35 protein-coding genes (1 of these 35 running past the window's edge) are annotated in these 57,671 nt (G+C 66.0%); 23 read left to right on the forward strand and 12 right to left on the reverse strand.

Annotated elements, in window-relative coordinates:
- Positions 1–24: 24 nt before the first annotated feature.
- A complete protein-coding gene (locus Uis4E_RS02375; protein WP_133125380.1) occupies positions 25–753 on the reverse strand; it encodes a hypothetical protein in 729 nt (242 codons plus the stop codon).
- Positions 754–1,266: 513 nt separating this feature from the next.
- On the opposite strand from Uis4E_RS02375, the gene metG reads away from it, so the two are divergent.
- A complete protein-coding gene (gene metG, locus Uis4E_RS02380; RefSeq protein WP_101621689.1) occupies positions 1,267–3,144 on the forward strand; it encodes a methionine--tRNA ligase in 1,878 nt (625 codons plus the stop codon).
- Positions 3,145–3,532: 388 nt separating this feature from the next.
- On the opposite strand, the gene Uis4E_RS11800 is transcribed toward metG, so the two are convergent.
- On the reverse strand, positions 3,533–3,997 hold the full coding sequence (locus Uis4E_RS11800) for a hypothetical protein (RefSeq protein WP_165784812.1): 465 nt from the start codon (positions 3,995–3,997) through the stop codon (positions 3,533–3,535).
- On the opposite strand from Uis4E_RS11800, the gene Uis4E_RS02390 reads away from it, so the two are divergent.
- From Uis4E_RS02390 to Uis4E_RS02405, 4 genes are all read left to right on the forward strand, one after another.
- Entirely contained in the window at positions 3,979–5,340 is a 1,362-nt protein-coding gene (locus Uis4E_RS02390) for an ATP-binding protein (RefSeq protein ID WP_101621721.1), read from the forward strand. The two genes, Uis4E_RS11800 and Uis4E_RS02390, sit on opposite strands and share 19 nt — an antisense overlap.
- A gap of 41 nt (positions 5,341–5,381) precedes the next feature.
- Complete coding sequence (locus Uis4E_RS02395) at positions 5,382–6,341, forward strand: TatD family hydrolase (protein WP_101621690.1); 960 nt, start codon at positions 5,382–5,384, stop codon at positions 6,339–6,341.
- 274 nt (positions 6,342–6,615) lie between these two features.
- Positions 6,616–9,042, forward strand: coding sequence for a KUP/HAK/KT family potassium transporter (locus Uis4E_RS02400; protein WP_243394278.1), 2,427 nt, complete (start codon positions 6,616–6,618; stop codon positions 9,040–9,042).
- A gap of 112 nt (positions 9,043–9,154) precedes the next feature.
- On the forward strand, positions 9,155–10,027 hold the full coding sequence (locus Uis4E_RS02405) for a class II glutamine amidotransferase (protein ID WP_101621691.1): 873 nt from the start codon (positions 9,155–9,157) through the stop codon (positions 10,025–10,027).
- Between the two features lie 21 nt (positions 10,028–10,048).
- Here the strand turns inward: Uis4E_RS02405 and Uis4E_RS02410 are convergent, their stop codons facing one another.
- The gene (locus tag Uis4E_RS02410) at positions 10,049–10,360 is read right to left on the reverse strand and encodes a helix-turn-helix domain-containing protein (RefSeq protein ID WP_243394279.1); all 312 of its coding nucleotides are present in this window, start codon (positions 10,358–10,360) and stop codon (positions 10,049–10,051) included.
- A gap of 277 nt (positions 10,361–10,637) precedes the next feature.
- Between Uis4E_RS02410 and Uis4E_RS02415 the strand changes: the two genes are divergently transcribed.
- The gene (locus Uis4E_RS02415; protein ID WP_243394280.1) at positions 10,638–11,468 is read left to right on the forward strand and encodes an HD domain-containing protein; all 831 of its coding nucleotides are present in this window, start codon (positions 10,638–10,640) and stop codon (positions 11,466–11,468) included.
- On the opposite strand, the gene Uis4E_RS02420 is transcribed toward Uis4E_RS02415, so the two are convergent.
- Both Uis4E_RS02420 and Uis4E_RS02425 read right to left on the reverse strand, forming a co-directional pair.
- Positions 11,458–12,708: an ATP-binding cassette domain-containing protein gene (locus Uis4E_RS02420; protein WP_101621693.1), complete on the reverse strand. Its 1,251-nt coding sequence runs from the start codon at positions 12,706–12,708 to the stop codon at positions 11,458–11,460. The genes Uis4E_RS02415 and Uis4E_RS02420 overlap by 11 nt on opposite strands.
- Positions 12,705–14,054, reverse strand: coding sequence for an FtsX-like permease family protein (locus Uis4E_RS02425; RefSeq protein ID WP_101621694.1), 1,350 nt, complete (start codon positions 14,052–14,054; stop codon positions 12,705–12,707). The genes Uis4E_RS02420 and Uis4E_RS02425 overlap by 4 nt, the downstream gene beginning before the upstream one ends.
- 397 nt (positions 14,055–14,451) lie before the next feature.
- Between Uis4E_RS02425 and Uis4E_RS02430 the strand changes: the two genes are divergently transcribed.
- From Uis4E_RS02430 to Uis4E_RS02460, 7 genes are all read left to right on the forward strand, one after another.
- Positions 14,452–16,074 carry an MFS transporter gene (locus tag Uis4E_RS02430; protein ID WP_101621695.1) on the forward strand — a complete coding sequence of 541 codons (1,623 nt, stop codon included), beginning with the start codon at positions 14,452–14,454 and terminating at the stop codon, positions 16,072–16,074.
- A 459-nt stretch (positions 16,075–16,533) separates the two neighbouring features.
- Entirely contained in the window at positions 16,534–17,724 is a 1,191-nt protein-coding gene (locus Uis4E_RS02435) for a LacI family DNA-binding transcriptional regulator (protein ID WP_101621696.1), read from the forward strand.
- Between the two features lie 473 nt (positions 17,725–18,197).
- A complete protein-coding gene (locus tag Uis4E_RS02440; protein ID WP_101621697.1) occupies positions 18,198–19,562 on the forward strand; it encodes an MFS transporter in 1,365 nt (454 codons plus the stop codon).
- Between the two features lie 374 nt (positions 19,563–19,936).
- The gene (gene ilvC, locus Uis4E_RS02445; RefSeq protein ID WP_101621698.1) at positions 19,937–20,989 is read left to right on the forward strand and encodes a ketol-acid reductoisomerase; all 1,053 of its coding nucleotides are present in this window, start codon (positions 19,937–19,939) and stop codon (positions 20,987–20,989) included.
- 979 nt (positions 20,990–21,968) lie between these two features.
- A complete protein-coding gene (gene ilvC, locus Uis4E_RS02450) occupies positions 21,969–23,021 on the forward strand; it encodes a ketol-acid reductoisomerase (RefSeq protein WP_034529598.1) in 1,053 nt (350 codons plus the stop codon).
- Positions 23,022–23,815: 794 nt separating this feature from the next.
- Positions 23,816–27,067 (forward strand): Ig-like domain-containing protein, encoded by a 3,252-nt coding sequence (locus Uis4E_RS02455; RefSeq protein ID WP_243394283.1) that lies wholly within the window; start codon positions 23,816–23,818, stop codon positions 27,065–27,067.
- 721 nt (positions 27,068–27,788) lie between these two features.
- Positions 27,789–28,817 (forward strand): Gfo/Idh/MocA family protein, encoded by a 1,029-nt coding sequence (locus tag Uis4E_RS02460; protein ID WP_101621699.1) that lies wholly within the window; start codon positions 27,789–27,791, stop codon positions 28,815–28,817.
- A 1,039-nt stretch (positions 28,818–29,856) separates the two neighbouring features.
- Here Uis4E_RS02460 and Uis4E_RS02465 read toward each other — a convergent pair.
- Positions 29,857–31,344 carry an amino acid permease gene (locus Uis4E_RS02465; protein WP_101621700.1) on the reverse strand — a complete coding sequence of 496 codons (1,488 nt, stop codon included), beginning with the start codon at positions 31,342–31,344 and terminating at the stop codon, positions 29,857–29,859.
- 182 nt (positions 31,345–31,526) lie between these two features.
- Between Uis4E_RS02465 and Uis4E_RS12050 the strand changes: the two genes are divergently transcribed.
- Positions 31,527–34,700, forward strand: coding sequence for an ABC transporter permease (locus tag Uis4E_RS12050; RefSeq protein WP_101621701.1), 3,174 nt, complete (start codon positions 31,527–31,529; stop codon positions 34,698–34,700).
- Here Uis4E_RS12050 and Uis4E_RS02475 read toward each other — a convergent pair.
- From Uis4E_RS02475 to Uis4E_RS02500, 5 genes are all read right to left on the reverse strand, one after another.
- A complete protein-coding gene (locus Uis4E_RS02475; protein WP_101621702.1) occupies positions 34,684–35,901 on the reverse strand; it encodes a glycosyltransferase family 2 protein in 1,218 nt (405 codons plus the stop codon). The genes Uis4E_RS12050 and Uis4E_RS02475 overlap by 17 nt on opposite strands.
- A gap of 159 nt (positions 35,902–36,060) precedes the next feature.
- Positions 36,061–36,609, reverse strand: coding sequence for a hypothetical protein (locus tag Uis4E_RS11810; RefSeq protein WP_165784813.1), 549 nt, complete (start codon positions 36,607–36,609; stop codon positions 36,061–36,063).
- A 309-nt stretch (positions 36,610–36,918) separates the two neighbouring features.
- The gene (locus tag Uis4E_RS02490; RefSeq protein ID WP_101621725.1) at positions 36,919–38,160 is read right to left on the reverse strand and encodes an FAD:protein FMN transferase; all 1,242 of its coding nucleotides are present in this window, start codon (positions 38,158–38,160) and stop codon (positions 36,919–36,921) included.
- A 55-nt stretch (positions 38,161–38,215) separates the two neighbouring features.
- Positions 38,216–41,440 carry an RCC1 domain-containing protein gene (locus tag Uis4E_RS02495; protein WP_101621705.1) on the reverse strand — a complete coding sequence of 1,075 codons (3,225 nt, stop codon included), beginning with the start codon at positions 41,438–41,440 and terminating at the stop codon, positions 38,216–38,218.
- Between the two features lie 2 nt (positions 41,441–41,442).
- The gene (locus Uis4E_RS02500; RefSeq protein WP_165784814.1) at positions 41,443–42,276 is read right to left on the reverse strand and encodes a hypothetical protein; all 834 of its coding nucleotides are present in this window, start codon (positions 42,274–42,276) and stop codon (positions 41,443–41,445) included.
- Positions 42,277–42,807: 531 nt separating this feature from the next.
- On the opposite strand from Uis4E_RS02500, the gene Uis4E_RS02505 reads away from it, so the two are divergent.
- The 9 genes from Uis4E_RS02505 (at position 42,808) to Uis4E_RS02550 (ending at position 55,865) form a co-directional block, all read left to right on the forward strand.
- A complete protein-coding gene (locus Uis4E_RS02505) occupies positions 42,808–44,187 on the forward strand; it encodes an MFS transporter (protein WP_101621707.1) in 1,380 nt (459 codons plus the stop codon).
- Between the two features lie 602 nt (positions 44,188–44,789).
- Positions 44,790–46,529, forward strand: coding sequence for an FTR1 family iron permease (locus tag Uis4E_RS02510; protein ID WP_423734905.1), 1,740 nt, complete (start codon positions 44,790–44,792; stop codon positions 46,527–46,529).
- An 89-nt stretch (positions 46,530–46,618) separates the two neighbouring features.
- Complete coding sequence (locus Uis4E_RS02515) at positions 46,619–47,305, forward strand: iron transporter (protein WP_101621708.1); 687 nt, start codon at positions 46,619–46,621, stop codon at positions 47,303–47,305.
- A gap of 237 nt (positions 47,306–47,542) precedes the next feature.
- Positions 47,543–48,820, forward strand: coding sequence for a DUF2318 domain-containing protein (locus tag Uis4E_RS02520; RefSeq protein ID WP_101621709.1), 1,278 nt, complete (start codon positions 47,543–47,545; stop codon positions 48,818–48,820).
- A 139-nt stretch (positions 48,821–48,959) separates the two neighbouring features.
- On the forward strand, positions 48,960–50,354 hold the full coding sequence (locus Uis4E_RS02525) for an ABC transporter permease (protein ID WP_101621710.1): 1,395 nt from the start codon (positions 48,960–48,962) through the stop codon (positions 50,352–50,354).
- Positions 50,355–50,768: 414 nt separating this feature from the next.
- Entirely contained in the window at positions 50,769–52,088 is a 1,320-nt protein-coding gene (locus tag Uis4E_RS02530; RefSeq protein ID WP_101621711.1) for an ABC transporter permease, read from the forward strand.
- A gap of 152 nt (positions 52,089–52,240) precedes the next feature.
- Positions 52,241–53,038: an ABC transporter ATP-binding protein gene (locus Uis4E_RS02535; RefSeq protein ID WP_101621712.1), complete on the forward strand. Its 798-nt coding sequence runs from the start codon at positions 52,241–52,243 to the stop codon at positions 53,036–53,038.
- Positions 53,039–53,054: 16 nt separating this feature from the next.
- Positions 53,055–53,636 carry an FMN-binding protein gene (locus tag Uis4E_RS02540; protein ID WP_165784815.1) on the forward strand — a complete coding sequence of 194 codons (582 nt, stop codon included), beginning with the start codon at positions 53,055–53,057 and terminating at the stop codon, positions 53,634–53,636.
- Between the two features lie 540 nt (positions 53,637–54,176).
- A complete protein-coding gene (locus Uis4E_RS02550) occupies positions 54,177–55,865 on the forward strand; it encodes a DUF6020 family protein (protein ID WP_101621714.1) in 1,689 nt (562 codons plus the stop codon).
- 116 nt (positions 55,866–55,981) lie between these two features.
- Here Uis4E_RS02550 and Uis4E_RS02555 read toward each other — a convergent pair whose 3' ends face one another.
- Positions 55,982–57,671: the 3' portion of a YhgE/Pip domain-containing protein gene (locus tag Uis4E_RS02555; protein ID WP_243394286.1), read on the reverse strand. The gene runs 455 nt beyond the window's last position; only the last 1,690 of its 2,145 coding nucleotides appear in the window; its start codon lies beyond the right edge, outside the window — the gene reads right to left on this strand; the stop codon is at positions 55,982–55,984.

Here is a 57,671-nt window from a genome sequence, read left to right on the forward strand (position 1 = left end):
CGTCGCGCGGCAGCTGCGCGCGGCTCACGGCGCGACTCCGACGCCGTGCCGGTCATCGACATGACGACTGTCACCGTGACGACGGTCGATGCGGCGGCTGTCGGCATGCCGGTGATCGTAGGAGCGGCGCACGCCGGAGAGGCACGCGCGGGTGCGCGGCATCGTCGACATGCACGGATTCTCGTCGAGGATCGTGGCGCAGTCGTCGGGCGTGAAATCGTAGGCGTCCATGAGGTCGACGATCCGTTCCGTGTAGTCGTTCGGGTGCGCGGCGGTGGCGTGCAGCGAGGCGACGTCGCACGCGGTGCGCGTCGGATCGGTGACGCGCAGATTGCCGATCGTGACGAGATGACGCGGCGTGACCTTGCGCGTGAACGCGCGGACCCGATGCCCGAAATGCCGCATGCGGAAATGCGATCGGGACAGCACGTCGAGCGTGCGCGGGAACTCGCCGCCCATCCACACCCACATAGCGGTGAGCGCGCACGCCGCCGTGGAATGGGGGATGATGCGGTGCACGATCGAGGCGCGGCCGTACAGGGTGGCCGCGTGCTCCGACCAGTAGCCGCTCTCCATGTCGTCCAATGTGGTGATCGTGCCTTCGGCGGCGAGCCGGCCGAGGCTCATCGGGCCGGGCAGATCGCGTTCGCGCAGGATCGTAGGCACGAGCGGCGTCGTGCGCAGCCTGGGCGGCGGCTTGGATGGTGCGGGCGGTGGTTCAGGTGCTGATGCGTTCGTCGTTGAAGGTTCCATGACCACACCGTAGGGCGTGCGCGGCGTGCGCGCCAGCCGGGCCGGAGGCCGGGGAATCGGGGTGGATAACCCGGTGGACGGGCGCGAGGTTATCCACAGGCTGCGTGCGATGGCCGGGCCGCGTGGTGGTTCCTCCCGCTGGCGGGAGGTGGCGTGCGGAGCACGTCGGAGGGTGGTCTCGGAACTCGTGCGTGTGGCCGTCGCGGGTCGTCCGGGACCACCCCCAGTCGGCTCCGCCGACAGCCCCCGCCAGCGGGGGCGGAACAGGAGGACGGTCGGGCAGGTTGGCGAACGGCGGTGGCAGTCCCCGCCGGCGGGGGCGTGGAGGTGCGTTGCGGGTTGTCGCGTGCGATGGCCGGGGTGCGTGGTGGTTCCTCCCGCTGGCGGGAGGTTGCGTGGTGGGTGGTGATGCGCACGCTGTATCCGTGTTCCTCCCGCTGGCGGGAGGTGGCGTGCGGAGCACGTCGGAGGGTGGTCCGGGCGTGTCCCCGCCGCGCCCGATAATTCGATCTTATGAGTCATATTCTGGTGAATGTTGCATGGCCGTATGCGAACGGCCCCCGCCATATCGGTCACGTGGCCGGTTTCGGCGTCCCCTCCGACGTGTACGCCCGCTACGAACGCATGAAGGGCAACGACGTGCTGATGGTCTCCGGCACGGACGAGCACGGCACCCCGATCCTCGTCGAGGCGGAGAAGGAGGGCCTGACCGCGCAGGAGCTCGCGAACCGCTACAACCGCGTGATCGCCAAGGATCTGTGCGATCTGGGTCTGAGCTACGACCTGTTCACGCGCACCACCACCGGCAACCACGAGCACGTGGTGCAGGAGATGTTCACGCAGTGCCTGAAGAACGGCTACATCTACAAGGGCACGCAGCAGGTGGCGATCTCCCCGTCCACCGGCCGCACCCTGCCGGACCGCTACATCGAAGGCGAGTGCCCGATCTGCCACGCCGAGGGCGCGCGCGGCGACCAGTGCGACGCCTGCGGCAACGAGCTCGACCCGGACGAGCTCATCAACCCCGTCTCCAAGATCAACGGCGAGACGCCGCGCTTCGAGGAGACCGAACACTACTTCCTTGACCTGCCGGCGCTCGCCGAGGCGAACCTCGCCTGGCTGAACACCCGTGAAGGCTGGCGCACCAACGTCATCAACTTCTCCAAGGGCCTGTTCAAGGAGGTCAAGCCGCGCGCCATCACCCGCGACATCGACTGGGGCATCCCGGTGCCGGTGAAGGGCTGGATCGACAACCCGAACAAGAAGCTGTACGTGTGGTTCGACGCGGTGATCGGCTACCTGTCCGCCTCCATCGAATGGGCGCGCCGCCAGGGCGACCCGGAGCTGTGGCGCCAGTGGTGGAACGACCCGTCCTGCCCGGCCTACTACTTCATGGGCAAGGACAACATCACGTTCCACTCCCAGATCTGGCCCTCCGAGATGCTCGCCTACAACGGCCAGGGCTCCAAGGGCGGCGAGACCGGCAAGCTCGGCCCGCTGAACATGCCCGAACAGGTCGTCGCCTCCGAGTTCATGACGATGGAAGGCAAGAAGTTCTCCTCCTCGCGCGGCATCGTCATCTACGTCAAGGACATCCTCTCCCGCTACCCGGTGGACGCCGTGCGCTACTACATCTCCATCGCCGGCCCGGAGAGCTCCGACTCCGACTTCACGTGGGCCGAGTTCGTGCGCCACAACAACGAGGAGCTCGCCTCCTCGTGGGGCAACCTGGTCAACCGCGTCGCCAACCTCATCGCCAAGAACTTCGGCGAGATCCCGGCGCTCGACGAGGATTCGATGACCGACGAGGACCGCGCCCTGCTCAACGAGACGCGCGGCGCGTTCGCCACGGTCGGCGGCTTCATCGAGAACCACCACCAGAAGGCGGGCCTCATCGAGGCGATGCGCGTGGTCGGCGACATCAACAAGTACATCTCCGCGACCGAACCGTGGAAGATTAAGGACGACGAGAAGCGTCTCGGCACCGTGCTGCACGTGGCCGCGCAGGCCGTCTCCGACGCGAACCACCTGCTCGCTCCGTTCCTGCCGCACGCCTCGCAGAAGGTGTGGGAGGCCCTGGGCGGCAAGGGCGTGTTCTCTCCGCTGCCGCGTCTCGAAGAGGTCGAGGATCTCGACAAGCCGGGCTTCGAGTACCCGATCATCACCGGCGACTACAAGCTCGGCGAGACCGTGCACCCGTGGGAGAGCGAACCGATCGAGGTGGGCGCCCCCGTCGCCAAGCCGACGCCGATCTTCGCGAAGATCCCGAAGGAGGCCGTCGAGGAGGAACTCGCCCGCTTCGACGAGGCGCTCGCCGCCCGTCGCGCCGCCGAGGCCGAACGCCTTGCCGCCGAAAAGGCCAAGCTCGCCGCCGAGGAGAAGGCCGAGTAAGCCCGGTGCCTTGCTTCCGCCGGCGGGCTGAGCCGTGAAGCAAACGCGGAAGCGTTTGTAGGCGAAGGCGAACGACAGTGAGCAAATATGATGTCGGCCGAAGGCCGTCCATAATTGCAGGGGCCGGAGGCTGTCCCGCGAAGCGGGATGAGGGTGGTTGTCCGGTGGGTCGGCCGGGACCACCCCCAGTCTCGCTACGCTCGACAGCCCCCGCCAGCGGGGGCGGATTTGTAGCGTTGCCGGATGTGGGCGACTCCGCGACAGCCCCGCCGGGGCGGATTTGCTGCCATGGTGATGCTAAGCGGTTACAAAATCGTTACATAGTGCCCAGAGGTTTCTCAGGAACGCACATCATTCCTCCAAGGGATTGACGGTTAACTTAGTCATGTCAGCGGTTGGGAGTTCCTCCCGAAGTCAATATCACTGGCGAGGTTCTTCCCGGACCCCATAACTGAACCCTTCTTCTCTCTTCTCTCTCACCCGGCGGCTTCTCCCCGCCGGGTTTCTTTTCGCCGCTTTTACCGCGTCCCCGCGCTCGCATTCGGGCGTCATCGGCAAGTGCGCCGACGGCGTGGTCCTGCGCGCGGTGACGCGCCTGCGCAACGGCGGCGCGAAGACCGACGTCGATCCCGCCGCGCTCCGGACCGTCGAACGCCTCACCGGCGTGGATTGCGAGAACTGCCGGAAGTAGGCGGCGATGCTGGATTTCGATTCCGGAATCGTTGTTTTTGTGAAATTGCGCTGGGTTGAAACCTCTGTTTTTGTGAAAATCTGATACAGTATAATCGCTGTTTTTGTGAAAAAGATTGATTTTCCAACGTTTGTGGAGATATGATGCTGCAGCGTAAAGCATATCAGCGATTAATGGAATGGAAGCTCCAGTCGCAGGGGCACACGGCCATGCTCATCGAGGGGGCACGCCGCGTGGGCAAGAGCACGCTCGCCGAGGAGTTCGGTCGCAACGAGTACGCGTCGTGTCTCACCGTCGATTTCACCCATGCTCCCGACGATGTGCTGGCATATTTCCAAGACATGCGCAATGATCTGGATACGTTCTTCCTGTATCTGTCCGCCTACTATGGCGTGACGCTGCACGAGCGGAACAGCCTCATCATCTTCGATGAAGTGCAGTTGTACCCGAAAGCCCGCGAAGCCATCAAGCAACTCGTCGCGGACGGGCGGTTCGACTTCATCGAAACAGGGTCCCTGGTGTCCATCAAGGAGAATGTCCGGGACATTCTCATCCCCTCCGAAGAACGCTCGTTGGCATTGGATCCGTTCGATTTCGACGAGTTCCTATGGGCAATGGGGGAGGAACCGCTAAGCCGGGCGATCGCCGATTCCTATGAGAGACTCCGGCCGTTGCCCGATTCGCTGCATCGCAAAGCCATGCGCCTGTTCCGCGAGTACATGCTTGTCGGAGGCATGCCGCAGGCGGTCGAAACCTATGTCCGGACACGTGATTTCCATCAGGTGGATGCGGTGAAGCGCGATATTCTCAAGCTGTACCGCGACGACATCGCCAAACACGCGGGGTCGGCCAGAAGACGCGTCACCCTGCTGTTCGACGGTCTGGTGTCGCAGCTGTCGAAGCACGAGAAGCGGTACAGCCTTTCCTCTTTGGATACGAACGCCCGCATGCGTGATTATGACGATGCGTTCTTCTGGCTGTCGGATGCATGCGTCACCAATGACTGCGTCAACTCCACCGATCCGACCGTAGGACTTGGGGCATACGCCGACAGGGCGACGGTCAAATGCTACATGGCGGACACCGGTCTGCTGGTCACGCAGGCCTTGGCCGATTCCCGGACTACGGAGGATGACATCTACCGTGACGTGCTGCTGGGGAAGATCGCCGTCAACGAGGGCATGCTCGTGGAGAACGTCGTGGCCCAGCTGCTGCATGCCGGCGGCCATCGGCTGTACTTCTATTCCCGCAGCAGCCGCAACGACGCCGCAAGCACCATGGAGGTCGATTTCCTTATCGTCTCCCGGTATCCGAACGCCGCCATGAAGCCCCGCATCAGTCCCATCGAGGTCAAGTCCGGAACCCGATACCGCACCGTATCCCTTGACAAGTTCAAGAACAAATTCGGACAACGCGTGGGCCTGGAGTACGTGCTTCACCCCAAGCCGTTGACGGTGGCCGGCGACAGACGATATCTGCCGCTGTACATGGCCGGATTGTTGTAGGAACAGATCGTCCGCCGCACGCCTCGCTAGACTGGGCGGGTATGAGCAAGCATCATCATCGCGACCGCAGCTGGGCGCCCGCGCCGGAACCGCTGCCGGAAGGCGCCCACGTCATCGACAATCACACGCACGTCGCCTCCGTCGTGCCGTTCGCACGCGCGATGAGCCACGAGGCCGTCGCGAAAGGACAGCCGGAAGTCCCCGTCTACGACGTCGACGAACTGCTCGCGCAGGCGGCGGCGGTCGGCGTGACCGGAATCATCGACTGCGGCTGCGAACTGCCGAACCTCCAACGCGCAATCGACATGGCCGTCGCGCACCCGGGCGTCGTGCACGCGGCGATTGCCATCCACCCGAACGAGGCCGTGCGTCACGGCCACCGCGCGGTGGCCGGGCCGGACGGACTGGCCGTCACGTACAAGCCGTACCACGACGTGCCGTTCGACGAGGCCATGGCCGAGGTCGAACGCCTCGCACGCGCGTACCCGGACCAGGTCGTCGCGATCGGCGAGACCGGCATGGACCTGTTCCGCACCGGCGAGGGCGCGCTGGAACTGCAACGCGAGGCGTTCCGCGCGCACATCGCGCTCGCCAAGGAGCTGAACCTGCCGATGCAGATCCACGACCGCGACTCGCATCGCGAAGTGATCGAGACGCTGCTCGCCGACGGCGCGCCCGAACGCACCGTCTTCCACTCGTATTCCGGCGACGCCGAGATGGCCGCGATCGCGCGCGAGAACGGCTGGTACCTGAGCTTCTCCGGCACGGTGAGCTACAAGGGCAACGAGGGAATCCGCGAATCGTTGCGCATCGTCGGACTCGACCACGCGATGGTGGAGACCGACGCGCCGTACCTCACGCCGATGCCGTACCGCGGGCGCACGAACGCGCCGTACATGATCCCGTACACGTTGCGCGCGATGGCCGATACGCTCGACATGCCGCTCGCGGCGGTGGCGCGCGGCACCCGCGCCACCACGCGCGCGGTGTACGGCGTGTGAGGCGCGGCGGCGTGCGCGTGCGGTGACGGTGCGGTGACGCGGGCGCGGCGGCGGTGACGACGGCGCGGTGATGCGGGTTTATCGGGCGAAGTGGGGGAACGATGGTGGATTTCCGTGCGATTTCGCCGCGATGATTCGCACTGCTGGTGAATTTGTGGTGATTGCGTCAGAGGACTACGATGATTGCCCGAATGAAGCGAGTGTGACGCAAGAGACGAAAGAGCATCGAGAACGGCAGGCAGTGTGAGGCTGCTCCGCATGGAGGATTGAGCGTATGACTGACCGCAATCAGCAGACCAAACGCGCCCGCAAGGTGGTAAGCGGCACCGCAGACGACACGAGCAAGAAGGCAGGCAGACCGGGCGGCGCGAACGGTACCAGGATGAACGGTACCGGCGCGAACGGTACCGGTGCGAACGGGACCGGCAAAGCCAAGGCCGCCGTCGTGCGGCCCCGACCGGCCGACGAACGCCAGGCGAAGGCCAAGGCGGAGAAGGAGGCCCTGCTGAGGGCCGACACCTTCACCAACGCCCCGAAGGTCTCACGCCGCACCCTCACCAAGGAGGAGCGCGAAGTCCTCGCCAAGCAGGCCGAGGCCGAGAACAAGGAGGCCGCCAAGCTCGCCACCACCGCCGCGAAGGGACGCTTCGGCCGCTGGTGGGCGCGCCTGCAGTCCGGGCCGAACAAGGTCAGCTGGGGCATGATGATCGTCGCGCTCGGCGTCGTCTACGGCGACATCGGCACCTCGCCGCTCTACACCGCGCAGACGTTCCTCTCCGGGCAGGGCGGCATCGGCAGCGTCGACCGCGAGGCCGTGCTCGGCATGCTGTCGCTGGTGTTCTGGTCGATCACGCTGATCACCACCGTCAAATACGTGCTCATCGCGATGAAGATCGACAACAACGGCGAAGGCGGCATCTTCGCGCTGTACTCGCTGATCCGCCGCCGCGGCGCGTGGCTCGCCATCCCCGCGATGGTCGGCGGCGCCGCGTTCCTCGCCGACTCGGTGCTCACGCCGGCCGTGTCGATCAGCTCCGCCGTCGAGGGCCTGCAGACGCTGCCGCCGCTCGAGAAGCTGTTCGACGACAATCCAAGCCTCACGCTGATGATCACCGTGGTCATCATCGTCGTGCTGTTCATGGTGCAGTCGCGCGGCACGGAAAGCATCGGCCGCGTGTTCGGCTCGATCGTGCTCGTCTGGTTCAGCTTCCTCGCCGTCGTCGGACTCGTGAACCTCGCGCAGGACTGGACGGTGTTCGCCGCGCTCAACCCGGTGTACGGCGTGCGGTTCCTGTTCAGCCCGCACAACGACGCCGGCATCGCGCTGATGGGCACCGTGTTCCTCGCGACCACCGGCGCCGAGGCGCTCTACTCCGACATGGGCCATGTGGGCCGCGGCAACATCTACTTCACGTGGCCGTTCATCAAGGTCGCGCTCGTCTGCTGCTACTTCGGCCAAGGCGCGTGGATCCTCGCGCACAGCCGCGACCCGCACTACACGACGATGAAATCGTTGAACCCGTTCTTCCAGATGATGACGCCGAACGTGCGCTACGTGGCGGTCGTGCTGTCCGTCACCGCCGGCGTAATCGCGTCGCAGGCGCTCATCACCGGCGCGTTCACGATGGTCTCCGAGGCGACGCGACTCAACTGGATGCCGCATCTTCAGGTGCGCTACCCGGCGCGCACGCGCGGGCAGCTGTACATCCCGGTCGTCAACGCGGTGCTGTGCGTCGCGACGCTGCTCGTGCTCGCGATGTTCAAGGATTCCGAACACATCTCCGCCGCGTACGGACTCGCGCTCACCATCACGATGATCACGACGACGATCCTGCTCGCCGTATACCTGTGGTACGCGAAGCGGCGGGTCGGCGCGATCGTGTTCCTCGTGCTGTTCCTCGCCATCCAGATTCTGTTCTTCATCGCGTCGATGGCGAAGTTCCTGCACGGCGGCTGGTTCACGATGCTGCTCACCATCGCAATCCTGTTCGTCATGTACACGTGGAACGAGGGCACGAAGCTGGAACGCGCGCAGCGCCGCCACATGCGCCCGAAGGACTTCCTGCCCACGTTGGAGAAACTGCACGGCGACTTCCGCATCCCGTACTTCGCCGACAACATCGTGTATCTCACGTCCGACAGCGAGACGAAACGGCTCGACACCGACATCTTCTTCTCCATCTTCGCCGACCATCCGAAGCGCGCCCGCGCATGGTGGGCGGTGAGCGTGGAGACCACCGACCAGCCGTTCACGCGCGAATACGAGGTGCAGAACTTCGGCACCGACTTCCTGTTCCGCGTGCGCATCCGGCTCGGATTCAAGGTGTCGCAGTCGATTCCGGCGTACCTGCACCAGATCATGCACGACCTGTCGAAGACCGGCGAACTGCCGCAGCAGAAGTCGCTGTACCCGAAGGTCGACGCCGATCCGAACATCGGCACGATCCGCTACGTGCTGATTCACAAGGCGCTGATGCCGGAGTCGAAGGTCTCCGCGCGCGGGGCGTTGTCGCTGCAGACGAAGTACGCGATTCGCCACGTCGCCGGATCGCCGGTCAAATGGTTCGGACTCGCGCCGTACAACCCGCTCGTCGAAGTGCAGCCGCTGTTTGTGTCCACGCGCAGGCCGCCGCGGCTGAAGCGGATTGAACGCGCCGCCGGGAGCGAGCCGGTCACCGGGGATTTGCCGCCGGTGCGGTGAGGCCGCGACGCGGACGAGACGCGGTGTGGACGAGACGCGTGGATGAAACCTATAAGCAACGCTTATAGCACCGGCCGCGCGTCGAATCGTGTGCGGGTTATGGTAGCCAACTATGTGCAGATTACTGGGTTACGCGACGGCAGGGTTCAACCTGAGTCTCAACGCAATCCTAGGCACGGAGGGTGTGGACGCCTATCGTGAGATGAGCGAGATCCACAACGACGGCTGGGGTTGCGCGATGCTCTACGAGCCGATCGAACGACCCGGCACACTCGATGGCGGCGCGCCTTCGCCCGAGACCGGCACCAAGCTGTACAAGACCACCGTGGCCGCGCGCCTCGACCCGGTCTTCCCCGAACTCGCCTCCGAACCGGCGCGAGGTGGCCTGTGGCATCTGCGCCTCGCCTCCTCGAACCTGCCGCTCATCCTCGAGAACCAGCAGCCGTTCTTCGCGAACGGACTGAGCTTCATCCACAACGGCGACATCTCCGATTCGCACGGCCGCAACATCGTGACGAACCGCCAGTACCCGGTGAACCACAGCGTGTTCCTGTCCACCGGCGGCCGCTCCGACTCCGCGATCTTCTTCGCCGTGATCCTCGAATACATCGGCTTCGGCTACGACCTCGACGAGGCCGTGGCGCAGGCCGTGCGCGAGCTGCGCCAGGCGTACCCGCGCTCCAGCTACAACTGCATGATCCAGTCGCAGGACCAGTTCATCGCGTTGAACGCGGCCGGCCGCGAACGCACGTCGTCGCGCATCGTCGAGATCTACGACCAGTACGGCCAGGGCGAGAAGGCACAGGACTACCGTGTGATGCGCTACCGTGCGCTCACCGACGAGGAGGGCGCGCCCGCGGGCATCGTCGTCGCGTCGTCCGGCTTCGACCAGACCGAGGCCGACGGCTGGGAGGAGCTTGAAAACGACCAGATGATCGTCGCCTCCAACCGCACCGGCGAATGGTCGATGCGCTCCATCGACTGATCGTGCGGGGATTGTTTCATCTCATACGATGACGATCGGTTCGCGGCCGGGGAGGGTGGCGCTGACGTGCAGGATGCCGCCGAGTCCCTCGACGTAGCGTTTCAGTGTGGAGACCTGTGTGTGGTCGATGTCGCCGCGTTCCAGTTCGCAGACCCGTTTCTGGCTGACGCCCATGTGGTCGGCGAGTTGCTGCTGCGTCAGCGCGCAGGCTTTACGTGCCTCCTTGAGCTCGTAGACGCGGATGCGCTCCTGCAACTGATCCTTGTATGGCTGCAGGTCCTGCTCGGTGAGTCCGCGCTTGGCCATGTAGTCGTCAAATGATGTGCGTTTCATCGTGCTTCCTCCTGGTCGATGGCATCGAGATGCACTGAATAGATATACCTTTTAACGTATATCGAGTATGCGTTTCTGTTGTGTTGGTTGTTTGGAGATTCCGTTGGGAAGTGGCTTGGGGGAGTGATTGGGCGCTCCGATTTAGAATCGGCTTTATTCCGCGGTTTTGCAACTGAGGGTGTTGTCATTTTCTGACTGTTTCCGACGTATGGTTTCCAATGGAATGCGGAAACCGCCTACGGAAAGGCGCGTTCCGAGGCCGCCATACAATGGCGGTATGGTTCCTACGCTTGAGCAGATCGAAGAGCTTCACCACAAGATCGCGCCTTCCGAAGAGGCGTACGACCTGATCCACACGCATTGCGTGATCGTCGCGCGCATCGCCCGCATGCTCGCGCATCGCCAGAACATGCTGTTCGCGCGCCGCTGCACGTTGCCGAAGGATGCGGCGGAACTGGCCGCGCCGTCCGCGGCGGGCGCGGAGGCGGTGCTCGCCGGAATCGAAGCGGGGGAGGGCGGCACGCCTGCTGTCGGTACCACCGGGTCCGGTGCGTCCGGGGAGCCCGCCGCGCGCGATCTCCTCGCCGTGCCGCCGTCCGACGGGGTGACCGGCGGGCATGTGCCGCCGCGGCTCATCGACGAGCATCTGGTCACGATCGGCGGACTGCTGCACGACATCGGCACGTACAGGGTCCTCAAGCATGACGGCACCGACGGCGAACCGCTGAAATTCGCCGGCAAGAAGTACATCAAGCACGGTCTGCTCGGCTACGAGTACCTGCTGGAGAACGGCGTGGACGAGGAGATCGCGCAGTTCGCGCGCAACCACACCGGTGTGGGATTGACGCGCGACGACGTGATCCGCCAGGAGCTGCCGCTGCCGCCGGCCGATTACGTGCCGGTCAACCTCGAACAGGAGACCGTGATGGTGGCGGACAAATACAACAGCAAGTCGCTGCCCGCCAAGTTCGTCACCGCGGAAAGCTACACGAAGCGCGCGGCCCGCTTCGGCGAGGAGAACAAGCGCCGCTGGCTGGAACTCCTCGACCAGTACGGCGTAGTCGACGTGCGCCCCCTCGCCAAGGAATACGGCATGGTCATCGTGTGAGGGAGAAGACCTCGTCGGCGGCTTGCACGACCTCGTCGGACGAGGTCACGACGATGACGGCGCGTTTCGGGTCGCGGGCGTGCGCGATCGAGGCGAGCAGGTCCAGAATCGCGGCCGCATCATCCGCCTCCAGGCCCTTCGTCGGCTCGTCGAGAATCACGACGTCCGCTTCGCAGCTGATCGCGCGGGCGATCGCCACGCGGCGCTGTTCGACGAGCGGCAGCTCGCGCAGCGGACGCCCGCTCGTCGCCTCGGAGAATCCGACGCGGTCGAGCAGTTCGCGCGCGATCACCGGCTTCGGCTTCAGGTACGTGCGCCCGGACGCGTCCATCGCGTACCGCACGTTCGCTTCCGCGTCGAGGTCGCCGCGCACCGCGTAGCGCTGCGGCACGATGCCGAGCCGGTGCCCGCGCAGCTCGTTGATCTCCAGTTCCGCGAGGTTCGAGCTCTTCGTCATCGCCGTGCCGGACGTGGGCAGCTGGTAGCCGCCGAGCACCTCCATCAGCGTGACGCGCTGCTCCGGATCGTCCGCGTCGGGCAGCACGCGGATCGCGTACAGCGAGCCCGCGTAGCAGGCGAGCGACACGTTGTCGAGCACGTGACGTCCGGTCTTGCGGTTCGTCGTGGTCGCATGGTTGAGCGAGAACGTCGGGTACGACTTGAGCAGCACGCGGTCGCCGACCTGCCGGTCGAGCGCCCGTTCGGAACGCTTCGTCGACGCCTTGATCTCGTTCGGGTCCGCGCTCGCGCTGACGTCGTGGTTCTTCGCGGCCAGCGCGAGCGTCTCGTTGACGCGTCGCGCGTTCGCCGCCGTGGCCGCCGCGCTCGTCTCCTTGGGATTCGCGTCGGCCGCCTTGTCTGCGGTGGTGTCGGTGGTGTCGGTCGTTTCCGCGGTCTCCGCGGGTTCGGCGGCGGTCGCGTCGCCTTCCGCGGCATCATCCGTCTCGCCGGCATCCGCCGCGTCGGCGTCGCCCGCCGAGTCCGTTTCGTCGGAAACGGACACCGGCGCGGACTCGCCTGCCGCGTCGTCGTCGACGGCGTCCGACAGTTCGTCGTCCGTCGCATCCGCCGCGTCGGCGTCGGTCAGATCGTCGATGGCGAACGCGATCGACGTGTCGGCCGCGTCGTCGTCCTCGTCGTAGACGACGCTGAACTCGACCGGTTGCGCGTCGATGTCGTCGGCCGTGATGTCGTCATTCTCGACGGCCGGTTCGGTCTTGTCGATGTCCTGCTCGCTCATGCCTTGTCCTCCGAAATCTCCGATGCCTTGAACAGATTCGCGTTGGGGAACGTCGCCGGCCGCAGCATCGCGACGATCGCGAGCGCGACGACGATGCCGATCGATTCCCAGACCAACGGCCAGACGATGCCGGCCGTGACGGGCGTGGCGTGGCCGCCGGCCAGCGTGGCGCCGATCGCGCCCGCGCCCAGGCCGCCGGCCAGCAGGCCGATCACGGCCGGAACCACGGTGAGCATGAACGTCTCGACCATGAACTGCCAGCCGAGACGCGGCTTCGTCACGCCGGAGACGAGCGCCATGCCGATTTCGTCGGTGCGGCCGAACCAGGTGCGCGCGATGGTGAGCGCCGCGAGCACGAGGCATCCGCCGAGCGCGACCACCCACAGGATGACGCGCGTGCGGGAGGCGGCGTCGCCGAGCGGCTTGATCGACGCCTCATACTCGTCGAGCGACGGGGAGACGAGCTCGTAGCCCTTCGGCAGCTTCGCCTTCGTGACGAGCGTGACGAACTTCTTGTAGGTGGCCGTGTCGGAGAACTGGAAGACGATGTCGAGATCCGGCTTCGACCAGTCGTTCTTCGGGTCGTCGCTCTCCTTGGTGACGCCCATCGTGTACGTGGTGGCGTAGGCGGAGTAGATCACGTTGTCGCGGTTGTCCTTCGCGTACTTGCCGTCGCCGTCGCCGTTCGAGCCGGCCGCGTCGTCGTATTCGTAGATGCCCTGCACGGTGAACTCGTAGGTCTTCGATTCGTCGGTCGGATCGCCGACCTTGAACTTGTCGCCCACCTTGAGGTTGTTCTTCTCGGCCACGGCCTTGGAGACCAGCGCGCCGGTCGCCGTCGTGTCGGTGAACGTGAGCTTCTTGCCGGAGGTCAGATGGTAGGAGCCGAACTCGTTGGCCTTCACGGCGTTGTCGTCGTAGAAGGCGCGCAGCTGGAACTCGCCGCCCGTCTTGTCGGCCGCGGATTCCGTGTCCGCGCTGCCGGCGATCGCCTTGATCGACGAGGACTGGCGCACCGGCACCGTGGAGATGAGCGAATACGTGAACGTGAGGTTCTGCTCCTGCATCTTCTCCGCATACGGCTCGTAGTCGGTGAGCGTGAGATACCGCGACGTGGTCGACTTCGCGTCGTCGGACTTCATCGTGGCCTGCGTGGCGGCGGTCGGGCGCAGCACCGCGTTCGGGGTCTGCGAATCGTAGGCGCTGCCGTGGGCGGTGTTGCTCGCCTGCACGATCGCGAGCGAGGCGATCGTGCCGAACGAGACGAGCAGCGTGACCACCACGGTCAGCACTGAGATCGCCCAGCGGCGCGACACGGCGCGCCAGGCGTTGGTGAGAACGAACATATGCTGCTTCTCCAGTCCTCTATATCCCTATGCGCGCGGGGCGGGGTGCCGGGGTCGGCCGGGGTGCGGGATCCGCGCGCGTTTCGCTATAACAGTAAGACAGTACGTCGGCAAATGTGGGGGTTCTCTTGCCTGATGCTGTGAGGTGGCTGGGAAAACTCCCTCAGTCCGCCTGCGGCGGACAGCTCCCCCTCAAGGGGGCGCAAAGAAATGGCCTTTTTGCGCCCCCTTCAGGGGGAGCTGTCGGCGAAGCCGACTGAGGGGGTGCCGGGGTGCCCGGGTCTGCCGGGCCCGGGAAACCACGGCCGAAACCCTGTCCGAACGAACCGGCAAGTGGGACAATATATAGAGGTATAACGAGGTACTGAGAGATATAGGGAAAGGGAAGGAGTCCATCATGATGGAGCCATATAAGCGGCCGGGCATCGACGACCGGCCCGATTACGAGAAGGCGCTCAGCGCCGAAGACAAGGCCTCGGTCTCCCGACTCGCCGCCGACCCGCACCGCATCGCCCCGGAATCATCCGTCGAACAGCCGACCGCGCAGGCCGCCCGCCTCACGACGGAAGGCACCGCGTCGGTCGTCGCCGCCGCACGCGTCGACGCCGCCGTGCCCGACTACGCGTCGTCGTTCCTCGACATGCGCGACCCGATGGTCGCCGCCGACGGCGAACGCCCCGACGCCGTGCAGCTCTCCCACCTCAAATGGGGGTTCGCCGTCGGCTCGTTCCTCACGGCCGCGCCGTGGGGCGCCGTCAACCTCGTCGGCCTGCCGAACCAGATCGCGCGCGGCGCCGGCTTCGACAGGGGCCTTGCCGACCCGGCCGCCACCCTGCGCGCCGTCGGCCTCGCGCCCGCACTGTCCGCGATGATCATCCTCGGCGCCGCATGGAGCCTCCTGTTCACGCCGCTCGTCGCCGCACTGTCCGACCGCACGCGCGTGCCCGCGGGCCGCCGCACGCCGTGGCTCGTCGCCGGCGGCGTGCTGTCCGCGCTGGTCGCGCTCGCGCTCGGCGCGGTGACCGCCACGGTGCTCGTCGTCATCCTGTGGACGGCGTTGCAGTTCACGTACGCGATGCTCGTCGCGCCGCTCGCCGCCGCCGTCGCCGAACGCGTGCCCGACAAGTTCCGCGACGAGACGGAACGCTGGAACGCGATCGGCGTGATCGCCGGGCAGGCGGCGGGCGGCGTGGTCGGCGGACTCGCCATCGGCTTCGGCGCGTTCAACCCGTTCCTGTGCGCGGCCGTCATGTTCGCTGTGGCCGGCGTGGCCACCGTGCTCGTGTGGCCGCGCGAACCGTCCAGCACGGAACAGCCGCACGTGCGGTTCAGCTGGCGCGACGTGTTCGACGCGGCGTCGCTGCGCCTGCCGCGCGCGGCGGCGGACGCGACGGCAGGCGCCGCGCGGTTCCGCCGCCTGCTCCTCTCGCGCGTGTGCATGACCGCCGCCGCTGCGGCGACCGGCGTCTACCTGTGGTACGTCGTGCGGTTCGCCGTGTACGGCGACGACCCGGCGCTCACCGCCGCGCCGATGACGCTGCCCGCCGGCGTGCTCATCGCGTTGCTCGCGCTCGCCACGTTCGCCGGCACGCTGCTCGCGACGACCTCCGCCGGCGCCGTCACCGACAAGTTCGCCGAAGGATTCGGACCATGGTGGCGCGGATCGCACGCGGCCGTCGTGTGCGCGTGCGTGCTGTACGCGATCGGCCTGCTCGCCGGACTGGCGATCGTGACGATCGGCGGCGAACGCAGCCTCGTCGTGTTCTCGTTCGTGTCCGGGTATGCGGGCGGATTGTACGACGTGCTCGTCCAGCCGCTCGTCGTCGACGCGCTGCCGGACCCGCATGCGGCCGGACGATACCTGCGCACGTACGCGAACGCGAGGCCGTTCGGACTGGCGCTCGGCGCGGGATTGGGCGCGGGCGCGGTCGCCGTGGCGCCCGCGTCGTTCGGCTACATGGCGGTGTTCCCCGCCGCGATCGCGTGCGTCCTGATCGCCGCGTTCTTCCTGCGCAAGTAGCGGGCGTGTGCAGGCCCCCGCTGGCGGGGGCTGTCGGCGGAGAAGGAGGGGCAACAGACTCGGCCCCCGCTGGCGGGGGCTGTCGGCGGAGAAGAGGGGGCAACAGACTCGGCCCCCGCTGGCGGGGGCTGTCGGCGGAGCCGACTGGGGGTGGTTGGGCGAGTCGGGGACCACCCTCAGTCTCACTGCGTTCGACAGCTCCCGCCAGCGGGAGCGGGGAATGGTCGGGCCTCGTGGTTCCGCCAGCGGGAGCGGGGATGTGGGGCCTCGTGTTCCGTCAGCGGGAGCGGGGATGTGGGGCCTCGTGTTCCGTCAGCGGGAGCGGGGATGGGGTGTCTCGTGGTTCTGTCGGCGGGAGCGGGGGTGGGGTGTCTCGTGGTTCCGCCGGCGGGAGCGGGGCGGAAGAGTGAAGTACGATAGTTCCGTATATATGGCGGTAGCGTGAAAGGGGAGTGGTGCATGGTCGGTATGCGTGACGTGGCCCGTCGGGCCGGAACCTCGGTGAGCACGGTGTCGCTCGTCGTCAACGGCACCGGATACGTGTCCGACGAGATGCGCCGGCGCGTGCAGGACGCGATGGACGCGCTCGGCTACATCCCCAACGAGCTCGCACGTAACTTCTACCGCGACCGCACCAACATGGTCGGCGTGATCGTGCCGACCGTCCGCCATCCGTTCTTCGCCACGTTCGTCGCCGCCCTCCAGCGCGGATTCTCGGCGCGCGGCATGCGCGTCGTCCTGTGCTCGGTGGCGGACACCGGCAAGGACGAATCCGAATACATCGACATGCTGCGCCGGCACATGATGGACGGCATCGTCATGGCCGCGCACACGCGTCATCCCGCCGACTATTGGACGTCGATCGGCCGTCCGGTCGTCGCGTTCGACCGCTATCTCGGCGAAGGCGTGCCGTCGGTGCGTTCCGACCACGAGCAGGGCGGCCGCATCGTCGCACGCGAGCTGATCGCGTCCGGCGCACGTCACGTCGCGCTGGTCGGCGGCCCGCGCGCCCAGTTCCACGATCTCACGGACGACGAACTGTCGGATGGCGGTCAGCAGGACGGCGCGATCGCCGCGTCGTCGTCCGTCGCGCCGCATCCGGAATCCACGTTCCCCACCGTGCGCTACTACCTCACGCTGGAACGCGAGCTGGACGCGGCCGGCATCGCGCACGAGTACGTCGAGGCGGGCGGCGTCGACGATTTCGCCGGATACGTCGCCGCCGTGCGCGACCTGTTCGGCCGTCGCGGCCGCGTGGTCGCCGGCGACGTCACCGGCGACGCGACGGCGGCAGACGGCGGTGACGGCGGCGTCGCGCCCGTCGTGACGGACGCCGCCGTGCCGCCCGTCGACGCGATCGTCGGCAACGACGTCGTCGCCGCGCTCGCCGTGCAGGAGGCGGCGCGGCGCGGCATCCGCGTGCCCGACGACCTCCAGGTCGTCGCGTACGACGGCACGTATCTCGTCGACGCGGCCGGCGTGCGGCTCACGACCGTCGCGCAGGATTTCGGTACGATCGCCGAGCGCATCGTCGACCGGATGATCGCGCTGATCGGGGATGGTGGCGCGGTCGCCGGTGACGGTGACGCGGGGGAGCGTGGCGTCACGCTCGTGCCGCTCGTCCTGCGCAAAGCCGATTCGACGCGGTGACGGTGGCCGCGGGCTGTCCCGCAGGTTACGGGAATGTGATGGGAACATGCGACGAATGCGCATGGTTCACATAGTGAACATCGGCGGCCGGCGGCGGAACGGCGCTCCTATGGTGTGGAACCAGTTCGAGCGATAACCGCTCGGAAGGACAAACTTCTAGACCGAAAGGAGGCCGCCGCGATGACTGGATACACTGCCGATACCACCGTTGATGAGTCCGTTCTGACCCTCGTCAACGTCGCTCTGCTGTCTGCACGAATTATTATTCCGTCTTCGCTGGCGGCATGAGATCGGCTTACAAGCTTGAGCCCCGTCAGCGAAGGCAGGGCGAGAGCGATTGATCACGTTTCAAGCCCTGCATGAGATGCGGGGCTTTTTCATTGCCCGCCCGCCACGATCCACAAGATCAGGGTCCGGTGATGGAATTCCGCGAAACAGAGAGAGAAACCCCATCCAATTCAGGAGACAATCCCATGAGTGCAGTCGAGGCAACGACTGAAAACGCAGCTGAAGGCAAGCTGCAGGCGATGGCCCACGATTCCGTGAAGACCGTCATCGCCGCCTCCATGGTCGGCACGGCCATCGAGTTCTACGACTTCTACGCCTACGGCACCGCCGCGGCGAACTACTTCCCGCACATCTTCTTCTCCGCGAAGGACAACCCGACCGTCGCGCTGCTGATGAGCCTGCTGACCTTCGCCATCGCGTTCATCGCCCGCCCGCTCGGCTCCCTCGTGTTCGGCCACTTCGGCGACCGCATGGGCCGCAAGACCACGCTGGTCGTCTCCCTGATGACGATGGGCATCGGCACGTTCCTCATCGGCTGCCTGCCGACCTACGACCAGGCGGGCGTCTTCGCCGTCGCCATCCTGTGCCTGCTGCGCTTCATCCAGGGCATCGGCCTCGGCGGCGAATGGTCCGGCGCGGCCCTGGTCGCCACCGAGAACGCGCCTGAGGACAAGCGCGCCCTCTACGGCTCCTTCCCGGAGCTCGGCGCCCCGATCGGCTTCTTCCTCTCCAACGGCACCTACTTCCTGCTTGAGACCTTCAACGACTCCGACGCGATGCTCGCCTGGGGCTGGCGCGTGCCGTTCCTGCTCTCCGCGGTGCTCGTGATCATCGGTCTCGTCGTCCGAGTCCACATGGAGGAGACCCCGATCTTCCGCATGGCTCAGGAGCAGAAGAAGGTCGTCAAGTCCCCGCTCACCGAGGTGTTCCGCAAGTCCTGGAAGCAGGTCCTGCAGGCCACGTTCCTCGTCGCCGTCACCTACACGCTGTTCTACACGCTCGCCACCTGGTCCCTCGCTTGGGGCACCAAGGAGCAGGGCGAGGGCGGCGGTGGCCTCGGCTTCACCAACCAGGAATACCTGCTCATGCTCATGATCGCCATCTGCGTGTTCGCCGCCTTCATCGTGATCTCCTGCGTGAACGCCGACAAGTGGGGCCGCAAGCGCGTCATCATCACGTCCTCCGTGCTGCTCGTCGTGTTCGCCGCGCTGTTCCCGTTCCTCCTGAACGGTGAGATCGTCGGCCAGCGCAACTTCTTCGCCAACATGGTCTTCCTGTGCGTCGGCTTCGCCCTCATGGGCACCGCGTTCGGCCCGATCGGCGCCTTCCTGCCCGAGCTGTTCGACGCCAACGTGCGCTACTCCGGCTCCGGCATCGGCTACAACCTCGCCGCCATCGTCGGCGCGGCCTTCGTGCCGACCATCGCCACCTGGCTGAGCTCCCACTTCGGCGTGCACTCCGTGGGCCTGTACCTCGGCGTGATGGCCGTGTGCTGCCTCGTCGCCGTGCTCTCCTGCCGTGAGACGAAGGACGTGGACTTCACGAAGTGACGTTTCTTCCTCGCCCCCGCTGGCGGGGGCTGGCGGCGAAGCCGACTGGGGGTGGTCCGGTCCGGACCGTGAACCACCCTCCGGCGCTTCGCGCCACCTCCCGCCAGCGGGAGGGAACGGGCTTTACGCCCCCAAACTTTCCAGCTGTAATCGCGTTTGATTTCGGCTTGATTCCATAACTGAAAATTCAACTCAATATTTGGACGCGGGCGACCGCGCCGCCCACTGCGGGACTAGAAATAGTCCCCAGTGAACCGATGACTTTCCCCGACACAAGGACACAATCCTTCTCGCCGAAGGCCGTCAGCAATCTCACCGATTGTCGGACGTGCAGTTTCGTTCGGCACACTGAACAACATAAAGGAGTGCCTATCATGGCAGCAACTATCTGGTACGAGAAGGACGCCGACCTCTCCGTGTTCGAAGGCAAGAAGGTCGCCATCCTCGGCTACGGTTCCCAGGGCCACGCCCACGCGCTGAACCTGCGCGACTCCGGCGTCGACGTCGTCGTCGGCCTGCGTCCGACCTCCAAGTCCGTCGAGTTCGCCAAGGAGCAGGGCCTTGAGGTCAAGTCCGTCGGCGAGGCCGTCGCCGAGGCCGACGTCGTCATGATCCTGCTGCCTGATCAGTACCAGGCCGCCGTCTACAAGAAGGACGTCGAGCCGAACCTGAAGCCGGGCGCCGCTCTGGCCTTCGCCCACGGCTTCAACATCCACTACGGCTACATCAAGCCGTCCGAGGATCACCCGGTGTTCATGGTCGCCCCGAAGGGCCCGGGCCACATCGTGCGTCGTGAGTACGCCGCCGGCCGTGGCGTCCCGGTCGTCGTGGCCGTCGAGCAGGATCCGGATGGCAAGACCTGGCCGCTGTGCCTCGCCTACGCCAAGGCCCTCGGTGCCCTGCGCGCCGGTGCCATCAAGACGACCTTCACCGAGGAGACCGAGACCGATCTGTTCGGCGAGCAGGACGTTCTCATGGGCGGCATCAACCACCTGTGCGACATGGGCTTCGACGTGCTGACCGAGGCCGGCTACCAGCCGGAGATCGCCTACTTCGAGGTGTTCCACGAGCTGAAGATGCTCGTCGACCTCGCCAACGAGGGTGGTCTGAACAAGGCCCGTTGGTCCTGCTCCGACACCGCCCAGTACGGCGACTACACCTCCACGGTCATCACCGAGGAGACCAAGAAGCGCATGCAGTACCAGCTCAAGCGCATCCAGGACGGCTCCTTCGCCAAGGAGTTCATGGATGACCAGGCCGCCGGCGCCCCGAAGTTCAAGAAGCTGCAGGAAGAGTACTCTCACCCGCACCTCGAGACCGTCGGCCCGAAGCTGCGCGCCATGTTCTCCTGGAACAACGGCCCGGCCAAGGATCAGGACGAGGCCGAGTCCTTCAACGGCAAGATCGCTCGTACCCAGGTTCAGTGAGCTTGACCGCCCCGGCTCCCGTCCGATGAGGACGCGGCCGGACGACCATATCGGTCAGTGAAAGGCCGCCACCCGTTCACCACGGGTGGCGGCCTTTTGGTTGTTGTGGTTGTTGTGGTTGGTTCGGTTGTTGTGGTTGTTGGTTGTTGTGGTCTTTAGTTGTTGCGGTTGTTGCGGTTGTTTCGGGTTTTTGGTTGTTGTGGCCTTTGGTTGTTGTGGCCTTTGGTTGGTTCGGTCTTTGGTTGGTTCGGTCTTTCGGGTTTTGTTTCTTTGCCGCCCCTGCCGCCCGCCCCGTCCTCGGCGCGATAAATCCCGGGAATTCGGCCTATGCTCCGGGAATCTTTGTGCTGACTCACTCTCAGTGCAACTATTCCCGGGTGATGGGGCTGTTTCCCGGGATTTATTGTGCTGGCGGTGTCTCAGCGCAACGATTCCCGGGCGACAGGGGTGATTTCCGGGATAAGTTGTGCTGGGGCGCTGGGGGAGTTGTGCCGGGGAGTTGCGTTGGGGGAATGGGATGCAAGGATTCCCGGGCGGCAGGGGTGATTTCCGGGATAAGTTGCGCTGTGTCCGTAGCTGTGTCGCGGTCGGCGGGACGGCGTGATGAAGTGAGGTCCCGTCTGCCTATGGTGCAGGGGACGGGCGGCGGCGGGCGTATCCGTGGAGCGGCTGTCCACGATGCGGGGGAATGGGTCGGATGATGGCCCGAATCATGGACGTGGGCCACTATCCGACCGCAATATCGCTAGGATTGAGCCCAGTTCACGGGACACAATCCCGCACGATCGAGGTCATCCGGTCAACGCACAACGCACGCGTCACCACGCACGCGCGACCGGCGGACCACCCACCCGCGCAACGTGCGCCCACGCATAACGCGCAACCACATAACGACACCGTGTGCCGTTCGCACGAACGGTCGAACCGGTTGAACACGACCGACGGCCGCACGACGGTACGCAAGTAAAGGAGTGCCACCATGGCTGCACAGATTTGGTATGAGAATGACGGCGATCTCTCCGTGCTCGAGGGCAAGAAGGTCGCGATCATCGGTTACGGTTCCCAGGGCCACGCCCACGCGCTGAACCTGCGTGACTCGGGCGTCGACGTGGTCGTCGGCCTGCGTCCGACCTCCAAGTCCGTCGACTTCGCGAAGGAGCAGGGCCTCGAGGTCAAGTCCGTGCCGGAGGCCGCCGCCGAGGCCGACGTCATCATGATCCTCGCGCCCGACCAGTACCAGCGCAACATCTGGAAGGACGACATCGAGCCCAACATCAAGCCGGGCGCGGCCGTCGCCTTCGCCCACGGCTTCAACATCCACTACGGCTACATCAAGCCGAGCGAGGATCACCCGGTCTTCATGGTCGCCCCGAAGGGCCCGGGCCACATCGTGCGTCGTGAGTACGCCGCCGGCCGTGGCGTCCCGGTGGTCGTTGCCGTCGAGCAGGATCCGCGCGGCGACGGCTGGGCGCTGACCCTGGCCTACGCGAAGGCCCTCGGCGCCCTGCGCGCCGGCGCCATCAAGACCACCTTCAAGGAGGAGACCGAGACCGATCTCTTCGGCGAGCAGAACGTCCTCATGGGTGGCGTGAACAAGCTCGTCGAGATGGGCTTCGAGGTCCTCACCGACGCCGGCTACCAGCCGGAGATCGCCTACTTCGAGGTCTGCCACGAGCTCAAGATGCTCGTCGACCTGATGAACGAGGGCGGTCTGAACAAGGCCCGTTGGTCCTGCTCCGACACCGCCCAGTACGGCGACTACACCAACACCGTCATCAACGAGGACTGCCGCAAGCGCATGGAGTACCACCTGGGCCGCATCCAGGACGGCTCCTTCGCCAAGGAGTTCATCGACGACCAGGACGCCGGCGCCCCGCACTTCAAGGAGCTGCAGGAGAAGTACTCCAACGAGCGCATCGAGACCGTCGGCCCGAAGCTGCGCGCCATGTTCTCCTGGAACAAGGACGGCGTGAAGGACGCCGACGAGGCCAACTCCTTCACCGGCAAGATCGCCCGCGCCCAGGTGCAGTGAGCTTGGTCTCAGTGGGCTGAGGTGGAGCCGGGTCTAGTGAGCCGGGGCTTGTACGTCAAGTTCGGTGAGCCTGACTTGGTGAGCTCGGCTTGGCGCTTGCCTCGTATCCCGCTCCCGCTGGCGGGAGCTGTCGGTCGTAGGCCGACTGAGGGTGGCCGCGACAGCCCGTCAAACCACCCTCAGCCCCGCTTCGCGGGACAGCTCCCGCCGGCGGGAGCAAACGAATAGGCCGCCGTTCCCCCGATACGTGGGGGAGCGGCGGCCTTTCGCGTTATCGCGTTATCGAAGAAATCAAAAGAATCAAAAGGCTCGGTCGGCGGTAGGGGCGGGCGGGGCGAAGGCTTGCCTGCAGCTCCTCCCAAAGCCGTCACCGTTCCGGTGGATGCTGGCGGGTTATTGCTCTTGTGGCGTCATTGGCGTGCCGTCGGTGGTGGTGGCGTCGTAGTGGTGCCGGATGTCCGGCGGCAGTGTAGCGGTGTCGGATGGTGGTGGGAGAATGGTCGACAATCGTCTATGGGAGCGTTCACATCGGCGGAACAGCATCGTTGAGGAGCGGTGGCCGGAACGCGCGGGGCCTCGGGGAAGCGTGACGCGGAATCGTCATCGCCCACCCGTCGCCTCGAATGTGAGCGCGCACATAGTCCGTCACGCGCGTGGCGACGGAGCGATCCGCCATCCGCGCGCGGAACGTCCGGCAGGATCGTGGTGTGACGTAGCACCGTGAAGCGGCCCTGACGGGGGAGACCGAAGGAGAGGCGCTGCGTCGCGCCCAGACGAAAGTTGCAGTGCAGCATATGAACCATTGGAAGAAAGCAGTCGCGCTGATCGCGACGGTGCCGATGCTCGCGGCGTTCGCGCCCGCGGCCACCGCCGCCGACGCGACGACCGCGGTCGCGCAGTCCGCGCCCGCCGTCACCGCCGCGGCCGACACCGCACCGACCCTGCTCGCCAGCTGGGACTTCACCGGCAAGAACGGCACCAGCAGCGGCGCCATCGCCGATTCGACCGGCAAGTACAACCTGACCCTCAACGGCGGCGCCAAAATCGAGCAGTACGGCGACCGCAACAACAACGAATCCCTGTCGCTGCGCGGCGGCGGCCAGTACGCGCAGATCGACGACCAGCTGTTCAAGGACGCCGGCGACTCCTTCACCATGGAGTTCGCGACCAAGACCCGCCACGACGACAGCGGCAAGTTCTTCTCGTTCATCGTCGGCAAGGACGGCTCGAACGACTCCAACACCACCGATCAGGCGAACGCCAACAAGTACCTGATGTTCTACAACAGCAAGACCGCTGTCAAGGGCGTCATCTCCAACAACAACTGGGGCAACGAGCAGGGTGCGAAGGTCTCCGTCGCCAACAACGACAATGTGTGGCACAACTTCAAGATCGTCGTGGACGGCACCAAGCTCGCCGTGTTCCGTGACGGCACCCCGATCATCTTCAAGGCAGACACCGGCATCACGATGGGCGACCTCGGCGCCTACACCACGTACATCGGCAAGTCGTTCTACAACGGCGACGAGTACTGGAACGGCGCGATGGACGACATCAAGGTGTACAAGGGCGCCGAACTCGCCTCGCCGACCGGCGTGACCATCTCCGGCGACGGTGTGGTCGACGGCAAGCTCGCCCTGACCGAGAAGTCCACCGCGAAGCTCACCGCCACCGTCACCCCGGACGACGCCGTGAGCAAGAACGTCACCTGGTCGTCCTCCGACGAGGGCGTGGCGAAGATCTCCGACGACGGCACCGTGACCGCCGTCAAGGCCGGATCCGCGACCATCACCGCGACCACCGAGATCGGCGACGTGAAGGCCGAACTGCCCGTCACCGTGAACCCGCTGGACGCGAAGAGCGCCGCCACCGAGGACCTCGACTCCGCGATCAGCGCGCTCAAGACCACCACGACCGAGAACCTGCCGCTCGTCGCCGAAGGCACGAAGAACGGCTCCGCGATCACGTGGACGTCCTCCGATCCGAAGCTCATCACCGGCACGAAGGCCGACTACAAGGCCCCGAGCGTGGGCGCCGCCGACCCGTACCAGGGTGCCGGCGTCGTGACCCGCCCGGCCTACGGCGACGGCGACTCCAAGCCGGTCACGCTGACCGCCACCGCCAGCTACAACGGCGGCGAGAAGGTCACCAAGACCGTCGAGATCACCGTCAAGGAGAAGACGCGCGTCGCGCCGAACACCGCGTACGCGGCCGCCACGTTCGAAAGCGACAACGCCAACGGCGGCGAACGCATCTGGATGGCCTCCACCGAGGAGAACGACTTCTTCACGTTCAAGACCCGCAACGGCGGCAACCCGGTCATCACGTCGAACTCCGACACCAAGGGCCTGCGCGATCCGTACATCATCAAGTCCCATGAAGGCGACAAGTACTACATGATCGCCACCGACCTGCGCGTGTACGCGCCCGGCGTCGGCTGGGGCGAATCGCAGCGCGTCGGCTCCCTCAAACTGGAGGTGTGGGAGTCCACCGACATGGTGAACTGGACCCGCACCAACGCCGAGGACGGCGACACCGGCATCAAGGTGAACTCCGACGACGCAGGCATGACCTGGGCGCCGGAGGCGTTCTGGGATGATTCGCTCAACGCCTACCTGGTGTTCTTCTCCTCCCGCATGTACACCGACGAGGCGCACACGCAGGCGGTCAAGGGCAAGAACGGCGGCGCGTACAACATCGTGCGCTACGCCATCACCCGTGATTTCAAGACCTACACGGCTCCCGTCGACTGGCAGGACACCGGCTACTCGCGTATCGACACCACCGTGTTCAAGATCGGCGACTACTACTACCGCCTCACCAAGAACGAAGAGGGCGGCGCCGCCGGCCAGTACATCACGACCGGCAAGTCCTCGTTCCTCGAGCGTTCCAAGGTGCTGACCGCCCCCACTACCGAGGCTTCGCCGGACAACGACCCGGAGACCGGATGGCAGCTGCTCGACCAGAACCTGCTGCCGTTCGAAGGTGCGGAGACCATCGCGCTGAACAAGGGCGACAAGAACCAGAACGATGAGGGAGACGCCTACATCCTCATGTCCGATTCCGGCGGCTACCAGCCGTTCATGACGAACGTCCGTGCGCTCGAATCCACGTCGTGGACCAACCGCCTGTCGCAGACCGCAGGCTGGAACACGCAGAAGAACCACGGTCCCAACGTGCTCGGCCGCGTCTACTCCACCGGCATGCCCGACAAGACCCGTCACGGCGGATTCGTCGCCATCCCGGAGGCCGTCTCCGACGCGATGAAGAACTGGACGACCGTTCAGGCCGTCGGCTCGACGACCACGCTCGCGTATGACGAGGCCTCCCGCACCCTGACCGCGACTGTCAAGGCCGACGACACGGGCACCGTCGCCGGTTCCGTCAAGTTCGCCGTCGCGGACGGCTGGTCCGAGACCGTCAAGCTCGACGCCGACGGCAAGGCCTCCGTGACCGTCCCCGCCGCCGTGGCCGGCGACATCACCGCCACCTACGACGGCTACACCGACGGCCTCGTCAAGAGCTCCGTCAGCGACCCCGTCGAAGTCAAGCAGGGCGAGAACCCGACCCAGCCGGAGATCACCATCACCGGCGAGGGCGTCAAGGATGGCGCGGTCACGCTGAAGGCCGGCGATGAGCTCGACCTCCACGCCTCGCTCGCGCAGGGCGACGCAGCCACGGCCGACGACGAGCTGGTGTGGGGCGATCCGTCCGATCCGTCCGTCGTCGCGTACGTCGACCAAGGTGCGAACCCGGCTGCCGGCACCCGCCGCGTCAAGGCGCTCAAGGTCGGCACGGCGACGATCGTCGTCTCGTCCAAGGCTGATTCGAACGTGAAGGCCACGCTGACGATCAAGGTCGTCAAGGCCGACGGCGGCACGACCCCGGACAAGGGCGACACGACCAAGCCGGAGACCAAGCCGAACGACACGAAGAAGCCGGCTCTCTCGGCCACGGGCAGCGCCATCGCCGGCCTGACCGTGCTCGGAACCGCCGTGCTCGCCGCCGGCATCGCCCTCACCCTCTGGCGCAAGCGCCAGGCGTGATATCGCCCTGCCCCCGCCGGCGGGGGCTGTCAGCCGCAGGCTGACTGGGGGTGGTCAACCGGGTTGCAAACCCGTGGAGACCACCCCCACCCGGCTTCGCCGGGAGCCCTCCGGGCCCTGCAACTACGGACGGCCTACGGCCGGCCTCACATTAGCTCGCTATCGCTCGCCTTCGCCTACGGAGAGCCCACCGGGCTCTCCGCTTCACGGCTCAGCCCGCCGGCGACGGTGATGTCTTTCCCGGCGGGGGTGTCTTTCCCGACGGTGATGCCTTTCCCAGCGTCCCGGAATCCGGAGTGCTTCCCTGTGCTCCGGATTTTGGGACGCTGACTTGTTTTCAGCGGCGTTTTGTCGGGAAACGAACCGTCATCTCCGGACAACGGGACGCTGACTCGAAGTGAGCGTCCCGTTGTCGGGAGCAATGGGCTCATTTCCCGACAGCGGGACGCCTCGAGATGATGAAGGTGCGACGGGGTGATGCGGCGACGGGGTGATGCGGCGACTGGGTGATGCGGCGACTGGATGATGGGGTGGGGGGATGATGGGGCGACGGGACGATAGTCGGCGGGGTGATGGGCGATGGGGTGATGGGTGATTCGGGGCGACGGGGTGATGCGGCGACTGGGTGATGGCTGACGGGATGGGGTGACGCGGCAATGGGCGCGGGTACAATCGGGGCGTAATCATCCGCAGGCAACCATCGACGTGGAAGGAAACCGACATGCGCGAACTCAAGTGGGCGACGCTGGGATGCGGCGTCATCGCCAACCAACTCGAACAGGCGCTGGAACGCAACGGACGCAAACTGTACTCGGTCGCGAACCGCACGCACGCGAAGGGCGTCGCGTTCGCCGAGAAATACGGCATCGGCAAGGTCTACGACGAGATCGACGACGTGTTCGCCGATCCGGACGTGGACGTCATCTACATCTCCACACCGCACAACACGCACATCGGATTCCTGCGCAAGGCGCTCGCCGCCGGCAAGCACGTGCTGTGCGAGAAGTCCATCACGCTCAACTCCGACGAACTCGACGAGGCGATCGCGCTCGCCGAAGCGAACCACGTGCTGCTCGCCGAGGCGATGACCCTCTACCACATGCCGCTCTACCGCGAACTCGACCGGATCATCGCGGGCGGCGAGCTCGGCAAGGTCAAGCTCATCCAGATGAACTTCGGCTCCTACAAGGAGTATGACATGGCCAACCGCTTCTTCAACCGCAACCTCGCGGGCGGCGCGATGCTCGACATCGGCGTGTACGCGCTCTCCTGCATGCGTTGGTTCATGAGCTCCAAGCCCGACCGGATCGTCTCGCAGGTCAAGGCCGCGCCCACCGGCGTGGACGAGCAGGCCGGCATCCTCCTGACCAACCCGGACGGGCAGATGGCCACGATCACGCTGTCGCTGCACGCGAAGCAGCCGAAGCGCGGCACCATCGCGTTCGAGAACGGCTACGTGGAGATCTACGACTACCCGCGCGGCGAACGCGCCACGATCCACGACACGACCGGTGCCGTGGTGCGCGAGGTCGAGGCGGGCGATACCGCGAACGCGCTCGCCTACGAGGTGGCGGACATGGAGGCCGCAATCGCCGCGTTCGAAGCGGGCGAGTCCGGCGAGATTCCGGCCGACGAGGCCGCTGCGAAGGTCGAGGGTCTTCTGCACCTCGGCTACACGCGCGACGTGATGGACATGATGACCGAGATCCGCCGCGACCAGTGGCACATGACCTACCCGGAAGAGGAGTAGAGGGAGCGGGCGGTTCGCTCCGGGATACGTGCGGTTCACTCCTTGGTTTGCCACACTATTTCGTGGCAAACCCCGGAGCGAACCGTGATGGTCGGGGAACGGGCTGTGCCGATGGCGGAGTGAACCGCGCGGTCAACACGCGTTGACTGAAATCGGTAGATATGGTCTGGTGGCTGATTCGGATCCACGTGCCGTTCGTGAGTGGGCTGGTGCAGACGCTTCCCCAGTCGGCTCCGCCTACAGCCACCTCGGCCGAGGAGTCCGGGATAGGTGTGGAGGCTTGGGAATGAGCGTCATCTCCATCGGCATCGTCGACAACGACGTCATCACGGTGAAGGCGCCCGCCGCAAGCTTGGTGCCGCCACCCTCACCCAAGCCGTGGTGACCTGGCTGCGTCAGATCGGTCAGTGAGCAAACGCCTGAAGAGCGTTTATGCAGGTGGCGAGCTAGATGAGGGTACAACTATCCGGATTTTCCGGATAGTTCGTCAGGAAGGGGACCGCAGGATTTCGCGTACGGCGGCGTTAGATGGAGTATTGGCCTTGCCGTCATCATTGCGGAACGTGCTTGAAGATGGGCGTTGCAGTGGTTTCTTTGGTTGATATGGTTTTCTCCGCTAGAAGGGGTACTTCCGCCGTTTGACGGAAGGCCATCTGCGTTACGAGGGGTACTCGAATGGAGATATTCTGGCCGCTGAAGGTGATTTCAGACTGTATATCCCCGGATTACGCCCGACGGGGTACCCCTTGTAACGCAGATAGGTGTGGGAGCGATGGGGAATGTACCCCTTGCAACGGTGTTAGATGCCGTGATACTAGGGCATATGGTGCGGTAAGCATGTGGCATATACCCCGTGCTGTTGCATCGGGTAGGTGGTGTCAGGTGGGGCATCGGGTATGTGGTTGCCGGGCTGTGGCGTCAGGTATGCGGTGTCAGATATGTGGGCCGAATATGCGAAGCGGGGTGCCGACATGACTGCCGGCACCCCGCGGGTTCTCATGGAACATCCTCGGTTCTCACGGAACCGTCCGGGCGGACCCTACTGCTTCGCCTGGGTGAGCTGGTAGGCGACGAAGAGGATCGCGAGCCAGATCACGCCGGCGATGACGGCGACGCGGTAGCTGGGGGAGAAGCACATGAGCACCACGACCAGCGCGAGGAACGCGAGCACCACCCACGGCGTCACCTTCGCGAACGGCAGCTTGAAGTGGATCGCGGCCAGCGCCTCGGCGCCCGACTTGCCCGCCAGATCGGTGTCGTCCGGCGCACCGCCCGCGGCGACGACCTTGCGGAACTTCATTTCGGTGACCATGATCATCGTCCAGTTGATGATGCCGGCGATCGTCGCGATCGACATCAGGTAGTTGAACGCGAACTCGGGCCACACGAACACGACGACCACGGCGATCGCGGTGATCACCGCGGAGGTGAGCACGCCGGCCACCGGCACGCCATGCCGGTTCAGCTTGCCGAGGTAGGCGGGCGCGTTGCCCTGCTTCGCCAGCGAGTACAGCATGCGCGAGTTCGCGTACAGGCCGGAGTTGTAGACGCTCATCACTGCGGTCAGGCACACGAAGTTGAGGATGCCGGCGGCCGCGTGCACGCCCACCGAATCGAAGATCTGCACGAACGGGCTGGACTTGCCGTCGATCTCGTTCCACGGCACGACGGCCATGATCACGCCGAGCGCGCCGATGTAGAACACGAGGATACGCCAGATGATGTCGTTCGTGGCGCGCGGGATCGTGGTCTTCGGATCCTCCGTCTCACCGGCCGTGATGCCGATGAGCTCAGTGCCGCCGAAGCTGAACATGACGACGACGAGCGCCATCAGCAGGCCCGTCCACGAGCCGTCCTTCGCCTGGCCCATCAGACCGTTCGGGAAGAATCCGCCGCCCACGGTGAACCAGTTCGCGAACGTCGCCTTCGCGCCCGACTCGGTCGGCAGCGCGAACACGATCACCGCGAGGCCGCCCAGAATCATCGCGATCACGGCCACGATCTTGATGATCGCGAACCAGAACTCGAACTCGCCGAACTTGCTCACGCCGAGCAGGTTCGCCGCGCAGATCACCACGAGGAACACGGCCGCCGACACCCACGTCGGGATCGCCGGGAACCAGTAGTTGACGAACGAACCCACCACGGCCAGCTCCACCATCGACACGAGGATGTAGTTGAACCAGTAGTTCCAGCCGGAGATGAATCCGGCGCGCTTCGACCAGTATCGGGTCGCGTAGTAGCTGAACGCGCCCGCCTTCGGATCCTCGACCGACATCTCGGACAGCGCGCGCACGATCATGAAGATCGCGAGACCGCCGATCAGGTAGGCGAGCAGGATCGACGGGCCGGCCAGCGCGATCGACTCGCTCGAGCCGTAGAACAGGCCCGTGCCGATGGCGCCGCCCAGCGCGATCAGCTGGATGTGGCGGTTCTTCAACGATTTGCGCAGCGTCGCGGGCACCGGCACGTCGTCGGTTTCGCGCGGCTTCGTGGCCGTGTTCCCGGCCTTGTTCTCGGAAGCCATATGTTCTTCTCTCTCTTGTCTCGTATATCGCGGGCGTTCCGCCCGTCCGTCCACCGCGGGAGACCTTGTGGGCCATGCGCGATGGTTCGCAACCACGGTATTGTATGCCGCTTCCGCCCGGCGATTGCGTTTGCGTCCGCGGACCGGCGCGAAGACAATGGAAGATGACAAGGAGGTGCGTGATGTCGAGGGCGTTTCTCAAGGACATGCTGCGGTGCTGGCGGCGGTCGTGGAAGCGGTTCGCCTCCATCGCGCTGATCACCCTGCTCGGCGTGGCAGTGCTCACCGGCATCTACGCGGGATGCCGCGACGCGTTCCTCGCAGCCGGCCGCTTCTACGAAGCGCAGGGGCTACGAGACATCCAGATCGTCTCCACCGCGGGCCTCACCGACGACGACGTGGCCGCGCTGCGCAAGGTGCGCGGCGTGGAATCGGTGCAGGCGGAACGCTCGCGGACCGTGACCGTGAAGGTGAATGGTTCGGACAAGATCGCGGTAATCCGCGAGATCGGGGGCGCCGGCGGCGGTGCGGATGGTAGCGGTACGACCGGAGATTCCGCGAGTGCCGATGCCGCGACGGCCGGCGAAGGAGCGGACGGTCTCGACTGGCCATACCTCACGGAAGGCCGGCTGCCGAAGAAGACCGGCGAGATCGCCGTCACAAAGCGGTTCCTCAACGACAGCGGCCTCAGGGTCGGCGGCCGGTTCACCGTCACTCCGGAAGCGACGAACTCGACCGATTCAATCAAGGACTCCGACCAATCCGCCGATGCCGTTTCCCAATCTGCGAATCTCCCCACGAAACTCACCATCACCGGCGTGGTCATCGACCCGCAGAATCTCGCCAATCCGGACGGCTACGCCTCGAAGAACGCCTTCCGTTCCACCGCCTCCGACGATTACGCGTTCTTCGCCCCCNCCGGCGACACGACCGACAGTACAACCGCCTCCGCCGACGTCTACACATCCATCAGCCTGCGCGTCACCGGCGCCGCCGACCTCGACACGTTCTCCGACGACTATGACACCGCCGTGCGCACGGTCGTCAATCGCATCGAAATCAAGACTCAGCCCGAACGCGAGAAGGCCCGCCGCCAGCAGCTCATCGACGCGGCCCAGGCGAAGCTCGACAAGGCCCGCGCCGAGACCGAACAGCGTTTCGCGCAAGCCCAAGCCCAGCTCGACCAGCAACGTGCGCAGTTCAACGCCCAAGTTGATGGATTGGCGGCGCAATCTGTAGGATTGACGCCTCAATCTGCGGAATTCGCAACCCATCCTGCAGGAAATTCCGCCCAACCTGCATACGACCCCGCAGTAGTCCGGCAAGCCGTCATCGCGAAAAGCCCGGAATTGCAACAAGTCCAATCCCAGCTCGATCAGGCGCAAGCGGACCTCACCGCACAGAAAGAGGCCGCGATCCAGCAGATCGACACCCAAACCATACAGGTTGCCTCCCAAATCCCGCAGGTTCGCTGGTATGTGACCACGCGCGCCGACATCGGCGGCTTCAGCGCCTTCAAATCGGACATGACCTCGATTGAATCGATCGGCCGCGCGTTCCCGGTCGTGTTCCTGCTCGTCGCCGTGCTGATGAGCCTGACCACGATGGCCCGCATGGTCGAGGAGGACCGTGGCCTGATCGGCACCTACCTCGGTCTCGGCTACACAGGTGTCGCCGTCGCCTCCCGCTACCTGCTGTTCGCGCTGCTCGCCTGCCTGATCGGCGGCGGACTCGGCCTCGTCGCCGGATTCCTCGGCATTCCCGCGTTCCTGCTCGTCGTGATCGAAGGCCTGTACACGCTGCCCGGCGCACGCCTCGAATACGACTGGCTGTACGGCTCGGCCGGCATCGCCCTGTTCGTGGTCGGCGTGCTCGCCGCCACCGCATTCGCCTGCCGCCGCGACATCCGCCACATGCCGGCCGAACTGATGCGCCCGAAGGCGCCGAAGGCCGGCGCGCGCATCCTTCTCGAACGTATCCGCCCGGTCTGGAGTCGCATGGGCTTCCTCAACAAGGTGACCGCGCGCAACATCTTCCGCTTCAAGTCGCGTCTCGTGATGACGGTCGGCGGCGTGGCCGGCTGCACCGCGCTCATCCTGTGCGGTCTCGCCATCAACGACACGGTCGCCGCGATCGGCCCGAAACAGTACGACGGCATCTACCGGTACGACCTCATGGCCGTCTCCGCCGACACCGACGCGGACGCCCTGCGCGCGCGGCTCGACAAGGACGGCAGGACCACGGCGACGTTGCGCATCCGCGTCGAAAGCGGCGAACTGTCGACCGCCGCCACCGGCACTCAATCCGCCAAGTCCGCCGCGACCGGCACCACCCAGTCCTCCGCCAAATCCGCCGCCTCCAAGACCACGTCCTCCGCATCCAGCGAGACGATCCAGCTCATCGTCGTCCCCGAACGCTCGCTGAAGCGCCTCAACACGATGATCGACCTGCGCGAGGCGAGCGACAACGATCTCTACCGCTACAGTGGCGGCATGCTCGGCCGGTCCGGCGGCGGCGAGGTCACGCTCGACGACTCCGGTGTGATCGTCAGCCAGTCCGCGGCGAACGCGCTCGGCGTGCACGCGGGAGACACGGTCACGCTGCGCGGCGGCGACCTGACGCGCGCGAAGACGCGCGTCGCCGCCGTCACGCGCAGTCTCGTCGGTTCGGACGTGTACGTGAGCGAGTCACTGTACCAGCGTCTGTTCGGTGATTCCGCGGATTCCGGCGATTCCGGTGATTCCGCGGATTCCGGCACGACGACCGACGGCACCGATTCCACCGATTCCGCCACTGATTCCGCGACCGACACCCCGATCTGGAACGCCGTCTACGCGACACTCAAAGGCGACGCCGCCGCCCAGACCGCCTACGTCGACAAGCTCGCCGACGACCCCGTCGTCGTCAGCGCGGTCGGCACCGCCGAACTCGCCGACGGCTTCTCCTTCGACCTGATGGGCGCGGTCGTCGCCCTGATCGTCGGGCTCGCGGGCGCATTGTGCCTCGTCGTGCTGTTCACGCTCGCGAACACGAACATCTCCGAACGCGTGCGCGAGATGGCCACGCTCAAGGTGCTCGGATTCCGCAGACGTGAGATCCACCAGTACGTGAACCGCGAGATGCGCGTGCTCACGTGGATGGGCGTGGCGGTCGGTCTGCCGCTTGGCCGCTGGATCGGGGGCCTGCTCACCGCGGCGCTCGGCATGCCGTCCCTGTATTTCGAAGTGGATCTGCGTCCGACGAGCTATCTCGCGGCCGCGTTCGCGACGCTCGTCTTCGCTGAGTTCGTCGCGTGGCTCACCAAGCCGGTGCTCGACCGCATCGACCCGGTCGGCGCGCTCAAGAGCGTGGAGTAGCGGTCCCGGCGGCTCTGGCGGTGTCGCCGCCGGTGCCGGCGTCACCCGCATCCGTCGAGACGTCCGCCGCGTCCTCCCCATCGTCGTCGATGTGTACGTCCGCCGTCGTCCACGGCTTCCGGTCGCGTTTGAGCAGGTCCGCGCGCATCCAGTACGCGCGATGCTCCAACCGCCGGATCAGCTGCGTGGCCGTGCACGTGACGCGTTGCGCCGGCGTGAGCCGCCCGGCGAGCCGCGCCAACGTGAGCAGATCCTCCTGATACGCCGCGCGATGCGCCTCGCGCACCTCCGGATCCATGCCCGGCGCGTCGAAATCCTCGGCCATCGCCTCCGCGTCGCACGCGCTCGACATCGTGTAGTAGCTGCGCGCCGGCAGCACGCCGTGTTCCATCGCCAGATCGAAGTTGTGCGCGGCGGCGACCGCCTGGTCATGCTGGTAGTCGAACTCGCGTTCCGGCGGCTCGTCGCCCTCATGCTGCAGCTGGTGGTAGAGCGTCACGTCGATGTCGGCGACCTTGCCCGTGCGCCGGTACAGTTCGCCCGACACCATCGCGACGTGCGCGCGCGTGCCTTCCGGGAACCGCAGTCCCTCCCACAGGTCGCGCCGGTACAGCCGTCCCCAGCAGGAATCGTTGAAATACCGGGCTTCCGTGTTGCGTCCGAATTCGGTGCCGACGAGTCTGAGACTCTTGCAGAACACGTTCTGATACGCCTTGAGCGCGTCGGTGAGCACGGTCACGCGTTCCGGCTCGCGCGCGCCTTCCGCCGTGGCCTCCGCCACGTCGTACAGCCGCGCGACGCCGAACTGCTTCCAGCGTGCCTTCGCGATGTCCGCGCCGGTGCGCAGCGCGGCGTGCAGCAGCAGTTCGACGTATCGGCGGTCGAGGATGTCGTCGCTGTTGACGAACGTCACCCATGCGCCGTGCGCGGCGTCGAGACCCGCGTTGCGGGCCTGCGCCGCGCCGGCGTGCGTCTGGTGGATGACGGTCACGCGGTCGTCGCGCAGCGTGTATTCGTCGAGGATGGCGGCGCTCGAGTCGGTGGAGCCGTCGTCGACGAGGATGATGTCGAGCCGCGGATACGATTGCCTGAGGATCGAGTCGATGCAGTAGCGCACGTAATCCTCGGTGTCGTACACGGGCACGATGACGGAGACCAATGGGGTGGTCCTCGGCGTGCCCGGCGGCGTGGTCAACAGCATGTGAAGTGTGGTCCCCGGCTTTCTGTGGTCCGTTTTATCGGCTCCAGTATGGCACGGGGACGCTGAATGTCGGCTGGACGGCTCCGGGTCTTACACGACCATCACGTTCGGTTGCGTTCGATTACGTTCGGTCGTGACTGTTCGGGGCTGTGCGGGGCGTCACTCGGCGTCCGCGCCGAGGGCCTTCGCGGCGGCGTCGAGGCCGCTGGTCGCGTTGCGCAGGCTGTCCGAATAGTCGCGGATCGCGGCGATCGCCTCGTCCACGTCCTGCTGGGAGCCGTCGGCCGGGCAGGAGGGCGCGTCGCCCAGCCCGTCCACTTCGGCCTGCGCGGCCTTGAGCGCCTTGAGCTGCGCGGCGTCGGTCTTGCCGTCGGCGTTCTTGACGGCCTCGTCGGCCTCCGCCTTCACGGTCTTGAGCGCATCCTGATGCGCCTTGAGCGCGGTGATCTGCATCTCGCAGTTCTCCACGGATTCGGCGCTCGCCTTGCCGCCGCCCCACGTGAACGCGAACGTGGCGATCGAGGCGACCGCGACCACGATGGCCACGATGATGCCGATGCGCATGTCCTTCTTCGTGCACGGAGCCGAGGATTCGGTGGTGGTTTCGGCGGTGGTGGGGGTGTTGGTGTCGGGGGTGGTGTCGGCCGCGGTGCTTGCGGTGTCGATGGTGTCAGGGGTGTCGGTGGCGTGCTGCTGGTCGTTCGTCATCTCCGCTCCTTCGTGCGTGTGCCCGTGTGATGTGGTGATCGGTTCGTGTGTGATGGGATGGGCTTGGCGCTTGGCTTGGCGTGCCCGCCCGTCGCCGTCGTCGCCCGCGGATTTCCGCCGTCTTCGGCGAATCAGGCCGGAACGATTCTACTCACGCGTCGGCGCTGCGCAATCGTGATGGGCCGATTGCCCAAAATCAGTGGAAAACCGTGAGACGGCGGGGCTGCGGATGCGGAAAGGGCGGCGGGCAGGCGGTGGAATCAGCGGCGGACGGGCGGTTGGGCTATGCGGTGAACAGAACAGGTCGGGCTATGCGGTGAACAGCGTGCCGGGGAATCCGCCGGAGACGACGGCCGTGCGGTCGGCCTTGAGCACGGCGCACTCGAACGCGAGCTCCGGGTGGAGCTCGTCCAACCGCGCGTGCAGCGTGTTCGGATCGGTGACGAACAACGCGGTCGCCAATCCGTCGGCCAACGCGGTCGGATAGGGGAGAAGCGCGTCATGGTCGGGATGCGCCGCGGTATCGTCCGTTTCGTGGGGAACGCGGTCCGTGCCCGTGCTTGCGCTTGCGTCCGTGCCCGCGGCAGACACGTATACCCACGTCGCCGCCACGTCGTCGACCGGCAGGCCGTCGATCGCGTTGAGCAGATGATGGACCGTCACCGTCGTGCGCTCGTCGGGCGTGGTCGCCGTCCAACGGCGGCGGCTCGGCGCGCTCGCGCAGAACGCGCCGGCGGCGATGCTCGCCGTGCCGACCGCGCGGGAATCGTCGGACGGGTCTTCGAGGGCGACCGTGACGGGGGTGGGGGAGCTGATGCGGAGGTCGCCGCCCGCGTCGATGACGAAATCCGGAGCGTGTGTGGACTCGGACACCCCCTCAGTCGCGCGTTGCGCGACAGCTCCCCCTGAAGGGGGAGCGGATGTGGGGGCGAGGTAGGCGGCGATGAGGTCGACCAGATAGCCTTTGCCGCAGGCACCGAAATCGAGGGAGACCGGGCGCCGCGTGACAAGCGTCGTGCCGCGCTTGCCGGTGCGCGTCACATCCTCGCGCCACGTCGGACGGCCATGAATCGCGCCGAGCGTGCCGCTGCGCGTATCGGGTCGGCCGGCCGAGCCGGGGGTTGCGCGGGATGGATCGGCGGAATCCGCGGTAGCGTGAATCATGCCGGTGGTATCGGCGGAATCAGCGACGGTGGGAATCGCGCCGGGGGAGAGGGTGAACGAGTAGCGGGCGTCGTAGCCGAGACGGATGAGGTCCTCGCCGACGCACGGGTCGATGGCGCCGTCCGTCGCCTCGCACAGCAGATCGTAGAGGTCGAACAGCGGGCCGGCCCAATCGGGGAACGTGAACGCGCCGCCATGCTCCGCGCGGCGCATCCTGGACGCGAGGGAACCGTCGCGGAATCGCGACAATACGCGCTCGTACCGATCAATGAATTCGTCGATTCGCCGGTCGCCATCGATCCTCTCGGCCGATTGCACGATGATCCCGGTGCCCAGGGCGTGCGGAAAGGCCATCGTATGCGGCATGCGTTCGGCGAGTGACATCATGCCGCCCATTGTAGGTGGATGGTCCGGTGGGTTTCACGTCCCCGGATCATCCACCTCACTTGGCACTGACGTCAACCCCCTTGATGATGGTGCCGGCGGATTTGATGGGTATGTAGGGCGCCGCGCTGGAATCCTGCTTCGTCACGAAGTCAAGGCGCTGCACCTTGCCGTTGCTCAACACCACATGATGATGCGCGAGACGTGAGCCGTTCGAGATTCCGGCGACCTTCTTCGGCCTGTTCCACGAGGGGTCCGTCCCCTCGCCCGAACCCCACGTCCACACGGTGCCATCGGTTTTGAGCGCATAGGTGAGACGGCCGCCGAAACTCATCTTCACATCACGTACGTCATCCATCACCTTGACGGGCGTATCCTTATGGGAATCGCATGTGCCGTCGCCGATAGCGCCGGAATATGCGTCGCCGTCGTCCGAGCTCGTGGCTGCGCATGCGCCCTTGTTGGAGCTCCAGCCCCACAGGGAGCCGTTCTCGTCCAGTGCGTACTTGGTGTCTGTGCCGTCCTGGCCCATGTCGTTGTCCGAATAGACCATGCGGATGTCCGACAATCCATCGATCTTGCTCGCGGTCACGAGGGAGCCGTCGTAGTCAAGCGTCCAGACGCCCCCGTTCTCGTCGATCAGCGCGCCGCCGCCCTCATAGGTGTTCAGCAACGCCACGTCGTCGGGTGCGCCGTCGACCGGTTCCACCGGCGCGTCGACGGGATCGCAGTCGCCGTAATCGCACACCGTCTGCACGACGGAACCGTCATCCTGCAGCGCGATCAGGGACATGCCGCTTTGCGCGGAGATCGCCTTCACGCCGCGCAACGATTCGATTCGCACGGGTTCGGTCATCGTATCGCCCATCGACGTGGAGTACCGTTTGCCCCATGTCCATACGGTGCCGTCGTTCTGCAGCGCGAAATAGGTGCCGCAGGCGATGGAGACCTGTTTCACGTCGTCCATGCCGATGACCTTCGCCGGAACATCGGTGCCGGAGTAGGTGTCTGCGCCCGAATACGTCTCATGCACGCCCGTGCCGAGCGAGCTCACGCCGCACAACGAGGAGCTGGAACCCCACGCCCACAGCTGACCGGACTCGTCCACCGCGTAGCGTGCCGGCGAGTTGTCGCCGTAGACCGCCGAGATCTTCGGCAGCCCCTTCACCGTGACGCCGGGGCCGTCGGCCGCATAGTCGCCGTGCGTATCCCACTGTTTGACGGTGCCGTCACGCTCCAAGGCCAGCGCGTAGCTGCCCTCGCCTCGGGTGTAGGGGAAGTCGGAGGCGTCGAGCACGCCGCCCTGATCGAACGGATTCACGGTGACGGACTTCTTCGACTTCTTGCCGGTGCCGCCGTCACCGGAATCGTCTCCGTCGCCGTACTCGCGGATCGTGCCGCCGTACTTGAGCAGTTTGCGGTCGGGGCCGGCGTACAGCCGTGTGCGCAGCGGGCCGGACCGGTAGGAGTCGTTGTAGAAGCGCGAGAAATCAGCGCGCAGCTCGATTGCGCCGTCATAGCCGGCGGACGCCCAGGAGCTCGGCGAGGTGAGCAACGTCGCCGTCATGCGCAGCTGCCGCGCCCGTTGCGCCCACTGCTTCGGAATCGCCGACCCATCGAACTTGCGGTTGACCTTGTCCCGATCCAGGTCGGTCAGACCGCCGCTGGAGCTGTTCATGCCGAGATAGTACTCATGCCGGCGCAGACCATACAGCAGATCGTAGAAGCGCATCATCGCACGCACCGCCAGCAGATAGTACGTGCGCGTGAGCGCGACCTCCTCCATGTTCACCTCGCTTTGCGCGCGCAGGCAGTTCGCCCAATGTCTGCCCGCCTCGGCATAGGCGATCGTCGCGATGTTGATGAGCTGATTGGCGGTGGTGCCGTCGTCGCCCGCCTTGAGGAGCTCCTTGAGCCCCGGTGTGAACGACGCCGTGGTGAGCGCCAGCTTGTACCCGCCCATGACCGCGTTCGCATACGGGATCTTGCCGGTCACATAGTCGGCGGCCTTGCCGGCGAGTTTGTCGTTGACCTGTTCCTTCACATATTCTTGCAACGGCTTGCGTGAGGCATCCGCCATCTTCTTCGCGCGTTTCTTGTAGTCGGCGACGAGCTTGCGGGAATCCTTGTCGGCGAGCGAGCTCTCATCGACCTTCCGGAGGGCGTCGAGTTGGGCGAGATAGCTGGACGAGACGCTGCCCGCCGTGTCCATCGCGTTGAGATAGGAGAGCATGCCGCCCACCGCGGTGCCCGCCTTGTCCATGCCCTTCGTGATCGTGTCGAGCTTCTCGACCCGGTACGCCTGCTTCTCGGTCAGCTTCCTGCGCATGATGCCGACGCTGCCCGACTCCGTGACCGCCGTGATGCGCTTGTCCGCCTCCGTCGCCAGCTCGTCCATGTTCGCCGCATCCAGCCCGGCTTGGATATACGAGTTGCTGTTCGTGTAGAACGTACCGACGTCGTTGATGGAATCGTGCCATGTCCGCTCATCCGACTTCTCGTCCGCGGGTACCGCGGAAAACTCGTCGGTGAGCAGCGATTCGAACGCCATATCGGCGGCCTTTTCGCTGTATGTGGTACCGAGTCCGGGCACCAGCATGGAGACGTCGAAATGGTTGAGCGCGAAGGCGAACGTGTACATGCCGCTGTAGTCGGCGTCGTCCGGATCGCTGGTCTCGTCGCCGCCGTTGAGCATCGCGCTCGCGGATGCCACGTCGGAACCAAGTTCGTCGAAGTCCTCCATCATCGTCCAGAACGTCGCCTTCGGGGCGTCGATGATGAGCAGCGACTCGTCGGCGTTCATCGTCCACCCCGCGTTTGCAAGGTACAGCGCCTGCTCCAGTGGCAGTAGCACGCCTAACTCCTCCGTCTCCAACGTGCGCATGGGGAAGCTGTCCTGCACGATCGGAATCCGTTCGACGCCGTCATCGGTGCTGCTCGTGAGATATACGTTCGCATAGCCGAGCCGGCGCGACACCTCGATCGTGTACCATCCGCGCCGGAACGTGATCGTCATCGGCGTGACGATCACATCCATGCCGGTCGCGGTCGCGATGTCGGAGGGCTTCGCGTAGATGTACGCGTTATTGACGATGCCCACGTCCATCGTGTGCAGATCCGTGGCCGAGTCAAGCATCGCGCCGACGTTCAGTGTCGCGATGGAGATGTTGTCGACGCCGTTCGCCGAAGCCGTCGCGACCGGGGCGGCGACGGTGAGCACGGCGACGAGCGCGGCGAGCGCGGCGCGCAGCATCAGACGGAGTCGGCGTTGTGCGTGTCTCATGGTCACTGCCCGTCCGATTCGTTGGCGTCGTTCGTGCCGCTGCCGTTTGCGCCGTCGTTTGCGGGATTCGCCGCGTATTCGGGGAATCCGCCGAGCAGCGCGTTCGACAGGTCGGCGGTCATCCGCACCTTCCAATCGCCGTCGTGTTCGACGATCTGCATGTCGACCTCGTACCGCTTCGTGGGCGCGTTCGCGGCGGAGAGTTTGTCGTTGAACAGTTTCGTCGCCTGCTGTTCGGCCTTGCGCGCGTCGGCACCCTGGCCTGATCCCGCCTTCGCCGCCGCTTCGGCATACTTGTCCATGAACGCCTTATCCGTGGCGATCCGCGCGAAATCCACGTTGGTGATGGTCGCCTTGATCGTGCACATGCCCGAACAGGTGAGTCCCTTGCCGTGCAGATCGTAGGAGAGATGCGTGCGCATCGGCGCGGTCATGCCGCCAAGCGAGACCTTGCCGCCGGTGCCGTTCGCCGCGAGCAGGTTCGTGACGGTCGTTTCGTCGCCGTTACGATAGGCGTCGAGGAATTCGATGGCGGCACCGGAAGGACCATGTACGGTGCGCGACCGGTAGAGCAGCCATCCGTCCACCGCCAGCAGCACGACGATCACGGCGACTATGGCGGCGATGATGCGTTTCGCGGGGCGTCGTTTCGTGCGGGTCGGCGTCGATGTTGGCGTTGATACGGTCGTCGGGGCGGTTGTCGGGGCGGTTGTCGGGGCGGTCCGTTGCGCGGGAAGGGGGACTCGCGGCAGCGACGGCTGTGGCGCCGGCGGTTGTGGTGTTTGGGGCTGCGGGCGTGCGGGGAACGGGGGTTGGATGTTGCGCTGATCGACCATGATGCGCTTCCTTAGCGTCGGCTCGTCTTCTCGTGCCTCCCATTATAGGGGGCGCGTTATGGGTCGCACGGGACCGAGGGCTGTCGAGGTGCGCGGAGGGCGGGTGCGGACCACCCCCAGTCGGCTTCGCCGACAGCCCCCGCCGGCGGGGGCAGGATTGCGGTGCCTCCCGCTGGTGGGGATTGCGGTTCCTCCCGCTGGCGGGGGGCGGGGATTGCGGTTCCTCCCGCTGGCGGGGGGCGGGGATTGCGGTTCCTCCCGCTGGCGGGGGGTGGGGATTGCGGTTCCTCCCGCTGGCGGGGGGCGGGGATTGCGGTTCCTCCCGCTGGCGGGGGGCGGCACGTAGTGCCGGAGGGTGGTCGACGGCGGCCTTTCGCCGTCCCGTGAGGCCACCCCCAGTCGGCTTCGCCGACAGCCCCCGCCGGCGGGGGCGGAGAGAAGGGGTGCGGGCCTAGTTCCCGTCTTCCGGTCGGCGGGGCAGGTGCCGGTGCTAGGATTGACGCGGTGTCAATGAGGTCACGGAGGTTGCATATGACGGATGACGCTGTACGGGTCAAGGACCTGCCCACCCCGAAGATCTGGGCGTTCGCGGTCGGGCAGTTCGGCTGGGCGCTGCTGAGCGGCATCATCTCGAACTGGCTCGTGTACTTCTACCAGCCGGACAACGAGACCATCGCCCAAGGCCAGACCGTGTTCGTGCCGCAGGGGCTCGCCGTGCTCGGCGTCGTCACCGTCGTGGGCGGCATCACCGCGTTCGCCCGCTTCTTCGACGCGTTCATCGACCCGGCCGTCGCCTCCCTCTCCGACCGCTGCGACGCGCGTTCCGGCCGCCGCATGCCATTCCTCAAGTTCGCGGCCCTCCCGCTCGCGCTCGTCACCGTGCTCGTCTTCTGGAGCCCGGTCGACGGCACGAGCTGGGCGAACGCGGCCGTGCTGTTCGTCACCGTGATCGGCTACTACATCGCGCTCACGTTCTACTGCACGCCGTACAACGCGCTCATCGCGGAACTCGGCCACGATTCCAAACAGCAGCTCGCCATCTCCACCGCCATCTCGTTCACGTGGGTGTTCGGCACGGCCGTCGCCTACGTCGCGCCCGTCATCTGGGGCGGATTCGTGCCGATGCTCGGCCGCGTCGACGCGATCCGCCTCACGTTCACGATTATGGCGGCGGTCGCGTTCGTGTGCATGCTCGTGCCGCCGCTCGCCATCCGCGAGAAGGACTACGTCGATTCGCATCCCACGTCCGAATCGACCGTCGAATCCTTGAAGCAGACGTTCGGCGACGGCGAATTCCGCAAATTCGTCTGCTCCGACGTCGTCTACTGGGTGGCGATCACCACGTTCCAGACCGGTCTGCCGTTCTTCGTGACCTCGCTGCTCAAACTTCCCGAGACCACGACCACCGTCTACTTCGTGCTGATGACCGGCGTCTCCGTGCTGTTCTACGTGCCCGTCAACCTGCTCGCCAACCGCGTGGGCAAGAAGCGGCTGCTGCTCGTCGCGTTCGTGATCTTCACCTGCGCGTTCGCGTTCGCCGGCGCGCTCGGCTCCGGCGCGGTCGCGTTCCTGCCGCCGATGGCGCAGGGCGTGCTGCTGTCGGTCGTGGGCGCGGTGCCGATGGCCGCGTTCGGCATCCTGCCGCAGGCGATCGTCGCCAACATCGCCGACGCCAGCTCGAAGACCACCGGCCAGGACCGGCAGGGCATGTTCTACGCGGCGCGCACGTTCGCGATGAAGATGGGCCAGTCCGTCGCGATGCTGCTGTTCACCGGCGTCTCCACGATCGGCATGGCGTCCGGCGCCGGCTACCGCATCGCCGCCGTGAGCGCCGCCGTGCTGTGCGGCATCGGCGGCGTCGTCTTCGCCTTCTACGACGAACGCAAGGTGCTCTCCGTGCTGGAAGGGTGATGCCGCGGATGCGCCCCGCTGGCGGAGGCTGTCGTCGAGCTTGCGCAGCACGTAGGCGGCTCGGTTCGATGTGCCCCCGCTGGCGGGGGCTGTCGCTTGATGCCGTTCCATGCGTCCACGCCCCATTGGGCGTGCCCCCGCTGGCGGGGGCTGTCGGCTTTGCCGACTGGGGGTGGTCGGGCGTTGCGCCCGTAGTCGACCACCCTCAGTCACGCTTCGCGTGACAGCTCCCGCCAGCGGGAGCGGGAGAGGGGGCCGACAAAGACAACATTCCACTTCCGGCGGCAGGAGCGGGGTGGGGGCGTGTTTCGCAATGTGGGATGGAATGCGGGCGGCGGGGGCGTGCGTTCGCGATGTGAGATGGTGCGAACGTTGCCAGCCGCGGGAAATCGTGGCGAAAGCGTGAGGAAACGGCGGTTTCCACCGCGGATACATCGTTATATGCGCCTACTACCTCAAGAATCCGCAAAAATCAAGACTGTTGTTCCGGGAATTTTTTCTCTATCGTTCTGATGGATTGTGAAATTAGAGAGGAAGACCCTGGAATGTCCGCGTTGCTCAAGCGCGTTCCGGTGAAGCTCGTCGCGTTCGCCGGTGCGTTGATGATGATCGTGGCGATGGCCGTGACCCCGTCCGCCGCCGTCCCACAGACCGCGCTCGCCGCCGGCTCCTCGTCCGGACTGTCCTCCGCCACCAGCAAGGCCACGGACTACAAGACGTGGTCCGCGGTCGCCGAGGCGATGGCCGAGCAGCTGCAGGACGGCCAGCAGGAGTACGAGGACGGCAACACGTCCGGCGCGACTTCCGACTTCATGGCCGCGTACAACTCGATCTACGTCGCCTCCAACTTCACCGCCGTCGTGAACTCCACGATTGGCGCGGACAAGCAGACCTCCCAGCAGCAGGCGTTCCAGGACATCCAGAACCTCTCCTACGTGCCCGGCAACAACGATGAGCTCGATCAGAAGATCACCGCGCTCGTCGCCGACCTCGACGCCACCGCGCAGCAGCTCGATGCGAACACCGGGCTCGCCAAGCCGAAGGAGTACGCGAAGGCCCTGCAGGCCGAGCTCGACAAGGAGCGCAAGGAGCTCGACGCCAAAAAGAAGAAGAACCCGGGCAAGGGCAACCGTTCCTGGACCGACGTGGCCAACGAGATGACCCCGATCCTCGACAACGCGTACAAGGCGTATGAGAAGGGCGACGGCGCCAAGGGCGCCACGCTCGTCAACGACGCGTACTACCAGTACTACGAGAAGCTCGGTTTCGAGAAGAACGTGATGAACGCGATCTCCGGCAACCGCGTCTCGCAGGTCGAATACCAGTTCAAGATGACCCGTTCCGCGATGAACAAGGGCAAGGACCTCAAGTCCACGAAGAAGCTCGTCGACGACCTCAAGGCCATGCTCGTCAAGGACGCCGGCATCCTCGACGGCGGCGCCGCCGACAAGGAGGGCGGTTTCACCAAGTTCATCACCAGCGCCGTCGGCCAGGCGTTCCTCATCCTCATCCGCGAGGGTCTTGAGGCGTTGCTCGTCGTCGCCGCCGTGATCGCCTACCTCGTCAAGTCCGGCAACAAGCGTTTCACCAAGTGGATCTACCTGGGCGTCGTCGCCGGCCTCGCCGGCTCAGGCATCATCGCCGTGATCTTCACGCTCCTGTTCGGCGGCTCCGGCCCGCAGCAGGAGATCATGGAGGGCGTGTGCGCCCTGATTGCCATGGGCATGCTCCTGTGGACCAGCAACTGGATGCTCAACAAGTCGAGCGTCGAGGCGTGGAACCGCTACATCCGCACCAAGACCGAGGCAGCCGTCAAGTCCGTCTCCGCACAGGTCGAGGCCGGCGAGAAGGTGGCGTTCGGCACGATCGTCTCACTCGCCATGCTGAGCTTCCTCGCCGTGTTCCGCGAGGGTGCCGAGACCGTGATTTTCTATCAGTCCATCTACTCGATGAGCCAGGACTCGAAGGGCATGTGGACGGGCGGCATCGCCGCGGCCGTCGTGCTGGTGATCATCTTCCTGATTATCCGCTTCACCTCCGTGAAGATCCCGATCGGCCCGTTCTTCCTCGTCACGTCGATCCTGATGTCCGTGCTGGTCGTCGTCTTCGCCGGCGGCGGCGTGCACGCGCTCATCGAAGGCGACCTGCTGCCCGCCATCTATCTGGACGGCGTGCCGACGAACGACTGGCTCGGCTTCTACCCGTACGTCGAGTGCATCGTCGCGCAGGTGCTCGCGGCCGTCGCCGTGATCGCGCTGTTCGTGGTCGGTTTCGCCAAGCAGCGCAAGCTCAAGGCGTCCGCAGCGAAGGCCGGTTCCGCGAAGGCCGGTTCCGCCAAGTAAGACTTTCCCGAGTAATCGATAATTCAACCAACAAGCTGTGAAGTCCCTGTTGTGGGGTTCCTTCACTCCCACAAGAAAAGGATAGAGAAATGATGAAGAACAAGAAGATCGCCGCCCTGCTCGGCGTGCTGCTCGCCGGTTCCATGGCGTTCTCGCTGGCCGCCTGCGGCTCCTCCGACAGCTCGAACACCTCCGCCAAGTCGGACTCCTCCTCGCAGTCCTCCGACTCGAACTCCGATTCCTCCGCCTCCGATTCCGGCACCGGCTTCGAAGAGGTCCCGGTCGGCCCGTCCGGCACCGCCGAGGAGCAGGATCAGGAAGTCGGCCCGCTGACCGTCGGCGCCGTCTACTTCCAGCCGATCGACATGGAGCCGTCCTCCATGGGCCTCAAGGCCGCGGACGCCTCCTTCCACCTCGAGGCCGACATCCACGCCAACAAGAAGGGCACCGAGCTCGGCTACGGCAAGGGCAACTTCATCCCGGATCTGACCGTCAACTACACGATCATCGACAAGTCCACCGGCAAGGAAGTCGAGGGCGGCACCGCCACCTCCGGCACCTTCATGCAGATGAACGCCTCCGACGGCCCGCACTACGGCGCCAACGTCAAGCTCGACAAGGCCGGCACCTACCAGCTGAAGCTCTCGATCGAGTCCCCGGCCAAGAAGGGCTGGATGCTCCACGTCGACCCGGAGACCGGCGTCAAGGGCCACTTCTGGACCGAGCCCCTCGAAGTCACCTTCGACAACTGGGAGTACACTCCGCGTCAGTGGTGATTTTGCCGCGAAGCGACAAAATCACGGATGACGGTTTCGCTCCCGCCGGCGGGAGCTGGCTCGCGCAGCGAGACTGAGGGTTGCCGTCACGGGTTGCTCCCCATCGGCCACCCCCAGTCGGCTACCGCCGACAGCCCCCGCCCGTGGGGGCGTACCTTCGTCTATTACAGCCCCCTCGCCCCGAGGGGGCTTTCCGCCGATTTACGGCACCTTAGCGATTCTTAGGAAAGGGCGCGAATGCTGGAACAATTCGTTGCGGTGATGCCGGGGACGCTGGCACCCGCGTTGCTGGTCATGTGCCTGAGCGTGACGCTCACGGTCGGCGAGGGCAAGGACAAACCGTTCAGCGCCCACTGGCGTCTCTACGGCCTGCTGCTCGGCACGGTCGCGGCCATCGTGTTCGCCGCCCTCAGGGCCACCGCCGTCATCAACCAGCGCACCTTCGTCAACCAGCCGGTGCTCACCGTGGCCGTCATCGTCGACGTGCTCGCCATCGTGGCCGTCATCGCCGGGCACTGGATCACCACGGACTGGCGCAAACACGCGCCGCTCATGCACGCGGCCAACGCGGTCGGCGCCCTCGCCATCGCGCTCACCGTCTTCTACGCGCTGCCGGACGTGATCCTCCAGCTCACGATCTGGGTGGAGCCGGGCGAGACCGCGTTCACGTCCGCGATGCTGCTGCGCGCGCTCGGTTTCGTGCTCGGCGTCGTCATGTCCGTCATCGTCGCGGCGATCTTCCGCACGATGCGCAATACCGCCGTGCGGCCCGCGTTCACCGCGGCCGCGGCGGCGATGATGGCGATCCTGTTCGTCCAGCACGCGACCGGACTGCTGCAGATCATCCAGGCGCACTCGTTGCTCTTCCCGCACTTCCTGTTCCAGCCGCTCGTCTGGTCCATCAACCACAACACGCAGATGATCATCGCGCAGGGCGTCGTGTTCGTCATCCCCGCCATCGCGTCGATCGTCGCCGGCTTCCGCACACCGACGAAACCGCGCGACGGCGAGAACGAGGCCGACGTGCGACGGCACAAGGCGTTCCGCCGTCGTGCCGTCGCCGCGGCCGTGTGGAGCCTCGTCGCCGCGATCGGCGTGACCGTGACGCTCACCGCGGGCGTCGCCGCGACCACGCGCACGATCACGCTGTCGCCGCCGGAAACGTATTCGTTGAAGGACGGCGTGGCGACGATCCCGTTCAGCCAGGTCGAGGACGGGCATCTGCACCGCTTCGAATACAAGGCGAAGGACGGCACCTCGATGCGGTTCATCATCATCAAGAAGAACGGCGGCGCGTACGGCATCGGCCTCGACGCGTGCGAGAACTGCGGCGACGCCGGCTACTACGAGAAGGACGGCAAGATCATCTGCAAGAAGTGCGAGGTCGCGATCAACCTGGCGACCATCGGATTCAAGGGCGGATGCAACCCGATCCCGTTCCCGTACAAGACCGGCAACGGCAAGATCACGATCCACACCGCCGACCTGGACGCCCTGAGCGCCCACTTCCAGTGAGGAGGATCGCCATGGGGAACATCGTTTTCGGCCCCCTCTGGAGGGGGCTGTCGGCAAAGCCGACCGGGGGAGGTCGTCGGGCAGCCACCCGCCGTCATGCTGCGCATGACGCCTCCCGCCGGCGGGAGGTGAGGTAGTCATGTTCTTTCTGCGAATGATCGCGCGGTCGTTCACGCGCCAGCTGAGGCGGCGGCTGCTCATCGCCCTCACCGTGTGCCTGTCGGCCACGGTGAGCGTGGCGATGCTCGGCGTCGTGTTCGACGTGGGCGACAAGCTCAACGCCGAACTGTCGACGTACGGATCGAACATCACCGTGCAGCCGAAGTCGGACGCCGTCGTCTCCGATCTGTACAACACGGATGGCGCGACGGGCGGCACGGCCGGCGCCGCCACCGACCCGACGTCGTTCCTCAAGGAGTCGGACGCGGCGAAGATCAAGACGATCTTCTGGGCGTTCAACATCACGAACTTCGCGCCCGAACTGGACCAGCACGTGACCGCCGTCAACACCAAGCCGGTGACCCAGGGCGACGGCTGGGCGGTGAGTCTCGCCGAATACCCGACGAAGACGAACGTGCCGGTGGTCGGCACCTGGTTCAACAAGAAGCTCAAGCTGGCGTCCGGCGAGACCACGGTGGTCGGCGTGGAAGGCATGCGCTCCTGGTGGGACCTGCAGGGCCGCTGGCCGAAGGACGGCACCAAGGAGGCCGTGATCGGCAAGGACCTCGCCAAGTCGCTCGGCGTCGCCGTCGGTCAGGGCCATGAGGACGAGGCAGCCGTGCAGGTCGGCGGCACGGTCTCGCTGACGCGCGGCGACAAGTCCATCGACTTCAAGATCGTCGGCGTCTACGATTCCGGCGACGACGACAACGGTTCGATGTACGTCTCCTCCGATCAGCTGCAGGAGCTGGTCGGCCTGCCCGATTCGGTGAACAAGATCGAGGTGAAGGCGCTCACCACGCCGGAGAACGATCTGGCGCGCAAGGCCGCGAAGAACCCGGCCGCGCTGAGCCAGGACGAATGGGAGACCTGGTACTGCACCGCCTACCCGAGCTCGATCGCCTACCAGATCGAGGAGGTGATTCCGGGGGCCGTCGCCAAGCAGGTGAGGCAGGTCGCCGCGTTGCAGGGCAACGTCCTGCAGAAGACGCAGGCCGTGATGATTCTGATGACGGTGCTGAGTCTGATCGCCGCCGCGGTGGCCGTCGCGAACCTGATGGTCGCGTCGATCGGCGAACGCTCCAGCGAGCTCGCGCTGCTCAAGGCGATCGGCGCGACCGACGGCGCGGTCTCCCGCCTGATGATGGCGGAGACGGCGACCGTCTCGCTGCTCGGCGCCGTGGTGGGCGCGGGGCTCGGTTCGGGCGTCGCGCAGATCATCGGGCAGGTGGTGTTCGGTTCCGGCATCACGATGCGTCCGATGGTGTTCGTGCTCGTATTCGTGCTGCTCGCGCTCACGGTCGCGGTGGCGTCCGCCTCGTCGATCCGCTCGATCCTGAGCTTGAAGCCCGCGGAGGTGCTCCATGGCCGCTGAGTTCGCGATGATGCTATGGAATCGCGCTTCGCGCGATGCGATGTGCCGGCTCCCGCTGGCGGGAGCTGTCCCGCGCGGCGGGACTGAGGGTGGTCGTTCGCGAGAATGTCGTGTCCGTTCGGGTACCGTCCGTCTGACCACCCCCAGTCGGATTGCATCCGACAGCCCCCGCCGGCGGGGGCGTGATCGTCGGCTCCCGCTGGCGGGAGCTGTCCCGCGCGGCGGGACCGAGGGTGGTCGTTCGCGAGAATGTCGTGTCCGTTCGGGTACCGTCCGTCTGACCACCCCCAGTCGGATTGCATCCGACAGCCCCCGCCGGCGGGGGCGTAATCGTCGGCTCCCGCTGGCGGGAGCTGTCCCGCGCAGCGGGACTGAGGGTGGTCGTGCTTGCTTGGAAGAAGAAGGAGGGTTGCGATGACGAATACCGGCATGTTCTTCCGGATGCTGTTCAGCGCCGTGTTCCGCCGCCGTTCGCGCGCGGTCATGGCGGTCATCGCGTCGCTGGTCGGCGCGGCCACGCTGTTCTGCCTGGCGATGATCTGCATCGCCGTGCCGCAGCAGATGAATCAGGAGATGCGCGCGTACGGCGCGAACCTCATCGTCACGCCCACCGGTGATGCCAGCTCGACGGGTTCGGGTTCCGACGGTTCGACGTCCGGTGATTCCGACGCGAAATCCGCCGGCATCGACGCGGCGATGGTGAAGCACACCACCGAGATGGTCGCGGCGAAAGGCTCGCAGAAGCACGCCACCTACCGTTACGAGAACGTGCGCGTCAACGCCGCGCCGTATGTGATGGCCGGCGTGGATGCCGCGCAGGTGAGGAACCTCAACCATCATTGGGTGGTGGACGGCTCCTGGCCGACCACCGGCAAGGTGCTCGTCGGCCGCGACGTCGCCGACGCGATGGGCCTCAAGGTCGGCGGCTCGATCACGATCGGCTACCGCGCCTCCGACAACGCGGCCTCCTCGTCCTCTTCGGCTGGGTCGTCCTCGTCCTCCACCGCCGAATCCCCCGAATCCGACGCCGCTTCCCAATCCTCGCAATCGTCGCAGCAGATGCACGACGGCCGCGTGAACAGCGACATCATGGACACCACCGGAACCGAGTTCCGCGTGGCCGGCATCGTCGACACCGGCGGCAGCGAGGACTCCATCATCTACGCGACCAACGCCGACGTGGACAAGCTCACCGGCGTGAAGCGCGGCGTGGACGTCATCGAATACTCGTCCGGCGCGAGCGACCTGAACGCGCTCGTCGCCAGCATCAACGACATGACGTCGATGCACGTGAAGGCGCAGCAGGTCACGAAGATCACCGCGTCGGACACGCGCATCATCACGATGCTGCAGACCCTGTTCTGGATCGTCTCGCTCGTCGTGCTCGTGCTCACGCTCGTCGGCGTCGGCACGACCATCAGCTCGATCGTCTCGCAGCGGCGCAACGAGATCGGCCTGCGCAAGGCGCTCGGCGCGAGCTCGGCCGCGATCGGCGTCGAGTTCTACGTCGAATCCGCGATGTACGGCCTGATCGGCGGCCTTGTCGGCACGGCGATCGGCTACGGGCTCGCCAGCTGGCTGTGCGTCGCCGTGTTCGAACGCGCGATCGCGTTCAACTGGGCGCTCGGCGCGGCGTCCGTGGCGCTCGCCGCGCTCGTCGCCGTCGTCGCCTCCATCCCGCCCGTCCACCGCGCCACCCGCATCGATCCCGCCATCGTGTTGCGCGAGGAGTAATCCCATCGCGCGCCACGACGGCGACCACCCCCAGTCGGCTCCGCCGACAGCCCCCGCCAGCGGGGGCCGATTGATCCGTAACGACGACTTTCGCCGTGCCACCTGTGACAGCCCCGCCAGCGGGGGCCGATTCCTTGGGAAAGGAAACCACCATGTTGCTTGAACTCGACCACATCTCGAAGATCTACGGCGACCTGCACGCCGTGGACGACCTGAACCTCACCGTGCCGGAAGGCGAATGGCTGGCGATCGTCGGCTCGTCCGGCTCCGGCAAGACCACGCTGATGAACATGATCGGCTGCATGGACTCCCCGTCGAAGGGTTCCGTGAAGCTCGAAGGCCGCAAGCTCGAGGACCTCAACGCCTCGCAGCTCGCCGACGTGCGCAAGAACATGATCGGCCTCGTGTTCCAGAAGTTCTACCTCGTGCCGCATCTGACGGCCGTGGAGAACGTGATGGTCGCCCAGTACTACCATTCGGTCGTCGACGAGGACCAGGCCATGAAGGCGCTGGAACGCGTCGGCCTCAAGGACCGCGCCCACCATCTGCCGAGCCAGCTGTCCGGCGGCGAACAGCAGCGCGTGTGCATCGCGCGAGCCCTCATCAACGAGCCGAAGCTCATCCTCGCCGACGAGCCGACCGGCAACCTCGACGAGAAGAACGAGAAGATCGTGCTCGACCTGTTCCGTCAGCTGCACGAGCAGGGCACGACGATCATCGTCGTCACGCATGACGCGCTCGTCGCCAGCTGCGCCCAGCGCGAGATTATGCTCAACCACGGCGTGCTCGTCGGCGAGAAGTGGAACGATGAGACCGCTCGCAAGGCGTACGAGGCGGAGGGCGGCAAGCCGGCCTCCACCGGCGCCCAGGTCGAGGGCGCGCAGACCGGCGAGACCGCCATCGGCTTCGCCGACCCCACCAAGGCCGCCAAAACCGGCGGCGAGGACTGAGAGGCCGTCGGCTAGGATGAGTGATATGCACGAGCAGAGGAACGACGGCAAGCGGAAGGCCGTCAAGACGATTGCGTTGACGGCCGCCACGTTGGCGCTGCTGGGTGGCGTGGCCGGCTGCGCCGAGTCGAAGGCAACGCCGATGGACGACCAGTACGCCGGCAATTCGGGCGAGACCGAGAAGTCCCAGGAGGAGCAGTCACAGTCCGGAGACGCCTCCGGCTCGTCGTCCGATTCCTCCGATTCCTCGTCGGACGGTTCCAACGGTTCCGATTCCTCCTCCGACGCGAAGGACACCGGCAACTACAAGGACGGCACGTATTCGATCAACGGCCAGTACGGTCCGGTGGGCGAGGATTCGATCGACGTCCATTTCACGATCAAGGACCAGAACGTCCAGACGGTCGAGGTGATCGGCCACCCGTTCACGTCGATCTCGAAGAAGCACCAGACCGATTTCGCGAACGCGATCAACGGTGTGGTGGACGGCAAGCCGCTCAAGGGTCTCAAGGTCGACAAGGTCGCCGGCGCCAGCTGGACGTCCGACGCGTTCAACAAGGCCCTCGACCTCTGCCGCCAGCAGGCCTCCATCCAGTAGCGGCCGTCTTCCGAACCCCACCTCGGCGGTGCCCCCGTCGCTTTTCGGCGCAACGATTCCCGGGAATACGTGGCTTCGTCCGGGATTCGTTGTGCTGAGAGGAGTTCAGCGCAACATATCCCGGAAGAAAACCCCATTACCCGGGAAAACTTGCGCTGACCTTGTCTCAGCGCAACTATTCCCGGACGATGGGGCGGATTCCCGGGATTTCTTGTGCTCAGCGATTCCCCAGCGCGACCATTCCCGGGCGACGCCTCCGTTTTCCGGGATTTCTTGCGCCGGACGATGCTGCTTCGCGGCACTATGGCGTCGCGGCACTACGGCACTATGGCGTCGCGGCACTACGGCAATACGGCACCGCGGCGTCACGGCATCACGAAGCCGCGTACACTGGTGGCCGTGTCTTCATGGGATACTTGGTCATCCGCAGCGCGCACTCGGTCCGCCGCCGCGCGTAGTCGGACCGACGTCATCCGCATTTGGTCATCCGCCGTCCGGCTCTGGTTCGCCGACCGTCGGCCCTCGACCTTCGCCGTCGCGTTGCGCAAGCGCTTCTCCCTCTACTTTGCCCTGATCGCCGCGTGCTGGCTGCCGTGGATCGCGCTCACGTGGCCCGGCGCCATGCGTGACGACACGATGGCCCAGTACCTCCAGGCGATGGGCCTGCACCACTATTACACGCAGCATCCGCTGTTCGACACCCTCATCTTCGGCCTCTTCTGGCATTTCGGCGCGGCGGCCTTCGGCTCCCCGCTCGCCGGCCAGGCCGTCTACACGGTCGTGCAGGCGTTCGCCCTCGCCGCCGGCGGCGCGTTCATCCTCTGCTACATCCGCAAGCTCGGCGCGCCCCTGTGGCTCGTCACCGTCGGCCTCGTCTACGCGGCGATGAGCTACGTGGTCGTCGCCGCCTCGACCACGATGGGCAAGGATTCGCTCCACACGGTCTTCTTCCTCCCGATGGCGGTGATCTTCACCGAAGCGTGTCTCACGCGCGGCCGCGTGCTGCGCCGCATGCCGGTCGCCGTCGCGTTCACGCTGCTCACGTTCGCATCCGTCGCGTCGAAGCGCACGGCCCTGCCCATCGTCGTGTGCGCCGGTATCGGATTGCTGTGCGTGTGCGCCGGGCGGAAATCCCGTCGTGACGGAGACCGGGATCCCATCGCGGCTCCGGCACCCGCTCCCATCGCCTGTGCCGCCCCTGCCGCGCCTCGCCTCTCCGACCGCGCCCGTGCCGCGATCTGCCTCATCGTCGCCGTGCTCCTCGCGCAAGCCGTGTTCGCGCCGATCGCCGCCGCCGCGACCCACGCGAGCAAATCCCCCGGCCGCGAGGTCTGGGGCATCGTCACGCAGCCGGTCGCCCGCCTCGCCCACGACGATCCGTCCGCGATCGACCCCGCGCAGCGTCGCGCGTTGGACGGCATCATGGATCTCGACAAGGCCGCCGCGACCATCAATCCGCATCGGACCGACGAGACGTTCCACACGCTCAAGGAGCCGCGTCGCGCCGCCGACGGCACCGTCGTCGCGCCCGGCCCGACGCCCGCGCAGAAGCTCGCGGCCGTGCGCGCGTGGGCGCGGCTCGGCCTCGCGCATCCGCTCGTCTACGCGCGCGCCTACGCCGCCCAGACGCGCGGATGGTGGAATCCGAACGTCAATTTCGCCTATCCCACCGACTCCGACTACCTGCTGCGCGACGGCTACCTGAAACAGTGGTCCACGTACCTGACAGCCGCCGAGGTGCGCCGCGCGGGCGGCGGCACCGGCGGGTCCGCGCGCATGACCGCCATCGCGCGCGACCTCGCGCCGCTCGCCGGCACGTCGGCGCGGCCGCAGTGGCAGCGAGACACGTTGCGCGCGGTTCGCGACTGGGCGCGCGGCGCGAACGCCGGCACGACCGCGGCGGCCTCCGGCACCGCCGCTTCCCGCCCCGGCAATCCGCTCACGTCGATGGCGCTCTACGTCACGTGGATTCCGTCGATGATCGCGCTCGCGTTGGTCGTCGGGACGGTGTCGTGGCTTCGCCGTCGCACGTCCGGCACCGGTTCCCGCGATGATCGGGGATTGCGTGCGGACATCGGCGCATCGCCCGCTTCTCGGCTCGCCGCGTTCGGATTGCTGTTCTTCACCGTGATGTCGCTGTACGCCTCGCCCGAGGCGCTGTTCTGGTATCCGATTCCGGTGTTCGCCGCCCTGCCGCTGTTCACGGCCCTGCCGTTCCTCCGGGATTGATACGGTTCCCTCCACGCCTGATACGGTTCGCTCCGGGATTTGCAACGGAAAACCGTGACAAACCCCGGAGCGAACCGTGATTAGGGGGCGGACCGTGACGAGTCCGGAACGACCCGCTACGCGATGACCTTGGTGCTTTCCACCTTGGCCACATACCACTGGTTGAACCGCACCAGGGGCTTCCTCAGCACGAGTCCGATGAGCAGCAGCGGCGGGATGACCAGCAGCAGCGCGCCCATCGCGCGCCAATAGTCCATGTCGTAGATGCCGGCGATGGCGGCGCGGATCATCGTCACCGCGTGGGTGACGGGCAGCGCCGGGCTGATCGCGCCCAGCCATCCGGGCAGCATCTGCAACGGGTAGGCGGCGTTCGAACCGGCGATCTGCATGATGAGCATGAGCACGCCGATCGCCTTGCCCACGTTGCCGAAGCTCACCACCATCGTGTAGGCGAAGAACGAGAACACCAGCGAGCTCACCCATCCGGTGAGCATGAACAGCAGCGGATGCACGGCCTGCACGTGGATGAACAGCAGCGCGCCGCCGAACGAGAACGTGCTCTGCAGCAGCGCGATCAGCGCGAAGATCCCGTAATGGCCGAGATACATCTGATGCGGGCGCGGGTCGCCGAGTTCGCGGCGCACGCGATGCGAGACGGTCGTCTTCAACGTGACCGCCATGAGCAGCGCGCCCACCCACAACGGCAGCAGCAGGTACAGCGGCGCGAGCGACGAGCCGAAGCTCTCCACCGGGAACACGGCCTTGCGTTGCAGCGCGACCGGCGCGGCCAGCGTGGCGGCCAGCGTGTCCGGATCGTTGCCGAGCACCTCCTTGACCATGCTCATGTCGCCGCTGTTCAGCGCGGCGGCGAGCTTCTCGTCGAACGCGCCGAGCCGCTTGCCGGCCTTCGCGAGCTTGCCGGACACGTCGGTGAGCGTCTGCTGCACGTCCGCGAGTCCGGTCTTCGCGTTCGCGGCGGTCGTGTCGAGATCGCCGAGCGTCGTCGTGAGCTTCGCCGCGCCCGCGTCGAGCACCTGCGTCGCGTCGGTCACGGACGCGTTCAACTGGGCGAGCTGCGGTTTGACCTGCGTGTCGAAGTTCGATTTCACGCCGGCGATCGCGGATTGCGCCTGCGTGGCGAGATCCTTGACCTGCGCATGCTGGTTCTGCACGTCCGTGTTCTTCGCGCGCACCGCGTTCGCCGCGTCCGTCAGGCGCGTCTGCAACGTCTGCTGCACGCCGATCGCCGTGTCCAGCCGGTCGAGCATCGGCTGCAGCACGGACTGCAGGTTCTCCGGCAGTTTGGCCTGCAGGTCGGCGATCGACTGGCGGATCTTCTGGTATTCGGCGATCTGGTCGCCCACGTGCTTCGCCTGCGTGTCGAGCGCGGCGGCCGTGTCGGTGGCCTGCGTGCCCGCGTCCGCGTACAGCTTGTCCACGGAGTCGGCGACGGCGCCGTAGCTGTCGGCGCTGGAGGCGAGCGCTCCGGCGAGCGTGTCCGCGGCGGTGGTCATCGCGCCGGACAGGTCGGTCGCGCCTTGTTTCGCGGCGTCCAGCTGCGATCCGGCGGCGGTCGCGGAGTTCGACGCGTTGGCGAGCAGCGCGCTCGAATCGTCGAGCAGCGCGCCGGCCGAACCGGTGATCGTCGCGTAGCTGGACAGCATCGACGACGTGTCGTCGAGCGTGGTCGCGAAGTCGCCGATGTTCGCGCTGAACCGTGCGAGCGCGGTCTGCGCGCCCGGCGTGGAGAGGTCGTCGGCGAGCTGCGACGCGATGGAGAGCGCGGTGCTCGTCAGCGTCTTCGCG

Source organism: Bifidobacterium parmae (assembly GCF_002860365.1).
GTDB lineage: Bacteria > Actinomycetota > Actinomycetes > Actinomycetales > Bifidobacteriaceae > Bifidobacterium > Bifidobacterium parmae.

Bases quoted from the DNA above. Each gene is read 5' to 3' on its own strand.
- Uis4E_RS02430 (WP_101621695.1), top strand. From the start codon at position 14,452: ATGATGGAGCCATATAAGCGGCCGGGCATCGACGACCGGCCCGATTAC.
- Uis4E_RS02530 (WP_101621711.1), top strand. From the start codon at position 50,769: ATGACGAATACCGGCATGTTCTTCCGGATGCTGTTCAGCGCCGTGTTC.
- Uis4E_RS11800 (WP_165784812.1), bottom strand. From the start codon at position 3,997: ATGCTTTACGCTGCAGCATCATATCTCCACAAACGTTGGAAAATCAAT.
- Uis4E_RS02490 (WP_101621725.1), bottom strand. From the start codon at position 38,160: ATGATGTCACTCGCCGAACGCATGCCGCATACGATGGCCTTTCCGCAC.
- ilvC (WP_101621698.1), top strand. From the start codon at position 19,937: ATGGCAGCAACTATCTGGTACGAGAAGGACGCCGACCTCTCCGTGTTC.
- Uis4E_RS02395 (WP_101621690.1), top strand. From the start codon at position 5,382: ATGAGCAAGCATCATCATCGCGACCGCAGCTGGGCGCCCGCGCCGGAA.
- Uis4E_RS02375 (WP_133125380.1), bottom strand. From the start codon at position 753: ATGGAACCTTCAACGACGAACGCATCAGCACCTGAACCACCGCCCGCA.
- Uis4E_RS02425 (WP_101621694.1), bottom strand. From the start codon at position 14,054: ATGTTCGTTCTCACCAACGCCTGGCGCGCCGTGTCGCGCCGCTGGGCG.
- Uis4E_RS02440 (WP_101621697.1), top strand. From the start codon at position 18,198: ATGAGTGCAGTCGAGGCAACGACTGAAAACGCAGCTGAAGGCAAGCTG.
- Uis4E_RS02475 (WP_101621702.1), bottom strand. From the start codon at position 35,901: ATGCTGTTGACCACGCCGCCGGGCACGCCGAGGACCACCCCATTGGTC.
- metG (WP_101621689.1), top strand. From the start codon at position 1,267: ATGAGTCATATTCTGGTGAATGTTGCATGGCCGTATGCGAACGGCCCC.
- Uis4E_RS02540 (WP_165784815.1), top strand. From the start codon at position 53,055: ATGAGTGATATGCACGAGCAGAGGAACGACGGCAAGCGGAAGGCCGTC.
- Uis4E_RS02525 (WP_101621710.1), top strand. From the start codon at position 48,960: ATGTTCTTTCTGCGAATGATCGCGCGGTCGTTCACGCGCCAGCTGAGG.
- Uis4E_RS02405 (WP_101621691.1), top strand. From the start codon at position 9,155: ATGTGCAGATTACTGGGTTACGCGACGGCAGGGTTCAACCTGAGTCTC.
- Uis4E_RS11810 (WP_165784813.1), bottom strand. From the start codon at position 36,609: ATGACGAACGACCAGCAGCACGCCACCGACACCCCTGACACCATCGAC.
- Uis4E_RS02455 (WP_243394283.1), top strand. From the start codon at position 23,816: ATGAACCATTGGAAGAAAGCAGTCGCGCTGATCGCGACGGTGCCGATG.
- Uis4E_RS02520 (WP_101621709.1), top strand. From the start codon at position 47,543: ATGCTGGAACAATTCGTTGCGGTGATGCCGGGGACGCTGGCACCCGCG.
- Uis4E_RS02415 (WP_243394280.1), top strand. From the start codon at position 10,638: ATGGTTCCTACGCTTGAGCAGATCGAAGAGCTTCACCACAAGATCGCG.
- Uis4E_RS02500 (WP_165784814.1), bottom strand. From the start codon at position 42,276: ATGGTCGATCAGCGCAACATCCAACCCCCGTTCCCCGCACGCCCGCAG.
- Uis4E_RS02535 (WP_101621712.1), top strand. From the start codon at position 52,241: ATGTTGCTTGAACTCGACCACATCTCGAAGATCTACGGCGACCTGCAC.
- Uis4E_RS02390 (WP_101621721.1), top strand. From the start codon at position 3,979: ATGCTGCAGCGTAAAGCATATCAGCGATTAATGGAATGGAAGCTCCAG.
- Uis4E_RS02515 (WP_101621708.1), top strand. From the start codon at position 46,619: ATGATGAAGAACAAGAAGATCGCCGCCCTGCTCGGCGTGCTGCTCGCC.
- Uis4E_RS02495 (WP_101621705.1), bottom strand. From the start codon at position 41,440: ATGAGACACGCACAACGCCGACTCCGTCTGATGCTGCGCGCCGCGCTC.
- Uis4E_RS02400 (WP_243394278.1), top strand. From the start codon at position 6,616: ATGACTGACCGCAATCAGCAGACCAAACGCGCCCGCAAGGTGGTAAGC.
- Uis4E_RS02505 (WP_101621707.1), top strand. From the start codon at position 42,808: ATGACGGATGACGCTGTACGGGTCAAGGACCTGCCCACCCCGAAGATC.
- Uis4E_RS02460 (WP_101621699.1), top strand. From the start codon at position 27,789: ATGCGCGAACTCAAGTGGGCGACGCTGGGATGCGGCGTCATCGCCAAC.
- Uis4E_RS02420 (WP_101621693.1), bottom strand. From the start codon at position 12,708: ATGAGCGAGCAGGACATCGACAAGACCGAACCGGCCGTCGAGAATGAC.
- Uis4E_RS02435 (WP_101621696.1), top strand. From the start codon at position 16,534: ATGGTCGGTATGCGTGACGTGGCCCGTCGGGCCGGAACCTCGGTGAGC.
- Uis4E_RS02410 (WP_243394279.1), bottom strand. From the start codon at position 10,360: ATGAAACGCACATCATTTGACGACTACATGGCCAAGCGCGGACTCACC.
- Uis4E_RS02465 (WP_101621700.1), bottom strand. From the start codon at position 31,344: ATGGCTTCCGAGAACAAGGCCGGGAACACGGCCACGAAGCCGCGCGAA.
- Uis4E_RS02510 (WP_423734905.1), top strand. From the start codon at position 44,790: ATGATGATCGTGGCGATGGCCGTGACCCCGTCCGCCGCCGTCCCACAG.
- ilvC (WP_034529598.1), top strand. From the start codon at position 21,969: ATGGCTGCACAGATTTGGTATGAGAATGACGGCGATCTCTCCGTGCTC.